The sequence below is a fragment of the Achromobacter aegrifaciens genome (assembly GCF_902859965.1).
GTDB classification, from domain to species: domain Bacteria; phylum Pseudomonadota; class Gammaproteobacteria; order Burkholderiales; family Burkholderiaceae_B; genus Achromobacter; species Achromobacter aegrifaciens.
This window is the reverse complement of record NZ_CADIKO010000005.1, coordinates 108933-165213: the sequence shown is the minus strand read 5'-3', so window position 1 is coordinate 165213 and position 56281 is coordinate 108933. Positions and strand designations below refer to the sequence as shown.

Genomic DNA, 56281 nt, shown 5'->3' with positions numbered 1-56281 from the left:
TATGTCGGACGATACGGTGACGGCCAGTAACTGGGCGGAACCCGACAGCATCGTCGGCATGATCTACTCGGGTCGGGCTTATCTCGAAGACGCATTGCGTGATGGCTATGGCAGTTACTTCGGCATTGCCCGGTTGAACAAGAGTCCATCGTATTTCGTCGCCAGCCGCATCGAAGACTCGAATGACATGCCGCAGGGCTCAGTGACGGTAAAGTTCGATGCGCCGGATGTGGCGCTTTACCTGGCCGGGCGACATATCGCGTTGGTTGTGAATCGCCAGGGAAGGGTAACCACGGCTTCTTCCGAGCCGTTCATGCTGCGTAATGTCGCAGCGCTTTTGCCTGCCGATTCGGTACTGCCTTCCGATGGCGATGAAGACCTCGGCGAACCCCTGGATATTCGCGCCATACCCGGCTCGATCCAATCCGGCCGTTGGCTCATCGATGGCAGGCCCTATCTGGCGAGGCGGCAGGCGCTGGCTAATGGGCAATACCACTTGATCACGCTGGCCTCGCTGGAATCTTTGGCGCCCATGCGCAAGCGGCATATGTGGGCGACGGGATTGGTGGCGATGGTCGGTCTGGTCCTGATCCTTCTCTCCAGCCATGTGGTCGCGCAAATGGTGAGACGCCGCCAGGATGAACGGCATGCCGCCAACCATGATGCGCTTACCGGCTTGCCGAATCGGCGAGCGATCATGGCGGAGTTGGAGCGGTATTTCTCGGAGGCGAATCGGACGCAGCGGTCTGTTCAAGTCGCGTTTATAGATCTGGATGGGTTCAAGACGATTAACGATACCTACGGCCACGACATCGGCGACAAATTCTTGATCGAGGTTGGCCGACGTCTGTCGGCAGGCCTGCGTTCTGGAGAGGTGCTGGGTCGATGGGGGGGCGACGAATTCGTCGTCGTTGGCTTGGGCGCAAGGTCAGGGCCGACGGCTGATGCTGTGGTTGAAACAATGCGCACGCGCCTGGCCCCGTTGCTCAGCGGCATCTACACCCTGGACGACTGCAGTTTTCACTACGCCGGCGCGAGCTTTGGCATTGTGAATGCCGACCCATCGGCCAGCGCGCTGCAGGCCGTCCTCAGGGAAGCAGATCAATTGATGTATGCAGACAAGCAGGCGCGGCGTGAGATGCAGATTGCGTAACCGCCTGCCGGGCTGAGCCCGGGAAGACCTGCATCCGCCAGCCTTCTCGATACCCCCTAGGCCGTCATGCCGCGGCCCAATATACTGTATAAAAATACAGTATATTTGAGGTCGGCAGCAGCGCAATTCGGCCCGGTTTCGGCCGAGAGGGGACGAAGCATGATCGATGAGGAATGGACGCAGCGGGACGACTATTACTGGCAAGGGCCAGCGGGCTGGACGATCTCCCGGGTCTTCGTGGACGGGATGTGGCAGTACGAACTATGGTTCAGCCGCGGCGGCGGAGGCACGATTTACGGAATGCGCGCCTCATTGGAAGGCGCGCAAGAGCTCTATCAGCAAAAGCTGCGGTAAGTTCTTGCCTGTCTACAGGGAAGCGCCACCCGCGGCGTGGCTTCTATCTGCTGCGGCTGCTCGTGTCGCGCATCGGAAACCCGACTTTTCCTAGATTCCGTTTTTGGGCGCATTAAGAATCAGCCGCAAGCCCAGCGCCGCAATAACGCCCGCCGCTGCCCGGTCTATCCATTGCTTCGCCCGTAGATAAACCTCGCGCGGGCCCTTGGTCGAAAAACAGAGCGCCACGATCGCATACCAGCCGAATTCGACCAGGAACACCAGGGGCGGCAGCGCGAAATAGGTCCATGCCGGCGGATGCTGAGGCAGCAGCGCGGCGAAGATGCTGCCATACCAGATGGCCGTCTTGGGGTTGCTCAACTGGGTCGTGAGACCGATCCAGAAGGAACGACGTCCATTGCGTGATGCTGGCGCGCTGCTGCCGGGCATGGCAAAAGGCTGCCTGGCGTTGCGCCAGATGCCGGCAGCCACGTAAAGCAGATAGGCGCCGCCCGCGATTTTCAGCGCGACGTACAGCCATTCCACGCTTTGCAACAGGGAATACAGCCCCGCCAGCGCCAGGCCGGCAAACAGCATGCCGCCTGCGCCCATGCCGAAGGCCGAGGCCAGGCCGTCCCAGCGGGACTGGCCGATGGCCTTGCGCGCGACGATGATGAAGCTTGGTCCCGGCAGCATGGCTCCGAGCCACAGCGCACCGAGGATAGCGAGTATGGAAGCAAAGGGAGTCATGGTCGTTGGGGGCTGGAGCCATGGGAGACAATGATTCTTCCATGAAAGTCCGGCCCTGCAAAGGACGGTGAAGCGCCTGCTGGCGGCAGGCGTTTCGCGCAAATCCGGGTCTCAGCCGCTCGCCAGCGCCAGCGGCGCGGTGCGCCCTGGAGCGGCCGCCCTCGGGGCGGACTGCGCTTGCGGCTGCCGTTCATCCTGCAGGCGGAATACGCCCACGGCTTGCAGCAGCTCGGTCGCCTGCGATTGGAGGGCCGCCGAGGCGTCGGCGGCCTGGGCTACCCGGGCCGCGTTCTGCCGGGTCAGTTCGTCCATCTGGGTCACGGCCTGGTTGACTTCGTCGATGTCCGTACCCTGGACCCGGCCCGCGTCGCCGATCTGACCGACGATGGCGGCCACGCGCTCGATGCTGGCCACGACTTCGCGGATCACGCCGGCGGCATGGTCGGCCTGGCGGAAACCGCTGCTGGTCTTCTCCAGCGAGCCGTCGATCAGGGTGCGGATCTCGCGCGCGGCGCTGGCGCTGCGTTGGGCCAGCGCGCGGACCTCGGTGGCGACGACCGCGAAGCCTCGCCCGCTTTCACCGGCGCGGGCTGCTTCCACCGCCGCGTTCAAGGCGAGGATGTTGGTCTGGAATGCGATGCTGTCGATCAAGCCGGTGATTTCGGAGATCTTGTTGGCTTCCTGCTGGATTTCTCCCATCACCGTCGCCACGCCCGCTACCGCGGCGCTGCCCGTGTCCGCGATGCGCCGCGCTTCGTCGCTCAGCTGCCGGGCCTGCAAGGCGTTGCCGGCGTTGTCATGGACATTGGCGGCCAGGTCGCGCATCGATGCAACGGTCCGCTCCAGGGAGTCGGCCTGGGTCCGGGTGCGTTCTTCGAGCTGCTGGTTGTCCTGCATGATGTCGCGCGAGGCGGCGGAAAGAGCGGTGGCGGTGTTCCTTACGCCGCTCAGGGTCCGGTGCACGGCGTCCATCGTGGCCTTGAAGCTGCGGCCCAGGCTGCTGTCCATGCTCATGCCGCCAAAGCGCAGGTCGAACACGCCAGCCTCACGGCCGATATGCGCACTGAGTCGGGCCAGTTCCTCGGCCGCCACCGCGGCCCGTTCCATTTTCCAGGCCAGCCAGCCTAGCGCGGCAGCCTGCACCACCACATAGGCTGCGTGCAACAGCACCATGGGCAGGCTCGGCTCGGTGAAGCAAATTGTTCCGTAGCCCCATTGCTGCAGGAAGTTGAAGGACAGGTGATGCAGCGCGATGACGACGGCCGCGCACAGGATGGTGCGCCAGTCGCGATAGGCCAGCAGCAGCGAGAGCAGCACGAAGATGCCGAAATGGATCTCGGCCATGCCGGACATCAGATGGATATGGAGCGCGGCCAGCACCATCAGGCTACAGGCCACGACCAGGCGGGTACTCAAGCGGCCGGGCCGCCAGAGTATCAACAGCGACGGTATGCCTGCGGCGGCCAAGCCGACGCCGATGGCGGCGCCCCAGCGTCCGTATTGAGGGGCCAAGCACAGTCCGACGGCAAACAGCAGCCAGAGCAGAGGCAGCATCGCCCGGTCGGTGCGGCGGTAAGAGTCTTCCAGCAAATCGCTTGCGTTGCGCATGGCAGTTCCTTGCTACGGGAAGCGCGGGGACCCGCGCACGTTCGATTTTTATTCAATAATTCCAATTTGTGAATATATATTCCAAATTATTCTCTACTGTTGCCGCGACGCGGCCAAGTGATCCGCCCCATACCGGCGGCCGGAAAACCGGCGCTTTGCGCGGCGCGTTTGAAGCGAGCGGAAAACCTGGGATATCCTGCTGCCCATCATGATGAGAGTACTGTGGCTCTGCCTGGGTTGCCTGATGCTGGCATTGGGTGTGATCGGCGCGTTTCTGCCCGTCATGCCTACGACCATTTTCCTGATCCTGGCGGTGGCCTGCTTTTCGCGCTCTTCGCCGCGTCTCGAGAAATGGCTGCTGGATAGCCCGACCTACGGTCCCGCCCTGCGCGCCTGGCGGGATCAGGGCGCCGTATCGCGCAAGGGCAAGACCTACGCCTGCCTGGGCATGGCGCTGGGCTATGTGCTGTTCTGGTGGGGCGCGCATCCGTCGTGGATGCTGGCCGCCGGCGTCGCCGTGTTCTTCCTGGCTAGCGCGGCCTACGTCGTCACGCGGCCGGCGCCGCAGGGGCCGCAGGCCGGCAGCGGACAAACGCGGTAGCCGCCGGCGTCAATGCGAATGCCGGGGATCGCCCCGTGTTTCCACGACCTTCAGATACAAGGTGGCGGGCTCCAGGCAGCCGCCGGTTGAAAGCTGGCCGACCAGTTGCCGGTATAGCTCTTGCCACGGCGTCTGAGATTCCGGCGCCTGGTAGGGCGGCTCCAGCTTGCGGCGTTCCATTTCTGTTTCATCCACCAGGGCGGTGACCGTGCGCTGGTTCAGGTCGACGCGGATGCGGTCGCCCGTGCGCAACAGCGCGAGGCCACCGCCCACCGCGGCTTCCGGCGACATGTTCAGGATCGAAGGGCTGGCCGAGGTGCCGCTCTGGCGGCCGTCGCCCAGGCAGGGCAGGGAGTCTATGCCGCGCTTGAGCAGATGCGAGGGCGGCGCCATGTTGACCACTTCCGCGCTGCCGGGGTAGCCGACGGTGCCGGCGCCGCGGATCACCAGGATGCAGTGCTCGTCGATGTTCAGGGCGGGGTCTTCGATGCGCGCGTGGTAGTCCTCGGGGCCTTCGAAGACGATGGCGCGCGCCTCGAAGGCGTTCTCTGAACCGGGCTCCGACAGATAGGCGTGGCGGAAGGCTTCGCCGACGACCGACATCTTGATGATGGCGCTGTCGAAGAAGTTGCCCGAGAGGACGATGAATCCCGCGCGATGCCTGAGCGGCGCGTCGCAGCTGCGGATGACGTCCGCATTGTTGGTCTTGGCCGCAGCCGCGATCTCGCCGATGGTCTTGCCGGACACGGTGCCGCAATCGGTATGCAGGCGGCCTGCTGCCGCCAGTTCGTGCAACACCGCCGGGACGCCGCCCGCGCGGTGAAAGCCTTCGCCCAGATGCTCACCCGCAGGTACACAGTTGACCAGCAGCGGCACGTCTTCGCCCAAGCGCTGCCAGTCGTCCAGGCTCAGGTCGATGCCGGCGTGGCGGGCCATGGCGATGAGGTGCGGCGGGCAGTTGCTGGAGGCGCCCAGCGCCGAGGCCACGACGATGGCGTTCTCGAAAGCCTGCCGCGTCAGGATATGGGACGGGCGCAAGTCCTCGCGCACCATGTCGCAGATACGCAGCCCGGTGGCGTAGGCCATCTGGCCGCGCTCGCGGTACGGCGCGGGAATGCTGGCGCAGGTGGGCAGCGACATGCCCAGCGCTTCGGCCAGCGAGTTCATCGACAGCGCCGTGCCCATGGTGTTGCAGTGGCCGACGGACGGCGACGACGCCGTGGCCAGCGTCATGAAGCCTTCGTAGTCCAGCTTGCCCGCGGCCATCAGATTGCGCGCATGCCAGATGACCGTGCCGGAGCCGACGCGCTGGCCGTCGTGCCAGCCGTCCAGCATCGGCCCGCCGGACAGCACGATGGCGGGAATATCCACGGTGGCCGCGGCCATGAGGCAGGCGGGCGTGGTCTTGTCGCAGCCGGTGGTCAGGACCACGCCGTCCAGCGGATAGCCGTGCAGGATCTCTACCAGGCCCAGATAGGCCAGGTTGCGGTCCAGCGCGGCGGTGGGGCGCCGGCCCTGTTCGGCCAGCGGGTGCACGGGAAACTCCATGGGGATGCCGCCCGCGTCCCGGATGCCGGCCTTGATGCGCTCGGCCAGCGCCAGGTGATGCCGGTTGCAGGGCGCCAGGTCGCTGCCGGTCTGAGCGATGCCGATGATCGGCCGCCCAGATTGCAGTTCCTGGCGCGTCAGGCCGTAGTTGAGGTAGCGCTCGACATAGATGGCCGTCATGTCGGCGTGGGCCGGATCGTCGAACCACTTCTGGCTGCGCAGCTTGCGGGGAGTCTGGGACATGGGATTCTCGTTTACAGCGGTTGCGTGGCGGCCCGGCGCGCGTGCGGGCCGCAAAGGCTTAGTTGCGCGCCTTCTGGATCTCGTCGTTGAGCTGCTTGACCAGCTCTGGGCCGAGGTCCTGCGTGTACTTGTCGACCACCGGCTGCACCTTCTGGCGCATGCGCGCGATCTCTTCGGGCGAGACCGTGTTGATCTTCATGCCGGCCTTTTCCAGCGTGGTCATGGCCTTTTGGGAGTCCGCACGGCTGTCCTGGCGCTCAAAGTCGCGCGAGGATGCGGCCGCCTGGCGGATCAGCTTCTGTTCTTCCGGCGACAGGGTGTCCCACCATTTCTTGGACGCCAGCACCACCCAGGGCGTGTAGACGTGGCGGGTGATGGTCAGATAGGGCTGAACCTCGTAGAACTTGCTGCTCTGGATGGTGGTGATGGGGTTTTCCTGGCCGTCCACGGTGCGGGTTTCCAGCGCGGTGAACAGTTCGGAGAACGGCATGGGCACGGCGTTGGCGCCCAGCGTATTGAAGACGCCCAATGCGATCTGGTTCTGCATCACGCGCAGCTTGATGCCTTGCAGGTCTTCCGCGCGCGCGATGGGGCGCTTGGAGTTGGTCATGTTGCGAAAGCCGTTTTCCCAATAGACCAGGCCGATGATGCCCTTGGCTTCCAGCTTTTTCAGCATGTCCTGGCCCAGAGGCCCGTCCAGCACGGCGTCCGCTTCCTTTTCGCTGTTGAAGAGGAAGGGCAGGTCGAACACGCCGAACTCCTTGACCATGCCGGCCAGGGGCGCGGTGGACCCCACCATCATTTCCTGCACGCCGCCCACCAGCGCGCTTTGCATCTGCTCGTCCGAGCCCAGGTTGGCCGAGCCGAAGGTCTTCATCTTGAGCTTGCCGCCGCTGATTTTTTCCAGCTCCTGCGCCAGGTGGCGCGCGGCGCGCCCCTGGACGCTTTCCTCGTTCAGGCCATAGCCGAAACGGATCAGGCGAGGTTTGACGTCGGCGGCGGACGCGACGCCGGCGACGGCGCAGGACAGCGCCGTCGCCAGGACAAGAATGCGGGTCTTGAAACGGGTGATCATGGTGCTCCTCCTTGGGGTTTTTCTAATGCATCCAGCGTGCGGGGACGGTGATCAGCTCGGGGAAGATCACCAGCAGGATCAGCAGCAGCGTGTAGGCGACGACATAGCGCCACACGCCCCTGCAGATGGTTTCCATATTGATGCGGGCGACGCCGCAAACCACGTTGAGCACGGTGCCCACCGGCGGCGTCAGCAGGCCCACGCAACCCACCATGACGAACATCACGCCGAAGTAGACGGGGTCGATCCCGGCCTTGGTGACCACCGGCATCAGCACCGGCGCCAGGATCAGGATGGTGGGCGTCAGGTCCATCACCGTGCCCACCAGCGTCAGCAGCACCAGCAGGGCGAACATCAGCAGCTTGGGTTGGTCCAGCACGGGTTCCAGCAGCGCGATCAGGTCCTGCGGCATGTCGGCCAGAGTGATCATGTAGGACGAGACCATGGCGGCGGCCACCAGGAACATGACGATGGCGGTGGTGCTGGCGGCGTTGATGAAGAGCGGCGCCAGGTCGCGCACGCCGATTTCGCGGTAGACGAACAGGCTGACCAGCAGCGCGTAGACCGCGGCGACGACGGCCGCCTCGGTCGGCGTGAAGATGCCGCCGCGCAAGCCGCCGATGATGATGACGGGCAGCATCAGGGCCCATAGCGATTCGCGCAGCGCCTTCCAGCGCTTGCTCCAGGGTTCGCGCGGCGAGGGCTTGATGCTGCCATGCTTGCGCGCCACCCAGGTCCATACGGCGACCAGGGTCAGGCCCATCATCAGTCCGGGCGCGATGCCGGCGAAGAACAGCTTGGTGATCGACACGTTGGTGGCGACGCCAAAGATGATGAACGAGATCGAGGGCGGAATGATGGGCGCGATGATGCCGCCGGCCGCGATCAACCCGGAGGCCTGGCCCGCGTCGTAGCCCCTTTCGCGCAGCATGGGGATGAGCAGCGAGCCCAGCGCAGCGGCGTCGGCCACGGCCGAGCCGGACAGCGCGGCCAGCAGCACGCTGGCGAAGATGGCCACGTAGCCCAGGCCGCCCTGGATGTGGCCCACGAAGGTGCTGGCCAGATTGACGATACGGCGCGAAATGCCGCCGGCGTTCATCAGTTCGCCGGCCAGCATGAACAGCGGCACCGCCATGAGGGTGAAGCTGTTGGCGCCAGACAGCATGTTCTGCGCCAGGATCTGGGTATCGAAAAAGTCCAGCTGGAACATCATGGCGATCGCGCTGAGCAGCAGCGCGAAGGCGATAGGCATGCCCAGGGCGATCAGCCCCAGCAGCACGAGCAGGAAAACGGTCAGGATCATTGCGGGCGTCCGGGCGGGGTAGGGGAGTTGGAGGCGGAGCCGTCAGACCAGCGGGTCTTCGGGGCTGGATTCCGCCGGCAAGGGCCCGCCCGCAAGGACGCGCACCAGATCGATCAAGGTCAGGATGCCCATGGCGGCGGCCGCATAGAGGGCCGCGGCGTTGAACACCGCCAGCGACATGCCGGTGACAGGCAGCACGGTGTCCAGGCCGATGACGGTCTGGGTCCAGCTGCCCTCGGCCATCAGCCACAGCACCCACAGCGTCAGCAACTGGCAGAACACGTGCGAGGCGCGACGGGCGGCGGGGCCGAAGCGTTCGACCAGCATGGTGACGCCGATGTGCTGATGCGAGCGCAACGCTATCACCGAGCCCAGGAAGATCATCCAGACGAAGGCCAGCCGCGAGATCTCATCAGAGACGTTGATGCCGGAGTTGAACAGGTAGCGCAGCGCGACGTTGCCGAACAGCAGCACCACCATGACGGCCAGACAGGTCACCATCAGCCAGGTCTGCAGCGCGAAGCACCAATTGGCGGCGCGGGCCAGCGGCGTGCCGCCAGGCCGCCCCGGTGGGGAAGCTTGCATGCTTGTCTCCTATCCGTTTCCCGGAATTTTTTAGGGTTATGCTGTGCGAAATGTTAGCGCTAACATTTTGCGTTTGGCAAGCCCCAGTTTTTTGCGTCAGACTACGCGCTCACCAACCCATGCCGAGGACCGATGTCCATCCGTAAACCCCGCAGTTCACGCGCCGGCCGCGTCACCATGCAGGATGTCGCGCGCCGCGTGGGCGTGAGCGCGATCACGGTATCGCGCGCCTTGCGCACGCCGGACAAGGTGGCGGAAGAACTGCGGCTGCGCATCGCGCGGGTGTGCCAGGAACTGGGCTACGTGCCCAACCATGCGGCCAGCGCGCTGGCGTCGGCGCGTTCGCAGACCATCGTGGCGCTGATTCCGTCGCTGAGCAACGTGGTGTTCGTCGACATCATCGCGGGGATCAAGGAAGAGCTGGACCGGCACGGCTACCACATGCTGATCGGCGTGACCGGCTATTCGCTGGACGAGGAGGAGGCCCTGCTGCGCAAGTACCTGCAGCACGCGCCCGACGGCCTGATCCTGACCGGCATCGACCACAACCCTGGCGTATGGGACCTGCTGGACACGCAGCGCATTCCCACCGTGCACACGATCGAGACGCTGGACGGCGGCGAGCACATGAGCGTGGGTTTTTCGCAATTCGATTCCGGCTATGCCGCGGGCCGCCATCTGGTGGAGCGGGGCTACCGCCGTATCGGCATCGTCGGCGCGCAACTGGATCCGAGGTCGCTGCGCCGCTGCGAAGGCTGCCGCCAGGCGCTGCGGGATGCGGGCCTGTATGACGCGGCGCTGGAAATCATGACGCCGGAGAAATCATCCATCGGCCTGGGAGCCTCGCTGCTGGAAGCGCTGCGCGAACGTCATCCCGACTGCGATGCGCTGTTCTTTTGCAACGATGACCTGGCCCAGGGGGCGGTGTTCCAGTGCGGAAGGCTGGGCGTGCCGGTGCCGGAACGCATGGCCATCGTCGGCTTCCACGACGTGGCGGGCACGGCCTGGACCACGCCGCCGCTGTCGACCATCGCCACGCCGCGCTACCAGATCGGCGTATCGGCCGCGGGCCTGCTGATGCGCCATCTGGCCGGCGAGCCCGTCGCCGAGCGCCATGTGGACCTGGGCTTCAAGCTGGTGCAGCGCGAAACCAGCTGAACGCCAAGCCTCAGCCCCGGCGCAGCGCCAGGAATACGCCGGAGGCGATGATCAACCCCATGCCGGCCAGGGCCAGCCCATCGGGCGGGCGCTGGAACCAGAAGGTGCTGAACAGCACCGCCAGCAGCAGCTGGAAGTAGTTCAGGGGCGCCAGGGTCGCCGCCGCCACGCGCTGGAAGGCGGATATCAGAAAGATCTGCGCCAATCCGCTGCAGGCGCCCAAGCCGACGATGAAAAGCATGTCGGCAAGATCCGGCCACGGATCCGGCAGGAAGAAGGGCGCGGGCAGCCCGGTGACGACGAGGCAGATGAAGGCCGTGTAGGCATACTGGATGGGCCCGGGCACCTTGCCCGAGAGCCTGCGCGTCAGCACCTGGAACACTGCGTAACTGACCGCGGACACCGCCATCAGCAGCGTGCCCAGCCACGGCAGGTTGGAGCCCGGCCGCACGATCAGCAGCATGCCGCCAAAGCCCGCCGCCACCGCTGTCCACTGGGCGGGTCGCACCCGCTCGCCCAGCAGCCAGGGCGACAGCGCCACCATGATCAGAGGCGAGGTGAAGTAGATGGCGGTGGCTTCCGACAGCGGCATCCAGATCAGCGCCGTCATGAAGCAGGTACCGACCGTGGCCAGCAGCAGGCCACGCAGGATCAACAGCGGCTTTTCGGGCGCATCGCGCAGACGCAGTCCGCCGCGGTGCCGCCACAACAGCGCCACCGCCAGCACGGCCACCGCCGAATAGCGCATGATGTTCAGGAAGGGCGCGGGATAGCGCGCCAGCATGTGCTTGGACCCCGCATCGAAGGTGGCAAAGGCCACCAACGCTGCGAAGAACAGCAGGATGCCCGTCTGGCGCGCGGCGGCGGGCGAGGGTAACGCGATGGGAACGGAGCTCATGTGGGCGGGAGGACTCAGGCTGCCGCCTGGCCCGCGCCCTGCAGGAATGCGTCCAGAGCCGGGCCGATGGCCTCGACCATGTAGCCGCCTTCCTGCACGATCACGGTGGGCAGTCCCAGGCTGGCGACGCGCGCGCCGATGTCGCGGTAGGCATCGATGTCGAGCTTGAGCACGCTGATGGGATCGTCCTTGTAGGTGTCAAAGCCCAGGGCCAGCACCAGCGCCTGCGGCGCGTAGCCGGTCAGGGCGGCGAGCGCCGTATCCAGCGCCCGCAGGAAGGAGTCGTTGCCCGAACCGTGCGGCAGCGGCAGGTTCAGGTTGCAGCCTTCACCCGCGCCGTAGCCGCGCTCATGCGCATAGCCGGTATAGAAGGGGTAGTAGCCGGCGGGGTCGGCGTGCAGGGATACCGTCATGACGTCGCCGCGCTGATAAAAAATGTTCTGCGTGCCATCGCCATGGTGGGCGTCGACGTCCAGCACCGCCACCTTGGACCAGGTCTGAAGCAACCGGTTGGCCGCGGCCGCGCTGCTGTTCAGATAACAGAAGCCGCCCGCGCGGTCGCGGTGGGCATGGTGGCCCGAGGGCCGGCACAAGGCATAGGCCATGCCCCCGGCGCTGGCGACGTGGTCGGCGGCGGCCACCGCGCTATGCGTGGAGCGCAGCGCCGAGCGCCAGGTCTGCGGCCCGATGGGACACGATAGATCGCTCAGGTAGTAGCCGGTCTGGGCCACGATGGAGGGCGACGGGCAGGGGCCGCGGCCAGCCAGCTCGATGCGGCCGTTGTAGTACGGCGAAAGATTGGGCAGCACTTCGGGGCCCGGATCCACGCCAGGCGAGCGCAGGGCCTGCCAGCGCGCATAGGCCGATTCCAGATAGTCCAGGTAGTCCGGGCTGTGGATGTCCTGCAGCGGCTTGCGGCCGTAGTCAGCCGGCGCTTGGACGCGGATGCCGCGCGCGGCCAGCGCGCCTTGCAGGCTTTCCGCCCGTGCCGGCAGATCGGTGGGCGCGCTGATGCGCCCAAGCCGCATGAACTGCCGCGGCGTATGCAGCAGCTGCTCTTCCGAGAAAAACGCCTTCATGGCTGCCCTCGCTGGCGTTATGCGTGCTTGAGTTCGATTTCGACGAACACGAACTCCGTGTCGCCGGGATTGATCACGTTGTGCTCTACACCCACGGGCCGGTAGTAGGCCACGCCGGTGGTGAGCTGGCTGGTGATTTCGCCGTCGGGCGTGTCCAGCAAGAGCGGGCCGGTGGTCTGCGGGACCACCACGTAGTTCATTCCATGGCGGTGCCATCCCGTTTCGCCGCCGGGCGGGAAGCGCCATTCGGTGACGGTGACCATGTCATTGTCGATCTGCACGGTCGGTATGGCGGCGGGGCGTTGCATGGGGCGTTCTCCTTGGAAGTATGAATATTCTTGTGCGCTTCAGGCCGCTTGCGCCTTGGTCGGGTCCCAGTGCTGGCCGGGGACCGCGGCGATCAGCTGCCGCGTATAGGCGTGTTGCGGGTTGTCGAAGATCTGCGCGGGCGAGCCGTACTCGACCACCTTGCCGCGATGCATGACCAGCACGGAATTGCAGATCTGGGCCGCCACGCGCAAATCGTGGGTGATGAAGACCAGTGCGATCTTCAGGCGTTGCTGCAAATCGTGCAATAGCTGCAGTACTTGCGCCTGAACCGAGACGTCCAGCGCCGACACTGATTCGTCGGCCACCAGCACCTTGGGCTCCAGCGCCAGCGCGCGCGCGATGCCGATGCGCTGGCGCTGTCCGCCCGAAAACTGGTTGGGATAGCGATCGAAGGCCGACGGGTCCAGCCCGACCAGCGACAGCAGCTCGCGCACCCGCGCTTCGGCCTGGGCGCGTGGCACGCCGTTGGCGACGGGGCCGTCGCTGATGATGCGGCCTACGGTATGGCGCGGGTTGAGCGAGGCGAACGGATCCTGGAAGATCATCTGGATGTCGTGGCGCAGCGGCCGGAAGCGCGATTCCGGCATGGCGGCGATGTCCTGGCCGTTGAAGATCAACTGCCCGCCGTTGATGCCCACCAGCTTGAGCAGGCATTTGCCGATGGTGGACTTGCCCGAGCCCGATTCGCCCACGATGCCCAGCGTCTCGCCGCGCCGCACGCTGAAGCTGACGCCGTCGACCGCGTGAACCTCGCGTTTGCCGCCCAGCCAGCCGCGGCCCACCACGTAGGTCTTCTTCAAGTCGCGCACGTCCAGCACGGGCTGGTCGTGCGGGGCGGACTCGCGCTCGGCGCCACGGCGGTGCGGCACGGCCGCGATCAGGCGTTGCGTGTAGGGGTGGCGGGGCCGGTTCAGCACTTCGTCCGCCGGCCCCTGTTCGACCAGGACGCCTTTTTCCATCACGGCGACCCGGTGCGCGATTTCGGCCACCACGCCGAAGTCATGGGTGACGAACATCACGCCCATGCCTTTCTCTTTCTGGATGCGGGCGATCAGCGCCAGGATCTGCGCCTGGGTGGTGACGTCCAGCGCGGTGGTCGGTTCGTCGGCGATCAGGAGTGCAGGCTCCAGCGCCAGGGCCATGGCGATCATCACGCGCTGGCGCTGTCCGCCCGACAGGCGGAATGGGTAGACGTGGTAAAGCGTGGCGGGGTCGGGCAGCCCTACGAAGGCCAGCAGCTCCAGCGTGCGGGCCATGCGCTGCGCGCCCGGATACGCGTTATGCACGCGCATGACTTCGCTGATCTGCTCGCCTACCGTCATCAGGGGGTTGAGCGCCGACAGGGGCTCCTGGAAGATCATCGCCATGTCCTTGCCGCGCATGGCTTGCAGCGTGGCTTCGTCCTGCCGCAGCAGGTCCTGGCCGCGGAACAGGATGCGGCCCTGCTGCGGCGTCAGGTAGTCGGGTAGCAGGCCCATGATGGCGTTGGCGCTCATGGACTTGCCCGAGCCCGATTCGCCGACGATGCAGAGGATCTCGCCGGCGCGGATGTCGTACGACACGTCCTGCACGGCATAAGGGCGGTCGCCGCCTTTGGGCAGGGCGATGCTCAGGTTCTGGATGGATAGCAAAGGAGTGGAAGCGTTCATGCCGTCCTCCTATTCGCCGCGCTTGCGCAGCTGCGGGTTGAGGGCATCGTTCAGGCCTTCGCCGATCAGGTTGATGGCCAGCACGGTCAGCAGGATCGCCACGCCGGGCCAGACGCTCATCCACCAGGCTTCGCGGATCATGGTGCGGGCCGCGCCGATCATGAAGCCCCAGCTCATCAGGTTGCGGTCGCCCAGTCCCAGGAAGGACAGCGACGATTCCGTCAGAATCGCGGTGGCGACCATGAACGACGCCGACACGATGATGGGCGACATGGCGTTGGGCAGGATCTGCGTGCCGACGATGCGGGCCGGCGTCTGCCCGATGACAATGGCGGCCTGCACGAACTCACGCTGCTTGAGCGTCATGAACTCCGAGCGCACCAGCCGCGCGGCCGGCGGCCACGACACCACCGCGATGGCCCCCATGATGGAATAGACGGATGGACTCAGGATCGCCACCAGCACCACGGCCATGGCCAGCTGCGGGATGGTCTGGAAGAACTCGGTGAAGCGCATCAGCGCGTCGTCAACCCGGCCGCCGCAGTAACCCGCCACCGAGCCGACCACGATGCCGAAGACCAGCGCCACGGCGGTCGACAAGAGGCCCACCATCAGCGAGACCCGGGCTCCCCAGACCAGCCCGGCCGTGATGTCGCGGCCCAGCATGTCGGTGCCGAAGGGGTAGTCGGCATTGGTGAACGGCGGAATCAGCGGATCCGCCACCATCATCCAGGGGGATTCTTCATACAGCAGCGGCGCGGCCAGGGCCACGACGATCACGACCAGCATGATGGCCAGTCCGGCCACCGCTCCGTAATTGCGCATGTAGCGCCGGGCAAATGACTTCATGCGGCGGCTCCTTGCTGCGCGCCCGCGCCGATGCGCGGATCGATGAGTCGGTACAGCACGTCGGTCAGCAGGTTGAACACCACCACCATGATGGAGGTGACCAGGAAGATGCCCAGCAGCAGCTGGTAGTCGCGCTGCAGCAGCGCGTCGAACATCAGCCTGCCGATGCCGGGCCAGGCGAACACGGTTTCGGTCAGCACCGCGCCGCCCGCCATCTGCCCCAGCTGAATGCCGGCGAAGGTGATGACCGGCAGCAGCGCATTGCGCAGCACGTGGGCGCGGATCACGCGGCCGGGGCTTACGCCCTTGGCGCGCGCCGTCTTGACGAAATCCATGCCTATCACTTCCAGCATGGAGGCGCGGGTCAGCCGCACGTAGACCGCCATGAAGAAGCAGCCCAGCGTCACGGTGGGCAGGATCAGGTGCTGGGCGATGTCGCCCGCGCGCGCCCAGCCCTTCAGGTTGGCGCCCACGGTCTCCATGCCGAAGGCCGGCAGCCAGCCCAGCACCACCGAGAACAGCAGGATGCCCATCAGCGACAGCCAGAACAGCGGCGTGGCGTACAGCACCAGGGCGCCCGTCATGACGGAGCTGTCGATCCAGCGGCGCTTGTTGCGGTAGCGGGCCTTGGCCGCCACCACGCCCAGGAAGACGCCCAGCACGATGGAGAACACGAAGGCGCAGGACATCAGTAGGAAGGTGGCGGGCAGGCGTTCCAGGATCAGGTCCAGCACCGGCACATGGTTGCGGTACGAGAAACCCAGGTCCAGTTGCACCACGCCCTTCAGGTACAGCATCAGCTGGGTCAGGATGGGCTTGTCCAGGCCGAAGGCCACGCGCAATTGTTCGACGTAGGCGGCGTCGCCCGCGCCGGCCTGGCCCGCCAGCACGGCGGCGGGGTCGCCGGGGGCCAGGCGGATCAGGAAGAAATTGATGATCACCACGCCCAGCACGACCACCAGGGCCTTGCCGATGCGGGAAACGAGGAAAGACAGGAATTTCATGCTCGGGGTCCTCTCTGGTCGGGCGCGGCCTGCCTGGGGCAGCCGTTGTCCGGCCGGCATCCGCCGCCGCGGCAAGCCTGCCGCGGCGGCGTCCTGCGGCGCTTACTTTTCGATGTACACGTCGTCGAAGCTCTCGTTCAGGCCGATGGCGGTCTTGACCAGATTCTTGACGTTGCCGCGGTAGAGCGTGGGAAACTCCATGTCCACCAGGAAGCCGTTGGCGATCTCATTGACCAGCGTGGTCTGCAGCTTGGTGTAGAGCTCCTGGCGCTTGGCGGGATCCACCTCGGAAGCGGCCGCCTCCCATTGCTTGTCGGTCTCCGGATTGCTGTAGCCCTGCACGTTGGCGAAGGGCGAACCCTTGACGATGTTCGACGAGACATACAGCCGTTGCACGCCCAGCGCGGGATCGCCGTACTGGTAGGTGAAGGTGGTTGTCATGTCGAAGTCCCAGTTGCCCGTGCGGCTGGCCCAGCCGCCGGCGTCGGTGGCTTCCAGGTTGACCTTGAAGCCCAGCTGCTCCAGCGCCTGCTTGGTGTATTCGCCCAGGCGGTCCCAGGTGGAGCCGTAGGGGAAGCTCAGCTGGCGGATCGTGTAGTCCTCGGGCTTGATGCCGGACTCCTTGATCAGCGCGCGCGCCTTCTTCATGTCGAACGCCAGCGGCGGCATGTTCTTGTCATAGAACATCTCGGTGGTGACGAAGGGGCTGGTGGACACCTTGCCCAGGCCGAAGAAGATGTTATTGACCACCATGTTGCGGTTGATGGCCGCCATCACGGCCTGGCGCACCTTCAGGTTGTCGAAGGGCGGCTTGCGCATGTTGAAGATCAGGTAGGCCTGGGGCGAGAACATCTCCCAGCCGGCCGTGGTGTATTCGACCTTGGGCAGGGCGCGCAGGCGCTTGATGTCGACGTTGTCCACGTCGCCGCCGCGCAGCACGTCCACGCTGCCGCGCTCGAAAGCCACCGCGCGCGAGGCCGAGTCGGGGATGACGTTGAACACCAGTTCATCCAGATAGGGCTTGCCGGGCTTCCAGTAGTCGGGGTTGCGGGTCAGCTTGATGTATTCGCCGCGTTTCCATTCCTTGAACATGAACGGGCCCGTGCCGACCGGCTTCTGGTTGGCGGGATTGGTCATGTAGTCGGTGCCGGCATAGATGTGCTTGGGCATCATGGGCGCAAAGCCCGGTTCGAACATCAGCATGAAGGCCGGGAAGGGCGTCTTCAGTTTGACGACGACCGTCTTCGCGTCCGGCGCCTGCACCGATTCCACGAACTTGTTCAGGATCACGCGGGCGCGCGCATGGGTCTTGGGCAGCATGTCCGCCAGCGAGAACACCACGTCCTCGGACGTGAAGGGCTTGCCGTCATGCCACTTGACGTTGTCCTGCAGGTGGAAGGTGTAGGACAGGCCGTCGGGCGAGGCGTCCCACGACTTGGCCAGGCCGGGCTGGGGCTTCAGATCGGTGGAGTAGGTCAGCAGGCTCTCGTAGATCTTGCCGGCGACGAACTGCGTGGGCCCCTGCTGATTGATGGCGGTGACAATCACCGGCGGTTCGGGCTGGACGATCATGTTCAGCGTGCCGCCCTTGGTCTGCGCCAGGGCTTGCGTGGCGGGCAGCGCGGCCGCGAGGACCAGTGCGCCGATGCTTAGGGAGAACCATTTCTTCGATTTCACTGCGAGCCTCCGGGCTGGAAAGGGTCTGACAGGTGTCCGCGTCGCGGATGCCGTGCACTGGCAAGCAAACCTCATGCCACCTGTGTTTTCAGGGGTACTACGGGTGGAGCCGCTACAACAATGCTTCGTACAGGTGCTCTTCAGCGTGCCGCGCACCATTGCGGAGCGCCGTTCTCGTCGCCAAAGTCTTCCCGCAGGCGGGCCAGGATGCCTAGCAGATGCGCATGCATGGCATGGCGCGCGCGGATCGGATCGCGCGCCTGTATGGCCGTCAGGATGCGCTGGTGTTCGGCATGGGCGATGGCCCAGACCTTGGTGTCGACGAAGTAATCCTCCATGCGGCTGTACACGGGGCTGGCCTGCGTCAATTCCCACAGATGGGCCACCGAGGCCGCTACCGCGGCGTTGCCGCAAGCCGCGGCAATGGCGTTGTGGAATTCGCGGTCGTGGCGGCCGGGCGAGTTGCCCAGCGACATGCCCTCGTGGGCGTCGCGGATGGCGGCAATCTGGGCGGGCGACCCATGCTGCGCGGCCATGCCCGCGCACTCGGGTTCGATCAGCATGCGCGCTTCCAGCAGGTCGAACGGGCCGATGCCGTCCTGTCCTGGCGCGGCGTACGCGGGAGCGGTGGCTTCCCGGATGGCAGTGACGAACACCCCGGTGCCCACGCGCACCTCGACATAGCCTTCTATTTCCAGCGCGATCAGTGCCTCGCGGATAGACGCGCGGCTGACCTGCAGCTGTTCGGCCAGCTCCCGCTCAGAAGGCAGGCGCCCGCCGCGGGGGAATTCCCCGGCCCGGATCCGGCCGGCGATCTGGTCGGCGATGACTCGGTACAGGCGGGTGACAGCGGCAGCTTGGAAGGTGTTCATCGACGATAGGGGCGGGAACGGAGAGCCAAGTGGTCAGGCCACCAAATATAGGCATCTCATCCTTGAATAAGAAGGGAAATTTTCTATTTCAAGGGAAAACGATCACAGGGATTCCACCTCTTTCTTTGAAGTGGTCAGGCCAGCTAGGAATGTCTCGGGCGCTTTACAGTTTCCAGACAAATCCCGCACAGAAGCCCCGCTGTTGCGGGCGGACGCCATCCCATACTCCGTTGCGCCCGATACCGGGCATGTGGCAAGGCAGCGCGCTGCGGCGGCAGGAAGGGGTAGGACGTGCAGGAAGTGATGAAGCGGGCGTTCCGGCCCGAGGGCTGGTGGATAGGCTTGGGCATGGCGGTCTTCGCCCTGGCGTGGTTGACGCTGCTGGACAAGGCGGCCTTCGCGCCGCCGACTGACAATATCGAGCAACTGACCTGGGTGCGCAGCCTGGAATGGGGCTATTACAAGCATCCGCCTCTGCCGACCTGGCTGCTGTGGCCAGCGGTGCAATTGCTGGGCTGGTCGGCGTGGACGAGCTACATCGTCGGTGCGCTCTGCACCCTGGGCGCCTTCGCGTTGTTGTGGCGCTGGCTGCGGGGCATGCGCGGCAGCGGCCATGCGCGGGCGGCGTTGCTGGCCGGCCTGTGCATCACCTTCTACAACGGCCGTCTGCATTTCTACAACCACGAGATCGTGCTGATTCCCCTGGCGGTGGGCTGCGCCGTCGCGTGCTGGAAAGCCTGGACCACGCGCCGGATCGGTTGGTGGATCGTGCTGGGCGCGTGCCTGGGCCTGGGGGCTCTGTCCAAGTACCAAAGCGCGGTGACGGGCGCCGCCGTGCTGGTCTTCTGGCTGAGCCAGCGCGGCTGGCGCGACTCCATGCACCGGTTCGGGCTGCAGGTTGCGGGGTTGACCGCGCTGGCGGTCTTCGCGCCGCATCTCTGGTGGCTGGCGTACAACGGCTTCGAACCCCTGAACTACGCGATGACTTCATCGCTGGCCGCCGGCCTGCCTTGGGTTCAGCGCGCGGCGGAAGTGGCGCGGTGGTGGGGCGATCAGATGCTGAACCGCGCGCTGCCTGCGTGGGTGTTCCTGGGCGTCTTGTGCTGGTTGGCGCGCCGCCGCGCCGCGGTGGCTGCTGTGACGGCAGAAGCGCCGCCGCGCGATGCGGGCCGCGCCATCCTGCTGTCGTTCGGTTTTACGCCCTTGGTGTTCGTCAGCATCATGACGCTTGCCAGCGGTTCCCATGTGCAACTGCACTGGGGCACGCCTTATCTGCTGTTCATGGCGCCGGCGATGATGGAACTGATGCGTGGCGGCGTCTGGGAGCGCGTGCGGCCGCGCGATGCCGTGGCGGTATTCGCATTGGTCCAGGCGCTGTTGATGGTCCGGGTCGGGCTGACGTCGCCGGGCGGGGCGGGGCTTGCGCGCAAGGCGTCGGATTGGCGCTATTTCGATTCCCGGGCGCTGGCCCTGGCTGTGCACGAACCCGCCAAAGCGGCGCTTGGCGGGCCGGTCAGGGTGATATCGGGGCCGCCGGCCGAGGCCGGCGCGCTGGCCCTGAGGCTGCCGGAACAGCCGCTGGTGCTGATAGACGGACAGCTCCGTTTCAGTCCCTGGGTGCCGAAAGACGTGGCCGAGGCTTGCGGCGCATTGGAGCTGGAGCTGGAACCGAGAACGCCCGGAGCGGGGTTTGTCGCCGTTGGAAAGGATTTTCCTGGCCTGCACTGGCGTGTGACGCCGTCTTCCCGGCTTTGCGGCACGGCGTCTGGCGTGCCTCGCCCCTAGGGGCAGGCTATTGCGCCTCGTCGTCCGGTTCAGGCGTCTGCGTGAAGGCGCGCACCAGGCGCGCGATGCCGTCCAGTTCGTCGTGCGCGCCCGCTACCCATTCCGGCTTCTCGAACGGGCTGTCCGAAGGAGCGTTGTCCATGCTTGCCTTCAGGTCATTAAGCAGTTCCAGCGCCATGTCGGTGGCCTGGGGGCTGCTGCGGGTCGAGAGGGCGATGGCGATCGCCAGCGCCTGGCGCATGGCGAGCAGGCGGCCGTCCAGTTCAGTGCCCATGATGGTTTCCTTGTTGTGCATCTTTGTGACAGGCGCATTTTACGGGGGCGAGGCCGCCAGCGCGGCGGGGTGTTCTCTGGGTGGGCAGGTGGACTGGCGGGGGGCAACACGCTGGCGTTTGCGCAAGATCAACCCGGACTGGCCGGCACAGGCGAATAATTCCAGGTATGCAAGCCGCCCTACGCCCGTCACAGACAGAATCCCGCGAGCCCTCCGCCGCCAGCCCATTGTTCCCGCCGCAATTGCTGGCGCGGCTGGACAAGAACGGGCCCCGCTATACCTCGTATCCTACGGCTGACCGGTATCACGGCGGCTTCGGCGAGCAGGAGTACCGGCAGGCGCTGCAGCAGCGCCGCGCGACGGCGCCGGCCGAGCCTTTGTCGCTCTACGTGCACATCCCGTTCTGTGAATCGGTCTGTTATTACTGCGCCTGTAACAAGGTGGTGACTCGCCACCACGACCGCGCCGCCCGCTATCTGGACGCCCTGGCGGCCGAGATCGAGCTGCATGTGCGCGAACTGGGCGAGGGCGTACCCGTATCGCAGTTGCATTTCGGGGGCGGCACGCCGACCTTTTTGTCCGACGAGGAATTGTCGCGTCTGATGGAGAACCTGCGACGCGCCTTCCGCTTCGAACCCGACGCGGAAATCTCGATCGAGGTAGATCCGCGCACCGCCACGCCCGACCGCCTGGCCCATATGCGCGAACTGGGCTTTAATCGCCTGAGTTTCGGCGTGCAGGATTTCGATCCCCGGGTGCAGGCCGCTGTGCACCGCATGCAGTCGTTCGAGGACGTGCGGGCGCTGATGCAGAGCGCCCGGGCGTTGGGCTATGCCTCGGTCAACGTGGATCTCATCTATGGCCTGCCGCTGCAGACCACGGAGTCCTTTGCCCGCACGATCGCTCAGGTCATCGCACTGCGGCCCGACCGCATCGCGCTGTATGCCTACGCCCACCTGCCCGCGCGCTTCAAGCCGCAGCGCCGCATCAACGAGGCCGACCTACCCGACAGGGAGACGCGGGTGGGGCTGCTCAGCGCCGCCATCGATGGTTTTCTGAAGCAGGGCTACGCCTATATCGGCATGGACCATTTCGCGCTGGAAACCGATGCGCTGGCGATCGCCAAGCGCAAGGGGGAGCTGCACCGCAACTTCCAGGGCTACAGCACGCAGCCCGACCGCGACCTGGTCGCGCTGGGCGTGTCCGCGATCGGCCGCATCGGCAATACCTACAGCCAGAACGCCAAAGTCCTGGACGAGTATTACGCGGCAATCGAAGCAGGGCGCTTCGCCGTCGAAAGAGGGTTGGCGCTGAGCACGGATGATCTGGTTCGCCGCGAGATCATCATGGACATCATGTGCCAGGGCCGCGTGGACTACAGCCGGATAGAGGCGCGCCACGGATTGCGGTTCGCCGACAGCTTTGGCCCGGAACTGCTGCAGATGGCGAATCTGGCCGAGCTGGGCTTGGTCAACCTGCACCCCGGCGAACTGCAGGTGACCGGCCTGGGCTGGTACTTCGTGCGAGCCGTCGCCATGGCGTTCGACGGCTACCTGCGGGCGCCGGGCACCGCGGCCAGCTACTCGCGGATCATCTGAGCCGCGGCGTCGCGCAGAGCCCGGCGGCGCTCATTCGGCGAACTTCTCCCGCAGATAAAGCGCCAGCGACAAATCGTCGGACAACTGCAGCTTGCGCATGGCGCGGCGCTTGTGGGTGCTGATCGTTTTCTTGCTGCGCATCAGCCGCGCCGAGATCTGCGTGACGGACAGCCCTAGGCTGATGTGGCGCAGTATCTCCACTTCCGAAGTCGTCAATGCCGCGTGAGGATGCGTCGGCTGCTGCGGCCGGATCTTGCCGTCCTGCACCGTGAGGAACTCTTCCTTGCCCGCCAATACGCCGCGGATCATCTCCGGCAGCAGCACCATGCCGCATTCCTTGGCGAAATAGCCATTCGCGCCTGCGCGGAACGCCGCGTACTGGGTTTCCTGGCGGCTGCCCGCCGAGAAGGTGATGAGCGCCATCCCGGGGTGGTAGCGGCGCAGGCGCCGCAGATAGTTCACGCCGTCCCAGGGTTCCAGGGGCAGGTAGAAATCGACCAGGGCAACTTCGCAGGGTGAGTGGGTAAGTTTCTCCAGGAGGGACCGTGCCGAGGTCTCCCGGTGCACCACCCGGAAGCCCGGTCGGCTCTCCAGGTAGGCGCCCACGCCCACGGCAACCACGGGGTGGTCGTCCAGGATCGCCACCTTGATGAGAGGCGGCGGCCGGGACAGGAGCAGGTGCCGGCGCGTGCCCGGGCGGTCGCCGCTTTCGGCGGGCTCGGGGTTGATGTGCGGGGGCGCTTTGAGGGTGAGCGCTGAGACAGTTTTCATCGATGCTCCACATGCAGGATGGGGGAACGCCGGCGGTCGATTGCGCAGGTCGCGGGTGTCCTGAATTTGCGAAGGCAGATTACGTTTTCGCATGGCCCGCGGGAGATGAATCGCGCCAATATCAGACTGTTGCACCGTCGACCTGTCATATATGCGAGAAGCACGCGTGCAACAGCCGGGATTTAGGCCGCGACGGCAGATGAGTTTTTGAGTTATGGCGCCGCCGGGCGCACCTCGCACGCGCTCCAGGGCGCGCTGTGGCGCTTTAGCCACGGAAAAGGCGTAAATAGTGATACAATCGTCGACGATAAGCACAGCTTCTGTTGCGCAGTGCATTGTTTGCTGTTTTTGATCCCTGCCGCTGCGGCGAGCATCATTAGGTCCAGACACCATGTTTTTCCCGCTGGCACGAACTACGACCCGGAACTTTCGCCCTATGTCGCGTTAAGTTTTCGTGCGTCGGGTTTCACCGTGTCAGGTCAGCGGTAGGACTCAGCAAGACAATCCAAGGAACGCGGCTCTCAGGCCGCGTTTTTCGTTTCCGTAATTTGTTTGTTTAGTTCCCAGAACCCCCCAGGAAGCACTCCCGATGGTACAGATCACATTGCCCGATGGTTCGCAGCGCCAATATCCGGGGCCGGTAACGGTTGCCGAAGTGGCGCAATCGATCGGTACGGGCCTGGCGAAGGCCGCCTTGGGCGGCCGCGTGACGTTTGAGGGCTCGGACTCCAGGCTGGTCGACACCAGCTTCCGCATCGAGGGCGACGCGCGCCTGGCCATCGTCACCGCCAAGGACGCCGACGGCCTGGATCTGATCCGCCACTCGACGGCGCACTTGCTGGCCTATGCCGTCAAGGAGCTGTTTCCGGATGCGCAGGTCACCATCGGTCCGGTGATCGACAACGGCTTCTACTACGACTTCTCGTACAAGCGCCCGTTCACGCCCGAAGACCTGGCCGCCATCGAGAAAAAGATGGCCGAACTCGCCAAGAAGGACGAGGTCGTCACGCGCGAGGAATGGTCGCGCGACGACGCCGTCGAATTCTTCAAGAGCATCGGCGAAAAGTACAAGGCCGAGATCATCGCCTCGATTCCGTCGAACGAGCCGCTCAGCCTGTACCGCGAAGGCGACTTCATCGACCTGTGCCGCGGCCCCCACGTGCCGTCCACGGGCAAGCTGAAGGTCTTCAAGCTCATGAAGGTTGCCGGCGCCTACTGGCGCGGCGACAGCAAGAACGAGATGCTCCAGCGCATCTACGGCACGGCCTGGGCAACCAAGGAAGAACAGGAAGCCTACCTGCACATGCTGGAAGAGGCCGAGCGCCGCGACCACCGCAAGATCGGCCGCGAATTGGACCTGTTCCACTTCCAGGACGAGGCCCCTGGTCTGATTTTCTGGCACCCCAAGGGTTGGGCGCTGTGGCAGCAGGTGGAGCAATACATGCGCTCCGTCTACCGCGACAACGGCTACCAGGAAGTGAAGGCGCCGCAGATCCTCGATATTTCGCTCTGGAAGAAGACGGGCCACTGGGACAACTACCGTGAAAACATGTTCACGACGGAGTCCGAGAACCGCGTTTACGGCCTGAAGCCGATGAACTGCCCCGGTCACGTGCAGATCTTCAACGCCGGCCTGCATTCCTATCGCGAATTGCCCCTGCGCTACGGCGAATTCGGCCAGTGCCACCGCAACGAGCCCTCGGGCTCGCTGCACGGCATGATGCGCGTGCGCGGCTTCACGCAGGACGACGGCCACATCTTCTGTACCGAAGAACAGCTGCAGGACGAGTGCGCCGACTTCACCGCGCTGCTGCAGAAGGTCTACCGCGACTTCGGCTTCACGGAAGTGCTGTACAAGGTCGCCACGCGTCCTGAAAAGCGCATCGGCACGGACGAAGTCTGGGATACGGCCGAAGCCGCCCTGATGGAGAGCCTGCGCCGCACGGGTTGCGAATTCGAGATCTCGCCGGGAGAGGGCGCGTTCTATGGCCCCAAGGTGGAATACACCCTGAAGGACGCCATCGGCCGCCACTGGCAGTGCGGCACGATCCAGGTCGACTTCTCCATGCCCGTGCGCCTGGGCGCCGAGTACGTGGACCAGAACGACCAGCGCCGCCCGCCGGTCATGCTGCACCGCGCGATCCTCGGTTCGCTGGAGCGTTTCATCGGCATGCTGATCGAAAACCACGCCGGCGCCATGCCTCCCTGGCTGGCCCCGGTGCAGGCCGTCGTATGCTGCATTTCCGAACCTTCGGCCGATTATGCGGCTGAAATCACGCAAAGCCTGAAAAAACAAGGCTTTAGAGTAGAGTCCGATTTGCGCGGTGAAAAAATCACTCGTAAAATTCGGGAGCACAGCCTGCAAAAGGTGCCGTACATCCTCGTCGTCGGCGACAAGGAAAAGCAAAACGGCACCGTAGCCGTACGCGGACTGGGCGGATTGGACCTCGGAGCCATCGCATACGACGAATTCGTCGCGCGCTTGTCCGAGGACGTTTCCACCCGTCGCGACGTCGTTCATCCTGATAGCAGCGCTGCTTAACATTTCTAGGAGCTTTCAACATCGCCACTGAAAAAGCCAATCGCATCAACGGTGAAATCCGCGTCCCCGAGGTGCGCCTGATAGGTCTGGACGGAGAACAGCTCGGCATCGTCAAGATTGCCGACGCCTTCCGTCTTTCCGAGCAAAGCGACGTGGATCTGGTGGAAATCGCGCCGAACGCCGAACCGCCGGTCTGCCGTTTGATGGACTACGGCAAATTCAAGTACCAGGAGCAGAAGCGCCAAGCCGAAGCTCGTTCCAAGCAGAAGGTCATCCAGGTCAAGGAAGTCAAATTCCGTCCGGCCACCGACGAGGGCGACTACCAGGTCAAGCTGCGCAATCTGCGCCGCTTCCTCGAAGAAGGCGACAAGGCCAAGGTGACGCTGCGTTTCCGTGGCCGCGAAATGGCCCACCAGGAACTCGGTATGCGGGTGCTTGAACGTGTGCGCGACGATCTGCTGGAACTTGCCCAGGTCGAAGCCATGCCGAAGCTCGAAGGCCGTCAGATGGTCATGGTGCTGGCGCCGAAGAAAAAGGCCGTGCCTGCGGGCAAGCCTGAGTCGGCTGCCTGAGCTCCTGCCGTAGTCTCCCCAGGGAGGCTACGCCGCCTGTGCGATCTGCCGCCTGCCATGGCGCCGGCGGGTTCGCTAATTGGGCGGCTCTGCGCTACGATGTCATAAAGCCGCCTTCCCGCGAGGGAAGGCGGTGTCCGTTCAGGGTGTCGCGATGCATGTATTGTTCGTTTTGGATCCCTTGCCGCTGCTCAAGGCGTACAAGGACAGCTCTGTCGCCATGATGCGCGCCCTGGTGGCGCGCGGCCATACGCTAAGCGTGGCCATGCAGGGCGATCTCTATATCGAGGCGGGCACGGTCAAGACCGCGGCCACCCCCATCGAACTGGTCGCGGACGCCGATCTGCACGGCCACGACTGGTGGCGCGAGTCTGCCGCCCGGGATCTGCCGCTGGCGGAATTCGGCGCGGTGGTCATGCGCAAGGATCCGCCGTTCGACATGGAATACGTCTATTCCACGCACCTGCTCGAATATGCCGAGGCGCAAGGCGCCCGCGTGTTCAACAGCGGCGCGGCGATCCGCAACCATCCCGAAAAGCTGGCCATCACCGAAATCAGCGAGTTCACCGCGCCCACGCTGGTGACCCGCAGCATGGCCCGTCTGAAGGCGTTCCACGACGAGCATCACGATGTCATCGTCAAACCGCTGGACGGCATGGGCGGCACGGGTGTGTTCCGGCTGCAGCCCAAGGATCCCAACCTCAACGCCATCCTGGAAACGCTGACGGACAATGGCGCGCGCACCATCATGGCGCAGCGCTACATTCCGGACATCGTCAAGGGCGACAAGCGCATCCTGCTGATCGGCGGGGTGCCGGTGCCGTACTCCCTGGCCCGTATTCCGCTGGCCGGTGAAACCCGCGGCAACCTGGCGGCCGGCGGCCGCGGCGTGGCCCAGGAACTTTCCCCGCGCGACCGCGAGATCGCCGAGGCCGTGGCTCCCAAGCTAGCCGCCCGCGGTCTGCTGCTGGTCGGCCTGGACGTCATTGGCGATTACGTCACTGAAGTCAACGTCACCAGCCCCACCTGTTTTGTGGAAATCGCGGAGCAAACCGGTTTCGACGTTGCCGGCATGTTCGTCCAGGCGCTGGAAAAGGCCGTGGCGACCCCTGCCGCTGCCGCTTGACCCGCCAGGATCCCTGTCATGACCACCGGTATAGTCATCGTCGTGCACGCGCCCCTGGGCGCGGCGATACGCGATTGCGCCAGCCACGTCATGGGCAACCTGGACGGCATGCTGGCCATACACGACATCCAGCCTGAAGACCGGCCGGACGACCTGGCGCCGCAAGTCCTAAAGGACATCCTGGAGCAGGAACATGGCGCGGGCGTGCTGGTGCTGACCGATCTGATCGGCGCCACGCCCGCCAATATCGCCAAGCGCGCCGTCTCCGATGCCCAGGCCCAGGGCATCCAGTGCTGCGTGCTGGCCGGATTGAATACCCCGATGCTGCTGCGGGCCCTGACCTATCGCAATCTGCCCTTGGCCGAAACCCGCGAGAAGGCGCTGGCCGGCGGGCTTCAGGGCGTCTTACGTGTAGACTGACGGGCGGAAGTTTGCCCTATTATGTCGGCTATCCATTCAGGCCGATTGACGGTTCGACGGTTTGCTGTGATCAACACTGCGGCCTCATGCCGCAGCCATAATATTTCCTATGCCTAATACAGACATCGTCATCAGCAATAAACTGGGCCTGCATGCCCGGGCGGCTGCCAAGCTGACGCAGCTGGCCAGCAAGTTTTCCAGCGAGATCTTCATCTCGCGCGGCGCGCAGCGCGTGAACGCCAAGAGCATCATGGGCGTCATGATGCTGGCGGCCGGGCTGGGCGTGACGGTTAAGCTGGAGGCCTCCGGCAATGACGCCGATCAGGCCCTTTCCGAAATTCAATCATTGTTCGACAGCAAATTCGGTGAGCAGGAATAGAATTTCTTCCGAATCGGCCGGCCTGAGCGTTGCCCAGGCCGGCTCGTCTACGACCCTCAATGACGCACCCAACAACGGGGCTGGTTCTGCCAGCCCCGTTGTGTGTCTGTACGGCAAAGGCGTGGCCAAGGGATACGCCATCGGCCGCGCGGTCGTCATGGGTGCGGCGGCGCTGGAGGTCGCGCACTACCGCATCTCGCCCGAGGACGTGCCTGCCGAAAGCAGCCGGCTCACCGATGCCCTGGCTTCGGCGCAGCAGGAACTGCTGCAGCTGGCCGATACCTTGCCGGCCGACGCGCCGCGCGAGCTCGGCGCCATGCTCAACGTGCACAGCCTGCTATTGGGCGACCCGCTGCTGGCCGAGCAGACCCTGGCGCTGATTGCCGAACGCCACTACAACGCCGAATGGGCGCTGACGACGCAGGGGCAGATCCTGGGCCAGCAGTTCGACGCCATGGAAGACGAGTACCTGCGCGAGCGCGGGGCCGACGTGCGCCAGGTCATCGAACGGGTATTGCATGTGCTGGCTGGCACCTCGGCCATCCTGCCCGACATGTCCCACATGGGCGGCGACGACGCGTTGGTGGTCGTGGCCCACGATATTTCGCCCGCCGACATGCTGCGCCTGCGGGGCGGCCGCTTTGCCGCCTTCGTGACGGACCTGGGCGGTCCCACTTCGCATACCGCCATCGTGGCGCGCAGCATGGCCGTGCCAGCGGTGGTCGCCATGGGCAACGTGCGGGAACTGGTCCGCGACGGCGACATGCTGATCATCGACGGCGCAGCCGGCGCGGTGATCGTCAATCCGTCCAGCCGCATTCTCGAGGAATACCGCCGCCGCCAAGCGGCCTATGCCGACGAGCGCGCCGAACTGAGCCTGCTGCGCGACGAGCCCTCGGTCACGCTGGATGGCATTGATGTGGTGCTGCACGCCAACATCGAACTGCCGGACGAAGCGGCGCTGGCATTGGCTTCCGGCGCGCACGGCATCGGCTTGTTCCGCAGCGAATTCCTCTTCATGGGGCGTCCGGACCTGCCGGGCGAAGAAGAACAGTACGAAGCTTACTCGTCGGTGGTCAAGGTGATGGCCGGCCGGCCCGTCACGATCCGCACGCTGGACATCGGCTCGGACAAGACGCTGGATGGCGAGGCCACGGTGGCCACCAATCCCGCGCTCGGCCAGCGCGCCATCCGCTATTGCCTGGCGCGCCCGGAGATGTTCGCAACACAGTTGCGCGCCATCCTGCGGGCCTCGGCCCACGGGCCCGTGCGCCTGCTGATACCGATGATTGCACATATGCACGAGGTGGTGGCGACCAAGGCGGCCATCGAATCGGCGCGGCGCGAACTGGACGCGCGCGGCCAGGCCTATGCGCCCCACATGGAAGTGGGCGCCATGGTCGAGGTGCCCGCCATCGCCATCGCCATCGAACCCTTTGCGCAGGCGCTGGACTTCCTGTCCATCGGCACCAACGACCTGATCCAGTACACGTTGGCGATCGATCGCGGCGACCACGACGTCGCGTCCCTGTACGATCCGCTGCATCCCGCGGTGTTGCGCCTGGTCGCGCACACCATCAATGCGGGCGAGCGTGCCGGCAAGCCGGTTGCCGTGTGCGGCGAGATGGCGGGGGATTCGCGCATGACCCGGCTGCTGCTGGGCCTGGGCCTGACCGAGTTCTCCATGCACCCTCAGCAACTGCTGGACGTCAAGCGCGAGGTCCGGCGCGCGCACTCCAACGCTTTGCGCGTGAAGGTGGCCAGCGCCCTGAACCGCGCCTTGCCGGTGGATCTGGACACGCTGGACCTGGCCTGAGGCGGTTCGTCGCTGCATCAAAAAAGGCGCCGGGGCAGAATGCCCCGGCGCCTTTTTTATCCCCGCCCACCTATGCCATCCGGTGGGGAGGGGTTCCAGGTTTAGCTGTGGTACGCCGATTCGCCGTGGCTGGTGACGTCCAGGCCTTCGCGCTCCTGATCTTCCGGCACGCGCATGCCGCACAGGGCGTTGGCGATCTTGTAGGCGATCCATGCCACCACGCCGGACCAGACGATGGTCAGCAGTACGCCTTCCAGCTGGACCCACAGTTGATGGCCGATCATGCCGGGCTCGGCCAGGCCGGGGCCGCCGAGGATCTGCGCATTGAACACGCCAGTCAACAGGGCGCCAACGATGCCGCCCACGCCATGTACGCCGAACACGTCCAGTGCGTCGTCGGCGCGCAGCAGGCGCTTCAGGCCGTTCACGCCCCAGACGCAGACGATGCCGGCGATGACGCCGATGACCAGCGCGCCCACGGGGCCCACCAGGCCGGCGGCCGGGGTGATGCCGACCAGGCCTGCGACGGCGCCCGAGGCGGCGCCCAGCATCGAGGGCTTGCCCTTTACGGCCCATTCGGTGAACAGCCAGGACAGCACGGCGCCAGCGGTCGCGATCATGGTGTTGAAGAAGGCCAGCGTGGCGTTTTCATTGGCGGCCAAGGCGGAGCCTGCATTGAACCCGAACCAGCCCACCCACAGCAGCGCCGCACCCACGAAGGTCATCGGCAGGTTGTGCGGCTGCATGGCTTCGCGGCCGTAGCCTACGCGCTTGCCCACCACGTAGGCGCCCACCAGGCCAGCCACGCCAGCGTTGATGTGCACCACGGTGCCGCCGGCAAAGTCCAGCGCGCCCTTCGCATTCAGCAGGCCCGGCGCCGTTTCGGACGCGAACCAGACCATGTGTGCGATCGGCACATAGGCGAAGGTGAACCAGATCACCGTGAACACCAGCACCGCCGAGAAGCGGGCGCGTTCGGCGAAGCTGCCCACGATCAGCGCGCAGGTGATGCCGGCGAACGTGGCCTGGAATGAGGCGAACAGCAGTTCGGTCAGCGAGTTCGACATGGCGTACTTGCCGTCGGACGGGGTGAACATGCCGGAGAAGAAGGCGCGCGACAGGCCGCCGAAGAAAGCGTTGCCCTCGGTGAAGGCAAGGGAATATCCGTAGATGAACCAGAGCACCAGGCCCAGCACGAACGTGCACAGCACTTGCAGCAACACGGACAGCACGTTCTTGCTGCGTACCAGGCCGCCATAGAACATCGCCAGACCGGGTACGGCCATCATCAATACAAGCAGGGTAGAGACGAGCAACCAGGAGATATCTGCTTTATCCATTTTCAGGCTCCATTGAGTCTTTATTTATTTACAGCGCAGCTTCGCCGGATTCACCCGTTCTGATGCGGATCACTTGTTCGAGCGGGGCGGCGAAGATCTTGCCGTCGCCGATCTTGCCGGTGCGGGCAGCCTGTTCGATGGCTTCAATGACCTGATCCACCAGATGGTCGGGCACGGCGGCCTCGACACGCAGCTTGGGCAGGAAATCGACGGCGTACTCGGCGCCGCGATACAGCTCGGTATGGCCCTTCTGGCGGCCGAATCCCTTTACTTCAGTGACGGTCAGGCCCTGGACGCCGATCCCGGATAGAGCCACCCGCACTTCGTCGAGCTTGAAGGGCTTGATGATGGCGATGATGAGTTTCATGGCATTTCCTCTCATGGTTGCACGTTGGCTTCGTCTATCAAGCAAATTCCATGCCATGTCGGATATGGCCCAGCGAAGGAGGTTGGCGCGCTCAAAGCGTGCTCGATTGCACCGGTTTGGTGCTTCATGCACCGCAAGTCAGCTTCAAGTTGGTGCGCAGCGCCAGCCCTTGGGGCAAGCAACAAAATATGTTTGGCGTCCGATATTTGTAGCAAATTGATGCGCGTTTTATTGCGTTTTATGTTGGCATATCAGCTTTTTTATCGAGTCATCGATGACTCGCCTGCTGCCCGCTGAGCCATATGCGGCGCGCCTTTGGCCTAAATCGGCAGACCGTTGGCGAGACGCAGAGGAGCGCCGGAATCGGCGCGGCCGGCGCGGTCTCGTGATACGAGGGTTTACACCCGTCGGCTTGTTGCCGAAGAGCGGCTGCAGAAGAATCGATAACAGTTCAAGCCTGTCCCCGAACAGGCTGGGCCGCAGGCGGAGTCTCCGCGTCGACGGATCTCCAAAAGAAAGCAGGAACGGGAAAGGGTAGTCATGAAAATCCACCGCAAGGCTTTCTGCACTTTGGTCCTGGCCGCGTCGCTTGCCGCGCTGGCCGGCTGCAACAAGAGCGAAGAAAAGGCCGCCACGCCGGCCGCCACCGCACCTGCGCCCGCACCTGCGGCTCCCGCGACGCCGCCTCCACCCGCGACTTCGCCTTCCTCGGCTGCTCCGGCGGCAGGCACTGCAGCGTCCGTTCCCGCCGAGTGCGAGGCCTACGTCGCCAAGATCAATGCCTGCATGGACAAGCTCGGCAGCGGCAACCCGGCTGCCACCGCGATCAAGGAGCAGCTAGACGCGGCCAGGGCGCAATGGGGCGCGGTCAGCGACAAGACGCAGTTGGCGGCGCAATGCAAGCAGTCGTCGGATACGTTCACGCAGTCGGCAAGCCAGATGGGTTGCCCGTAACGATGTTGGTAGGGGGTTGCCGCCATGGCAGCCCGGTTTTCTCCTGTGCTTTGAAGGGCGGTCACCGCATGCGGCCCGCCCTCTTTTTTTGGGTCGAGGCGGCCCTTTTTTTGCGCGGTCAGTCCGGAAACGGCGTTCCGACGCACTACACTTGAGGCATCAAGAACACAGTGAGGCCGTCATGAACAATCGCACCCAATGGATGGAAGACATCCAGAAGAACATCTCCGACCTGATCGCCCGCAGTCCGGCCGCGGATGTGGAGCGGAATGTGCGCGCGATGATGACGCAGGCATTCTCCAAGCTGGATCTCGTCACGCGCGAGGAATTCGACGTCCAGGCCGACCTGCTGGCGCGCACCCGAGCCCGGGTGGACCAATTGGCCGCGCAGGTGCAGCAGCTGGAGTCACGCTTGTCCGCGCTGGACAAGTAAGCGCTGAAGGCCGCATCTCGCGGCCGGCAGGAAATGCTTTCCGGAAACGGCCGCGATCAGCGGCCGTTTTCCATTTCCGCGTGCGCATCTGTGGTTGACGGGAGTGATGCTTCTGTCACGGCCGCCGCCGCGCGGGCCTCGCGATTGCGGATACTGGCGGACCCAACTCTTGCTCGGAGGCCGCCTTGACGCTAGCCGTACTTGCCAGCCGCGCCCTGTGCGGCCTGGATGCCCACGCGGTGCGCGTGGAAACGCATCTGGGCCCGGGCCTGCCCAGCTTCAATGTGGTCGGCCTGCCCGATACCGAAGTGCGCGAAAGCCGCGAGCGCGTGCGCGCCGCCATCTTGAACAGCGGCTTCGAGTTCCCGCCCGGCAGGATCACGGTCAATCTTTCGCCCGCCGACATTCCCAAGGAGTCGGGGCGTTTCGACCTGCCGATCGCCCTGGGCCTGCTGCTGGCCTCCGGCCAGTTGGCCGCGCCGGCGGACGTTCGCGATCCGGAATCGCCCGTTCGGGATCCAGCCTTGGCCGACTTGGTGCTGGCCGGGGAGCTGTCCCTGACCGGCGCGTTGGTGCCGGTCGCGGCGCCGCTGGTCATCGCGCTGAGCGTCGCCCGGGAGGCGCCCGGCGCCACGCTCATCCTGCCTGCGGGCAGCGCTGAGCAGGCCGCCTGGGTTCCCGGGCTGCGCGTGCTGTCGGCGCGCACGCTGGCTGACGTGGCAGCGCACGCCACCGGTGCCTGCCTGTTGTCCAACGCCGTGCCCCGGCCCTGGCCGGCGGCTGCGCCCGGACCCTGCCTGTCGGATGTGCGGGGGCAGCCGGGGGCGCGGCGGGCTTTGGAGGTTGCTGCAGCGGGCGGACATAGCCTGTTGATGATAGGGCCGCCGGGAGCGGGCAAGAGCATGCTGGCGGCGCGCCTGCCGGGCCTGCTGCCGCCGCTGGCGCGCGGCGAGGCGTTGGAAGTGGCCGCCGTCGCCGCGCTGGCTGGCTTGTCCGACGCGCCCGTGGGGCAGCCCCCGTTCCGCGCGCCACACCATTCCGCCACGGCGGCGGCGCTGGTAGGCGGGGGGAGTCGTCCGCGTCCGGGCGAGATCAGCCTCGCGCATCATGGGGTGTTGTTTCTGGATGAGTTGCCAGAGTTCAGCCGCCGTACGTTGGAGGCCCTGCGGGAACCCCTTGAGACGGGCAGGGTGGTCATCGCGAGGGCGCTGCGCGCGGCGCAGTTTCCCGCCCGTTTCCAGTTGCTGGCGGCCATGAACCCGTGCCCTTGCGGGTGGCGCGGGCATCCCGGGCGGCCCTGCGCCTGCACGCCGGATCAGGTGGCGCGCTATGCAGGCAAGATATCGGGCCCGTTGCTGGACCGCATCGACCTGCACGTGGCCTTGCCGCCATCCGACCCCGAATGGATGGGCAAACCGCCGGGGGAGGCGTCCGGCCCGGTCCGGGAGCGCGTGGCGCGTTGCCGCCAGCGTCAGCAGGCCCGCCAGGGCAAGCCCAACGCCGCGCTGGCGGGGGCGGAACTGGACGAGCATTGCCGCCTGGACGACGAAGGCCAGGCCTTGCTGCTACAGGCCATGCGCCGCCTGTCGGGGTCGGCCCGCGCCATGCACCGTGCGTTGCGGGTGGCGCGTACGATCGCCGATCTGGAAGGGGAGGACGCCCTGGGGGGGCGCCACATTGCCCAGGCGGTGCAGTACCGGCGGCCGGGCGTATGACACCCCTCTGTGGCGTTCGCCGCCCCTGGGGTTGCGCTTTGCCGGCTGGCTGGCTCGACAAAATGCGGGAAATCACCATATAATCAAAGGCTTTCCCGGATCTGGATCAGATTTGATCTGTTTCTGGGGAGAATCCGCCTGGCAGCAATGCTGGCGGAGCGTACCCCGGAAATGCTTTGGATGTAATCCAGAAGTTTCCCGGAAGTACCCCGGAAGTACCCCCAAGAAGTGGCAACAGGTCTCCAAGTTTTGCCGCCATGGAAGGTTTCATCGGCCGTCCATGCGTCAAGCACCTGGCGTCATGCATATCAACAATGAGTGTTTAGTTTAGGGAATCAACATGCCCAAGATGAAAACCAAGAAAAGCGCCTCCAAGCGCTTTAAGGTTCGCGGCAGCGGCTCCATCAAGCGCGGTCAGGCGTTCAAGCGCCACATTCTGACCAAGAAGACCACCAAGGCCAAGCGTCAACTGCGCGGCTCGGCAGCGGTCCATGACTCCAACGTGGCCTCCGTCAAGGCCATGATGCCTTTCGCTTGATCTAAGGGAGATCTACTATGCCTCGCGTCAAACGCGGCGTAACCGCCCGCGCACGTCACAAAAAAGTCATTGCCGCCGCCAAGGGTTACCGTGGCCGCCGCGGTAATGTGTTCCGTATTGCCAAGCAAGCAGTCATGCGCGCTGGCCAATACGCCTACCGCGACCGTCGTAACAAGAAGCGCACGTTCCGTGCTCTGTGGATCACGCGTATCAACGCCGCCGTCCGCGAACATGGCGTCAGCTACAGCGTGTTCATCGCCGGCCTGAAGAAGGCTTCGATCGAACTCGACCGCAAGGTTCTGGCCGACCTGGCCGTGCGCGACAAGGCCGGCTTTGCCGCCATCGTGCAGCAAGCCAAGGCTGCCTTGGCTGCCTGATCGCGCTTTAACTCATCGCGCATCGCTGCAAACGGGGCTGTAATGGCCCCGTTTGCGTTTTGAAGGCTGGATTTCATGACTCAAACGGTTGACGACCTGGTCTCCCAGGCGCAAGAACGCTTCGCCGCGGCCTCCGATGCCGCCGCGCTGGAAAATGCAAAGGCTCGGTTCCTGGGCAAGGAAGGCGCGCTGACGGTGCTGCTCAAAGCCCTCGGCAAGCTCGACCCGGAGCAGAAGCGCGAGATGGGCGCCCGGATCAATCAGGCCAAGCAAAGGGTCGAAGAGCTGCTGAACCTGCGGCGCGCCGCGCTGGCACAGGCTGAACTGGACGCCCGCCTGGCATCCGAAACCATTGACGTCACCCTCCCGGGCCGCGGCCGCGCGCCGGGCGGCATCCATCCGGTGATCCGGACCTGGGAACGCGTGGAAGAGATCTTCCGTTCCATAGGCTTCGACGTGGCCGACGGCCCCGAAGTGGAAAACGACTGGACCAATTTCACTGCTTTGAACAGCCCGCTGGACCATCCTGCGCGCTCCATGCATGACACGTTCTACGTCGACATGCAGGACGCCGAAGGCCAGCCGCTGCTGCTGCGCACGCACACCAGCCCCATGCAGGTGCGTTACGCCCGCATGCATAAGCCGCCCATCAAGGTCATCGCACCGGGCCGCACCTACCGCGTCGATAGCGACGCTACGCACTCGCCCATGTTCCACCAGGTGGAAGGGCTCTGGATCGCCGAGGACATTTCGTTCGCCGACCTGAAGGGCGTGTACACCGATTTCCTGCGCTGCTTCTTTGAAACCGACGACCTGGCCGTGCGTTTCCGCCCGTCGTTCTTCCCGTTCACGGAGCCGTCCGCCGAAATCGACATGATGTTCACCTCGGGGCCGAACCGCGGCCGCTGGCTGGAGATTTCCGGCTCGGGCCAGGTGCATCCGCAAGTGGTGCGCAACTTCGGCCTCGATCCCGAACGCTACATCGGCTTTGCCTTCGGTTCCGGACTTGAGCGCCTGACCATGTTGCGCTACGGCGTCAACGATCTGCGCCAGTTCTACGAAGGCGATTTGCGCTTCCTGCGCCAGTTCAACGAATAACAGACGGCTGATCATGCAATTTCCCGAATCCTGGCTGCGTACGCTGGTCAACCCCGCCATCGCCACCGAAGAACTTGCGCACCGGCTCACCATGGCCGGCCTGGAAGTCGAAGACACCGTGCCCGCCGCGCCCGCCTTCAGCGGCGTGGTCGTGGGCCACATCGTCGAAATCGCGCCCCATCCCGATGCCGACAAGCTGCGCGTCTGCAAAGTGGACGACGGCGCCGGCGAACTGCTGCAGATCGTGTGCGGCGCGCCCAACGCCGCTGCCGGCCTGAAGGTGCCGCTCGCGCGCGTCGGCGCCGAGCTGCCTGGCGGCATGAAGATCGGCGTGGCCAAGATGCGCGGCGTGCAGTCCTCGGGCATGTTGTGCTCGGCCCGCGAACTGGGACTGTCGCAAGACCATGCAGGCCTTTTGGAACTGCCCGCCGACATGACGCCGGGCCAGTCGATCCGCGAGGCGCTGAATCTGGACGACACGCTCTTCACGCTGAAGATGACGCCCAACCGCGCCGACTGCCTGTCCATCCTGGGCGTGGCGCGCGAAGTGGCCGCCCTGACCGGTGCGCCGCTGTCGGTACCCACCGCTGTCGCTGTGCCCGTCACCCTGGACGAGCGCCTGCCGGTCAAGGTCGAGGCGCCTGATCTGTGCGGCCGTTTTGGCGGCCGCGTGATCCGCGGCGTCAACGCCCGCGCAGCGACTCCCGAATGGATGAAGACGCGCCTGGAGCGCGCCGGCCAACGCTCGGTATCGGCGCTGGTGGACATCTCCAACTACGTCATGCTCGAACTGGGTCGTCCGTCGCACGTGTTCGACCTGGACAAGATCCGCGGCGACCTCAGCGTGCGCTGGGCCCGCGAAGGCGAAACGCTTGAACTGCTGAACGGCCAGACCGTCACGCTGGATTCGACGGTGGGCGTGGTGGTCGCTGGCGATCAGGTGGAAAGCCTGGCCGGCATCATGGGCGGCGAAGCCACCTCGGTCACGCTCGACACCCGCAACATCTATCTGGAAGCCGCGTTCTGGTGGCCGCAGTCGCTCGCCGGCCGCGCGCGCCGCTACAAGTTCAGCTCGGAAGCCAGCCACCGCGGCGAGCGCGGCGTGGACTACGCCACCATCCCCGAGCACATCGAATTCATCACGCGCCTGATCATTGACATCTGCGGCGGCGAAGCCGGTCCGCTGGATGACCAGATCGTCAACTTGCCCAAGCGCGAGCCCGTGCGCATGCGCCTGGCGCGTTGCCACCGCGTGCTGGGCGTGCCCGTCACGCAAGCCGAAGTCGCCAAGATCTTCGGCAGCCTGGGGCTGGACTTCAAGATCGAGGGCGACGACTTCATCGTCACGCCGCCTTCCTACCGCTTCGATCTGGAACTTGAAGAAGACCTGATCGAGGAAGTGGCCCGTATCTACGGTTTCGAGAACATCCCCGTGGAGCCGCCGATGGCGCGCGCCAAGATGTTCTCGCAGCCGGAAATCCGTCGTGGCGCCCATGCGCTGCGTCGCCTGGCTGCCGCGCAGGACTACCAGGAAGTCGTGAACTACAGCTTCGTTGAAGCCGACTGGGAACGCGACTATGCCGGCAACGAAACGCCGGTGCGCCTGGTCAATCCGATCGCCAGCCATCTGTCGGTCATGCGCTCCAGCCTGATCGGCAGCCTGGTCGCCAACATCCGCCATAACGCCAACCGCAAGCAGACGCGCGTGCGTCTGTTCGAACTGGGCCGCGTGTTCATGCGCGATGCGTCCGTTCAGGACGGTCCGCTGGAAGTGGCCGGCGTGCGCCAGCCCATGAAGCTGGCCGGCGCGGCCTGGGGACCGGCCGTGGAAGAGCAGTGGGGCGTGGCGACCCGCCAGGTGGATTTCTATGATGTGAAGATGGATGTCGAGGCGCTGTTCGGCGCGCGAGGCAGCCGCCTGCGCTTCGAAGCCGCCTCGCATCCCGCCCTGCATCCGGGCCGCAGCGCCCGCATCGAGCTGGACGGCAAGCATGTCGGCTGGATCGGCGAACTGCATCCGCGCTGGGCTCAGCAGGCCGACCTGGCGCATGCGCCCGTCGTGTTCGAACTGGACGCCGCAGCCTTGTCCGAAGGCGAACTGCCGCAAGTGCGCGAACTCTCGCGCCAGCCCATCGTGGTGCGCGACCTGGCGCTGTGGGTCGATGCCCACGTGTCGGCGCAATCCATGCTCGACACCGTCGCCGCGGTCGTGAAGGCGGATCCGCAACTGTCGGTGGTGCAGGACGCGCGCCTGTTCGACGTGTGGCGCGAGAAGGCCCACGGCAGCGAACCCGTCACCGAGAAAAGCCTTGCTTTCCGTTTCTGGCTACAGGACACTGAGGTCACGCTGGACGAGGCCCGCGTGGCGGATTGCCTGGCACGCATCAAGGAAGCCTTGGTGGCTGCGCACGGCGCTCGCCAACGCGCTTGAACCATGGGGAACAGTATGCTTGCTGCCGAGCCGCGCACTCTGACCAAGGCTGAACTGGCCGAACTGCTCTTCGAGCGGGTCGGCCTGAACAAGCGCGAAGCCAAGGACATCGTCGATACCTTCTTCGAGGAAATCCGCGACGCCTTGGCGCGCGGTGATTCCGTCAAGCTCTCCGGCTTCGGCAACTTCCAGGTGCGCGACAAGCCGCCGCGCCCTGGCCGCAATCCCAAGACCGGCGAGACCATCCCCATCGCCGCGCGCCGCGTGGTCACCTTCCACGCAAGCCAGAAGCTCAAGAGCGTGGTGGAACAGGCCGCGCCCGCAGCACCCGACGCCGAGGAGTGATACGCTTTGTCGGCAATTGTTATCGGCACCTGACGCATCGCGGCATAAAATCCCCTTATGACACGTACCGAATCCACCGTTACCTTACCGCCCATTCCCGCCAAGCGTTACTTCACCATCGGTGAAGTCAGCGACCTGTGTGGCGTCAAGCCCCATGTCTTGCGGTATTGGGAACAGGAATTCACGCAGCTCAAGCCGGTGAAGCGGCGCGGCAACCGCCGCTACTACCAGCATCACGAAGTGCTGCTGATCCGCCGCATCCGCTCGCTGCTGTATGAGCAAGGCTTCACGATCAGCGGCGCGCGCAATCGCCTGGGCGATGCGCGCGATGTGCCGCATGATCAGGACGCGGCAGTGCGCCTGTCGGGCGCCGAGATGCAAGCCTTGCGCAACGAACTTGGCAACGTCTCGACGATGCTGGCCGAAGCCTTGGGCACGGCGGCAAACGCAGCAGGCGCAAGCGCCAGCAACGTCAGCCCTGCGGCCTGATCGTCGGCGCATCGTCTTCCCCATATGGTTTGAACGCAGTACCAGCAACGCGCGGCGCAAGCCGCGCGTTGCATTGAGCAGTACCTCGCGCAGCAATCATCGATGCGCATGCGGTTGATGCAATCGATAAACGCAGCGCGAAAATTTTTTTGAGTATTCAGCACTTTTTTTGCACGAATGCGTGCAAACAATTTTTTGTTCTGCTATACTCTTTTTCTTTCGGGGCGTAGCGCAGCCTGGTAGCGCACTTGCATGGGGTGCAAGGGGTCGCGAGTTCGAATCCCGCCGTCCCGACCAGTAGTTCCAAAGGCCGTCAGTGAGAAATCACTGACGGCCTTTTCATTTTTGTTGGCCTGATTTCAGCGAGCGCGGTGCAAGCGCGTTATGCCAATGGCTGATAAAAAACTGCCGGCGTAAAACGGCACCCTGGCAAAGTGTCAGCCATGGAAAAAGCCACCCGCAGGTGGCTTTTTTTTCGATCAGCTCCGATACTCCAGATGGATCAACGGGTAGGCCCTGCCTTGATCATCAAGCGGCGAACGGCCCGTGCGCTTGAAGCCCATCCTTTCATAGAAGCCCACCGCCTGGCCGTTCTGTTCATTGACGTCCGTCGTCATGTTGGGATGGAGGGATAGGCCGTGCCGCACCAGCGCGGCGCCTATGCCGGTTCCGCGGCAGGCGGGATCGACGAACAGCGCTTGCATGTGGCCGTTGTCGATGAGCATGAATGCCTGGGGGTAGTCGCGGGCGTCGACCGCAAGCCAGAGCGGCACTTGCGGGAGAAAACCGCACACCATCTCGTCGATGGCCTGGCGATCCTCGGGTGAAAGAAAGTCGTGCGTGGCGTCTACCGCGCTGCGCCAGATTTCGACTGCGCGCGCGCCTTCGTCGGGGCGGGAGGTTCTTATCGTAATCATCCTCGCAGCGTATTTGATTTCTTTTTGCGGCGTCAAATTGACGAACCCGAATGGGTACACTGGGACGCTCTTCAACTAGGAAAAGAAATGGCGCAACAGAATGCCGTGAAGAACAAGGCGCGTCGTCGCATGCCTGACGGCCGCCGCTTTTGGTTTATCAGCTTGCTGGGCATCATTGTGACCTGCAGCCCAGATATCCTGGATGCATTGCGAGGCCAATTCGGACCGGCGCAACGGCTGGTGATCCCGGCGCTGCTGCTGTATTGGCTGTATCGGGGCAGCGAATGGGCGCGCTGGATCTTGATGGTCCTGCTGCTCGGCATCGGTGCGATGAATCTCTACCTGCTGACGGGCATGCTCAAGTATTCCGCCCATCTGTGGTTGCATGCTTACGTCGCCAGCGCTGCGATGGTCCTGACCGGGTTCTATCTGGCATTGGCGAAGAAGGACTTCGCGCGTTACTGCAGCCATGTCGCTGTGCGAAACGCCCGCAAGGCAGCGGCGCGGCAGGCGGAACCTCGTTAAACGCCAGATTGGAAACGTGGAGTGGGAGGAAGTGCCGGTGCTGTACGTGGTCTTGTGGAGCGTGTTGGCGCTAGCTGCATTCACTGGCAGCCTGTTCGTCTTCTGGACGCGGCCGTTCCAGTTCAAGGAGCAGGGCGCGGGGCCGGACTATCGGCCGTCTGCCGGTATCGCAGGGGCCTTGATGACGATCGCCGTTCTCGCGCTGGTGATTGCGCTGACCGTATGACGGCGATCGGTTACGCGCCTGAATGGTATAAGTGCGCGGCAGCGTATTGCGGTGCGATTGACGGTCAGTGATAACTCCAGGCGGTATGCGGATGAAAGTCATGAGAAGTCTTGCGGTGCTCCTTTTGCTGGCGCTACAGACGGCCAGCGCTGTCGCTGAAACGCAAGCGGACACGTCGATCTCGAGTGTGGTGGAGGGCGGCCGCTGGACCGACGGCGCGGCCACGGGCGCGTACCGGATCGTTGTGGAAGAGGTCGGGTTCGAGCACGTCAGCTGCCGCATACGGATTCAATGGGTCGCTTCCACGGCCGCTGGCCGTCCCGCCAAGCTCGTCGCGGAACAGACCTTCGAGGAACTCTCGACCACCTTCTGGAGCTGCGGGCAGGGCAAGCAGAGCGTACTCGTCGCCGGCAATGTATTGAAAGTGCAGGCCACGCACGCGTATTCCGGTGAGCCATGCACCTTTACGGTAAAGCTCGGCAAGCCGGGCCGATATCAATACGAAGGGTGCAGCAACGAGAAGCCGGCGATCAAGGTTGGCGGTTGAGTAACGCACCCCAGCGGTACATCGCGCACCGCGAGCTCGTGCGACGTCACGCATGGCTTGGTTAAGATAAAGCCCACTCTTCGATATGCCTACCTGATGCCTCCATTCCAACGCACGTCCCTGCTCAAAAGAATATTCGCCAGCAAGATCACGCTTCTGCTGATTGCCTGCAATGTCGCGGTGTACGGCGTGGCGGGATTTTTAGACTCGCGCGCGTTCGAGAGCCTGAGCCAAACCTCGTTCCTGATCGATTGGGGCGGCAACGTACCGGCCTTGACCTTGTCCGGGGAATACTGGCGCCTGTTCACCAGCATGTTCCTGCACATCGGCTTCCTGCACCTGGCAATCAACATGCTGGCGCTGTGGTCGCTGGGGATCATCCTGGAGGCGCGCATGCGTTCCGGGGTGTTCCTGGGCGTGTATCTGCTGTCGGGCCTATGTGGCAGCCTGGTCACCGCGTTATGGCATCGCGACGAGTTTTTCCTGAGCTGCGGGGCGTCTGGCGCAATCCTGGGCATTTTCGGGGCCGCGATCGTTTACGGCTTGCATGACCGGCGTATGGGCCGGCCCCACATCCCGCCCGGCAATCTGCTGTTCAGCCTGGTGCTGACCTTCGGCGCGGGCTTCGCGTTCGACGTCGACAACGCGGCGCACCTGGGCGGCTTGCTGTCGGGAGCGCTGCTCGCGGGCATCGCGCTGTATGCCGAGCGCTTGCGGCCCGTAACGGCGGCGGTGGTCCTGGCCGCGACGGGCACGCTCAGCGCCGTGGCGCTGGCCGCGGTGACGCTCGGCAGTCATGATCGCGACATGCAGGAACAGCTTGCCGCCGCGCAGTTTGGGCGCACGCTGGGAAAAATGGGATTGCTGGGCTCGGATCGGGCGCTGTGGAAAGCGTCGTCGCTGGATGAGTGCATTGCCGGCGCGTTGTCCGCCGCTGTGCGCGATGGATCGCGAGCGCCGGATCTGCGAGGTTGCGCGAGACCCGGAGACAGGGATCAGGCGCTGTTGGCAAGGTTCATGCCGCTGCAGTACCAAAGCTGCCATGCGCAGATCGCAGGGTTGCGCAAACTCTACCCGGATGCCGCCCTGCAAGAGGCATTGACCGCGGCGGACCAGTACTGCGGAGTTCAAGCGCAGATCTATGGCGCGATCTTTCAAGCAGACGGCGCCGAACTCGATCTGGAAAAGGCGCGCCAGGCGCGTTTGAAGATGAACTTCCTGCTCGACGAGCGGGGCATGTACCGGACGGATTCAGCGCCATTGCGGGCGCAGGCAAACGCCATGAAGCGCATGCTCCGCCGCCCGGGCGAGCTGGCCTGGGCAATCATCGGGCGCTCGGGTTGCCCATACTGGAGCTGCGAGAGGTAGCGCGGGCTGCGGCGTGCCGCGCTTCACACCAGACGGCGGCTGGGGTCCGCGACGTGGGTCGTGACGATGTCGATAAACCGCTCGAGCGGCGCCGACTGGTTGTCGGCCCGCCAGACCAGCTCCCAATGCTGGACCACGTCCAGATCGGGCAGTTCCTTGAAGGCAACGGTGGGTGGCGCGGCGCGCGTGGCCGAGTCGGGCAGAACGGTGCAGCCCAAGCCCGCGGCGACCAGGGTGAGCATCGATCCGACATCCACGCCCTGTATCGATGAGCGGGGCACGAACCCGGCCTTGAAAAAGCAATGGATCAGCCTGTCATGCCAGACAGGCGCTGCATTGCGCGGCAGCCAGATGAAGTCCCGGCCGGCCAGTTCGCGCAAGGACGCCGGGCCGTCATTGTCCCAGTGCCAGTCCGCGGGATAGGCGACCAGCATCTTCTCGGAGTAGATGGGGATGCCTTTGAACGCGGGATCGTCGAGCGGCCTGAACAGCGTGAATCCCGCGTCCAGCCTGCCTGTGGGCAGTAGTTCGATCTGCGCATCCGAAAGCAGATGACTGAGTGTCAACGAGACCCCCGGGGCTTCCCGGCGGAATCGCCGCAGCGCATCGGCGAGCAGGGAACGCAACGTCAGCATGACCGGCAGGGCGATGGTCAGGTGACCGATCTCACCGCGTCCCGCGCGCTGCGCGCGCTCCATGGCCGCGGTCGCGTCGCCCAGCAGGCGGTTGGCGTCCAGGAGCAACTGCTTGCCCGCTTCGGTCAGATGGACGCCACGGGTGGTTCGTTCAAAAACGGCGGTGCCCAGCTCTTCTTCCAATGCCTGGATCTGCCGGGTCAATGCCGGCTGGGCGATATGCACCGACTGAGCCGCGAGGCTGATGCTGCCGCATTCGGCGACGGCAACGAAGTAGCGCAATTGCCGCAGATCCATGGCTATACCTTATTAGTATGACGGACATCGTTAAATAGCATTTTACGGCATGGGTGGGGTGTCTCTACCATTCGGGCGGTAGTGAACCTGTGTAGACAAAAACTTCAATAACGAAGACCCAAGCCCATGCCACAGAAAATCCTTGATCATTTGTCCGCGGACGCCGCCAGGTACAGGCAGATACGGCACGACCTGCACGCGCACCCAGAACTGGGTTTTGAGGAGCACCGGACCGCGGCGCTGGTTTGCGAGGAGCTGCGCCGGCTCTCCATCGGATTCCACACCAACATTGGACGCACCGGCGTAGTTGGATTCATTCCAGGCCGGGAAACGAGCAGCGGACGGGCGATAGGCCTGAGAGCGGACATGGACGCGCTCCCCATCCGCGAATGCACGGGGCTGGGGTACGCGTCAGCCGAGGACGGAAAGATGCATGCCTGCGGCCACGACGGCCACGTCGCCATGCTGTTGGCCGCCGCGGCCTATCTGCAGCGCACCCGGAATTTCAACGGCGTGGTCTATCTGATTTTTCAGCCCGGCGAAGAAGGGCACAACGGCGGGTTGGAAATGGTCAAGGATGGCCTGTTCGAGCGGTTTCCCATTGAAGAGATATATGCGCTCCACAACTGGCCGGCGTTGCCCCTGGGGACGGTATCCATTCCGGTCGGGCCCGTCATGGCGGCGTCCGACCGCATTACGATCCGGATCCGCGGCAAGGGTGGCCATGGGGGGATTGCGCCTCAACGGACGGTAGATCCGGTTCTGATCGCCGGCCACGTCATCGTTGCGGCGCACTCCATCGTGAGCCGCAACCTGGACCCGCTGGACGCCGGCGTGCTCAGCCTATGCGCCCTGGCGGGAGGCAATCTGGCGGGCTTCAACGTCATACCGGACGAGGTGGTGCTTACGGGCACCGCCAGATCGTTGCGGCCGGAAGTTCAGCAGGTCTTGCAGGCCCGCCTGCGGGAAACCGTGGAAAGCGTTTCGAAAGGGCTGGGCGGATCGGCGACGCTGGACTATGAGCCGAACGTGCCGGCAACGGTCAATGCGGAACCGCAGACCCGCCTGGCCAGGCTGGCGGCGCAGGACGTGGTGGGCGAACAGCATGTGGTCCGGCATCCGGTGCCCAGTCTGGGCGGGGAGGATTTCGCCTACATGCTGCGCGAGCGGCCCGGTGCGTATCTGCATCTGGGCACGGGCGATCCGGATCATGTACACGGGTTGCACACCTCGCACTTCGATTTCAACGATGCCGTCATTCCCATCGGAAGCGCGGTGCTTTCCCGGATAGCCGAAAGAGCGCTGCCGCTGGACAACAACAACTAGGTAGCAATTGGGAGGAGACGAGACATGAATAAGGAAAAAAAGAAAAGCGCCCCGCGATGGCTGCAATTGACGGCGGCGATATTTGGCAATGCGCTCGAATGGTATGACTTCGGCGTGTTCGCGGCGATGGCATTCATCATCGCCAAGGTGTTCTTTCCGGAAGCGGGCGAACATACCGCGCTGCTGCTGACGCTGGCGACGTTCGGCGTCGGTTTCGTCACGCGCCCGATAGGCGGCATCGCCATCGGCATGTATGCGGACCGCAAGGGCAGGAAGGCAGCGCTGCAACTGATTATTGCGTTGATGACGGTGTCCTTGCTCATCATGGTCTTTACGCCTTCGTATGCGACCATAGGCGTCGCCGCGCCCATCCTGATCGTGCTGGCCCGCCTGATGCAGGGGATCGCGACCGGCGGCGAGTTCGCATCGTCCACCGCCTATCTCGTGGAGGCCGCGCCCAGGAACAAGAAGGGACTCTACGGCGCATGGCAGATGTTCGGCCAGAATCTCGCCAATCTGGGGGGCGCCGCCACGGGGTTTCTGCTGACATCGGTCTTCACCGAGCAACAGCTGCTCGACGGGATGTGGCGCATTCCGTTTGTCGTGGGACTGCTGATCGCGCCGCTGGGATGGTGGATCCGGCGCTATCTGGACGAACCCGAAGAGTCCGCGGCGTCGCTGCGCAAGGGGGAGACGGTCAGCCTGGTAGCGATGTTGGGCCGTTATCCGCGGTCCATCGCAGCCACGCTGTGCCTGACCACGTGCGCCACGGCTTCCGTCTATACATTCATCATTTATCTGCCGACTTTCGTGACCCGCCAGTTCGGTTTCGCGCTGCACGACGCCTTCACCGCGCAGGCCATCGGGCTGCTGGCGCTGATCGTCATCATTCCAATTTCCGGCGCGATTTCGGATCGCCATGGAAGAAAGCCGGTGATGCTGTCGTTCCTGCTGCCGTACGCGATATTGATGTATCCGCTGTTCTCGTGGGTGCAGTCGACGCCGACCTTGCCGAATCTGGTCGTGGCGTTCACCGTGCTGAGCATACTGCTGGGCGGCTTTCTTGGACCGTTCGCGACAGCGCTAGGCGAACAGTTTCCAACGAACGTGCGCTCGGCCGGCTTGGCGGTTTGCTACAACATCGCCGTCATGATTTTTGGCGGTTTCGCCCAGTTCATCGTCACCTGGCTGATCCAGGCCACCGGGATATCACTGGCGCCCGTTTTTTACAGCCTTGCAGGCGGCGCGCTTGGTGTGCTGGGCTGCCTGTTGATACGGCCGGCCGATCATGCCAGGCAGGTGGCCCAGGAGTTGCCGGCACGGATGGCGCAGCGCGGATCAGTGGCGTGAGATGCCGCGCGTAGACAGCAAGAAGCGGGAGGACAGGGCCCGCTCGCGTTTGTAGGATGCAGGCATCCTTCATGTCTGGAGCAGACGCCGATGTCTTTATCTCTTGCTGGAAAAGTGGCTTTGGTCACGGGCGCGTCCTCGGGTATCGGGCGCGCCGTGGCGTTGCGCCTGGCCGCCGAGGGCGCGGCGCTGGTGCTGACGGCCAGACGCCGTGATCTGCTGGAGCAGGTGGCCGATGAGATCAGGAGCGCCGGCGGGCGGGCCTGCGTTGCTGCGGGAGATGTCGCCTTGCCGGACACGCACAGACTGGCGGTGCAGTACGCCCAGCGCGAGTTCGGCGGCCTGGACATCGCGATAAACAATGCCGGCACCATCGGGCCCTTCAAGCCGCTTGCGGAAGTTGCCCTGGAAGAATGGGAGCATACGCTGAGCGTCAATCTCACGGCGGCATTCCTGGGAGCGCGCCATCAGATTCCGGCCATGCTGGAGCGGGGCGGCGGCGCGCTGGTCTTCGTGTCCAGTTTTGTGGGGACGAGCGTGGGCCTGCCCGGCATGACGGCCTACGGCACGTCCAAAGCCGCGCTGATGGGCTTGGTCAAGGGCATTACTGCGGACTATGCCGCGCAAGGCATCCGCGCCAATGCGCTCTTGCCTGGCGGTGTGGACACCGAGATGGCCGGAAGCCAGGAGCAGAAGGACTGGGCGGCCGGCCTGCATGCCATGAAGCGGATTGCGCGCGCCGATGAAATCGCCTCGGCGGCGTTGTTCCTGGCCAGCCCGATGGCAAGCTTCGTGACCGGGTCCGCGCTCTATGCGGATGGCGGCAACTCCGCCGTGAAGTGAGCGCGCCGTCCAGGCTCAATCGCGCAAGACGGGTGCGTCGTCGGCAATCGCCTGTCGGCGCGAGTACATCTCCAGGGCTTCCTCGGCATTGACGCCCAACGGCCCGAGAACGGCATCCAGCGCCTTGGCATTGCGGGCAAGCTGATCGCGGCCGGGCAGTTCACCGTTGACCGCCATGATGACGCGATTGCCCGTTTGCAGATTGAAGAACTCTCCGAACACCGCGGCATAGGTCGCCGATTCGCGCGCATAGAGCTGGCTCTCGGTGAAGGTGTTCGCCACCGCCACACCGCCCGGCGCGAGGATGCCGCGCACGTGCTGCAGGAATTCCAGCGTCATCAGATGTTCGGGGATGTAGTCGACGTCGAATGCGTCCAGCATCACCATGTCGTATTGCAGGCCGTCGCGATGGGCGCGTTCGATGTAGGCGCGGCCATCTTCCAGGAAGAGGCGTTGCGTGGGGCCTTGCTGGTAGCCGAAGTAACCCGCTGCGACCTTGCCCACGGCGGGATCGATTTCCACGGTATCGATGACGGTATCGGGCAGGAGCGCGGCCAGGGCCTTTTGCAGTGTGGCGCCGCCCAATCCGACGATCAGGATGTTGCGCGGCTTGGGATTGATGTAGAGCGCGGTCATCATCATGCGGGTATAGGAAAACACCAGCTGCCCGGGATGCGCAAGGCTCATGCAGGTCTGGCGGCCGACGTCGTGCATGGAGTTGAAGTTCATGCAGCGCTCGCCGTTTTCCTCGAACACGAGCAGTTTGCCGAACTGCGAATCTTCGCTGTGGATCAGCTTGGGGCCGCCCGTACCTCGCAGCAGCACCAAGGCGGCGCCGGCGATGACGAGGACGAGAATGGCGCGGAGGGCAACACGGAGCATTTGGCGGCAAGCAACAGGTAGGGGACGCGTCATCGTATCGTGGGCCGGGTCCACCGCGCGGACGCTGGCGTGAATCCCCTGGCGGCAAGACGCCGGCGGCGTCGCGACGGCAGGAATCAACGATCGGTTTTATTGAAAGACTCGTTCGATATATTTCATTTCCTTAAATGCTCGGCTCTCCTTAGAATTTCGCTCGAAACGGGGCGCATAGATTCCCGTCCGGTAAATCAGAGGAGACCTGCATGTTCTACGATCCCGTCCCCAGGATTCAAGCCAGCGTATACGCCCGGCTGCCCGACGAGCTGAAGTGGCAGGGCCAGGACCTGAACGAGTGGGTCGCTGGCCAGCCGCAGGGCAATCCGCCGCGCTCGTTGCTGGAAGGGCCGTCCTTCGGGCCAGACGGCCTGCTGTATTGCGTGGACGTCATCAACGGCCGCATCCTGCGGGTCGATGCGCGTGGCGAATTCGAGCCGCTCGTACAGTACGACGGCTGGCCCAACGGCCTGAAGTTCCATCGCGACGGCCGCATCTTCATCGCCGACTACAAGCACGGCATCATGCAGTTCGACCTCGAGCGCCGCGAGGTGCGCCCGGTGCTCGAGCGCTACAACATCGAGCGCTTCAAGGGCGTGAACGACCTGTTCTTCTCGCAGGCGGGGGATCTCTATTTCACCGACCAGGGCATGACCGGCTGGCAGGATCCGACTGGCCGCCTGTTCCGCCTGCGGCCGGACGGCAAGCTGGACTGCCTGCTTGATTGCATACCCAGCCCCAACGGCCTGGTGATGGATCTGGACGAGCACGCGCTGTATGTGGCGGCGACGCGGGCCAACGCGATCTGGAAGGTGCCGCTGCTGCGCAACGGCCAGGTCGGCAAGGTGGGCATGTTCATCCAGATGTCGGGCGGCGGCGGCCCGGATGGCCTGGCGCTGGATGCGAAGGGCGGACTGTGCATTGCCCACGTGGGTCTGGGCGCCATCTGGTGCATGGATCCGTTGGGCCAGCCGGCTTTGCGCATCCAGTCTCCCGAGGGGCTGCACACCACCAACCTGGCCTTCGGGGGAGCCGCGGGCCGCACGCTTTACATCACCGAGTCCAGTTCGGCCAGCATCCTGCGCGTCGAACTCGATGTAGCGGGCAAGCCGATGTACCTGCCGGCGCCGGCCGCGCAGGCGCTCTGACTACCACATACCCCAACTACCAAAAGGACGGAACAGATGGATCAGGCAATTGTGCTGGGCGCGGGCACCATGGGGGCTGACGTCGCCGCCGGTTTTCATGCGGCCGGCTGGCGTGTATGGCTGGTGGAGCCCGACGCGGCGGCGCGCGCGGCGGCCACGCGGCGCGTGAACGCCTCCAGCGAAATGATCGGCGGCCAGGCGGACGCCGGGCGCGTCGTCACCAGCGCAACCATGGAAGAAATCGACTGGAGCGATACCCGCATCGTGGTCGAGTGCGTGCCCGAACTGCTGGAAACCAAGCGTGCCGTATTCGCTCGCCTGGAACAGCTGGCGCCCGCTTCGATTCCCTTGACCAGCAATTCGTCGAGCTTTCCCATCAGCGCCATCGGCGAGGGCTTGCAGACCCGCGCACGCATGGTGGGTCTGCATTACTTCATGCCGGCCCATCTGGTGCCCGCCGTGGAAGTGATACGCGGAGAGGCTACCGATGAAGCCATGGCGCAAGAAGTCAGCCGCATCATGCGCGATACCGGCAAGAAGCCGGTGCAGGTCAAGCGCGACGTGCCGGGGTTTCTTGCCAACCGCATCCAGCATGCGCTGATGCGCGAGGCGATCGCGCTGGTCGAGGAAGGCTTCGCGTCCGCCGAGGACGTGGACACCGCCGTGCGCTACGGGTTCGGATTCCGCTACATCGCGGCCGGCCCGCTGCTGCAGAAGGATCTGGCCGGCATCGACATCCATTGCGCGGCGGCCGCGACGATGTATCCGCACCTGCGTACGGACGACAGGCCCAGCGCGCTCATGCGCGAGCTGGTCGAGCAGGGCAACATAGGCGTCAAGTCGCCTTCTCTGAAGGGCTTCTATCAATGGACGCCGGACCGCGTCGCCCAGGAGCAGCGGCGCTACCAGGTCGCCTTGGGCAAGGCCATGCAGATCCTGAAGGATGAAGAGGCGCTGGCCTGACGCAGACTGTCGCGGAGCGGCAGGGCTTCGAACTTGCGGATGTCGGGGTTCTTTAGCCGCCGAGGCTGCCCTGCGCCATTCCGATGCTCGCCCCGGCGGGGCTGCGCTTCGGATGGCTTCGGGGTCCTCGGCTGCCAGTCGCCTGATGCGTTGGTTTCAGCCGCCGTTCATGGGCAGATGCCGTGAGCCGGTGTCCGGGCGGAGGGATCCGAAGCGCAGCCCCACCGGGGCGAGCATCGGAATCCCGCAGTCCGGACGCCGGCGGCTCAAGAACCCTGCCGAACAAAAGAACCCAGCCTCACAAAGCCGAAGCGGCAGGGCTTCGAGCTCGCGGATGTCAGGGTTCTTTAGCCGCCGAGGCTGCCCTGCGCCATTCCGATGCTCGCCCCGGCGGGGCTGCGCTTCGGATGGCTCCGGGGTCCTCGGCTGGCAGTCGCCTGATGCGGTGGCTTCAGACCACGTTCCTGGGTAGACACCGTGAGCCGGTGTCCGGACGGAGGGATCCGAAGCGCGGCCCCACCGGGGCGAGCATCGGAATCCCGCAGTCCGGACGCCGGCGGCTCAAGAACTCTACTTCACCAAACCGAAGTGCAGCCCGGATTTTCCTCATCCATACGTCCTAGGACTCTCACGGATTTTTTTGACAGAACATAAATTTTTTTCTCTTTTCGCAGGCGGGAGTTTGCGAACATGCGCCTAGAGCTTTCAAGCCATAAGAACGCATCGGGAGACAAAAATGTTCTGTAAGAATGCCGCGCGCAAGCGCATTCACATCGCCGCGGCCGCCTTCATCGCGGCTGCTGCTTTCACCGTTCCTGGCCATGCATCCGCGCAGGCCGCCGACAGCTATCCGAACAAGCCCATCCGCCTGATCATCCCGTATCCGCCTGGCGGCGCGACCGACGTGATCGGACGCATCGTAGGCCAGCGCCTGAGCGAGCAGATCGGCGGCCAGGTCGTGATCGAGAACCGCGGCGGCGCAGGCGGCAATATCGGTGCGGCGGAAGTGGCGCGCGCGCAACCTGATGGCTATACCTTGCTGATGGGGGCGCTGACTTCGCATTCGGTCATGGCGACCCTGGAGAAGGACACCATCCCCTACGACCTGCGCAAGGACTTCGCGCCCGCCGGGGTGGTCGGCTTTGTGCCGCTGGTGGCCGTGGTCAATCCCAAGCTGCCCATCAAATCGCTGGCCGATCTGGTGAGCTACGCGAAGGCGAATCCCGGAAAACTCAATTTCGCCTCGTCGGGCGCGGGCGCGCCGCAGCGCATGGCGATGGAACTCTTCAAGCAGATCGCGGGCGTCAACATCGTGCACGTGGCCTATCGCGGCAGCGGCCCGGCCATGACGGACCTGGTCGGCGGCCAGGTGGAGACGATGACCGAGACGGTGCCCGCCGCGATCTCCTTCATCAAGTCCGGCCAGTTGCGTCCGCTGGCCGTGCTGACGCCGCAGCGCGTCTCGATGTTGCCGGACATTCCCACCGCCGAGGAACAAGGCTTCAGCGGCTTCAACGTCAGTTCGCTCTTTGGCGTGATGGCGCCGGCCGGCACGCCGGCTCCCATCGTCGCCAAGATCAACAAGGCGCTGACCACGGCGCTGGCCAAGGACGATGCCAAGGCCCAGCTGCTGCAGCAAGGCGTCTATGCCGACGCGCTCGACGTCGAAGCCTCCAAGGCGCGCCTGAACGCCGAAATCGAGCAGTGGGCCAAGGTCATCCGCGACGGCGGCATCACCGTAAATTAACTGGAAGCAGCTTGAACAAGATGAGCAAGAAAAACACCGAGGCGTCGCAGGGCGAGGCCGGCGGCCTGCGCAAAGGCCTCACCAGCTACGGCGACAGCGGCTTTTCGCTGTTCCTGCGCAAGGCCTTCATCAAGGGCGCCGGCTACACGGACGGCGCGCTGGACCGGCCGGTGATCGGCATCGCCAACACGGGCAGCGCCTACAACCCCTGCCACGGCAACGCGCCGCAGCTGCTGGAAGCCGTGAAGCGCGGCATCATGTTCGCGGGCGGCCTGCCGATGGATTTCCCGACCATCTCCATCCACGAGAGCTTTTCCTTTCCCACCAGCATGTACCTGCGCAACCTCATGTCCATGGACACCGAGGAGCTGATACGCGCGCAGCCCATGGACGCGGTGGTGCTGATAGGCGGATGCGACAAGACCGTGCCCGCCCAGCTCATGGGCGCCGCGTCGGCGGACATACCGGCGATCCAGCTTGTGACGGGATCGATGCTGACGGGGTCGCACCGTTCAGAACGGGTGGGCGCATGCACGGATTGCCGCCGGTACTGGGGCAAGTACCGCGCCGAGGAGATCGACAGCCAGGAGATCGCCGACGTCAACAACCAGCTCGTCGCCAGCGTGGGCACCTGTTCGGTCATGGGTACGGCAAGCACCATGGCCTGTATTGCCGAAGCGCTGGGCATGACCGTGCCTGGCGGCGCTACGCCGCCCGCCGTCACGGCTGACCGGATGCGCATTGCTGAACTCACGGGCGCGCAGGCCGTCGAGATCGCCAGGCAGCGCCTGTCGGTCTCGAAGATCCTGACCGCGGATTCCTTCGAGAATGCCATGCGCGTGCTGCTGGCCATCGGCGGGTCCACCAACGGCATCATCCACCTGACCGCCATCGCTGGCCGCCTGGGGCTGGACCTGGATCTGCAGGCGCTGGACCGCATGGGGCGCGAGACGCCTGTGCTGGTGGACCTGAAGCCTTCGGGCCAGCATTACATGGAAGACTTCCACAAAGCGGGCGGCATGGCCACGCTGCTGCGCGAACTCAAGCCGCTGTTGAAGCTCGACGCGTTGACCGTGACCGGCAGGACGCTGGGCGAGGAGATCGAACGCGCGGGGCCGGGGTTCCCGCAAAGCGTGGTCAAGACGCGGCAGAACCCGATCTATCCACAGGGCGGCATAGCCGTCCTTTCGGGCAACCTGGCCCCCGAAGGCGCCATCATCAAGCAGTCGTCCGCCGATGCCGGGCTGATGGAACACGAAGGCCGGGCCGTGGTGTTCGAGAACGCCGAGGACCTGGCGGGCCGCATCGATGCCGCGGACCTGGACGTCACGCCGCAGGACATATTGGTGCTGAAGAACATCGGGCCCAAGGGCGCGCCCGGCATGCCGGAGGCGGGCTATATCCCGATCCCCAAGAAGCTGGCGTCGCAGGGGGTGAAGGACATCATCCGGATCTCTGACGGCCGCATGAGCGGCACCGCCTTTGGCACCATCGTGCTGCATGTCACGCCGGAAGCGGCCATAGGCGGGCCGCTGGCCTATGTCAGGAACGGCGACCGCATACGCCTGAGCGTGAGTCGGCGCGAGATCTCCCTGCTGGTGTCGGACGAAGAACTCGACCGCCGCCGCCGCGAGCAGCCGGTCACGCCGCCCACGGCCGAGCGCGGCTACAAGAAGCTCTTCCTCGATACGGTGACCCAGGCCGACAAGGGCGTGGATTTCGACTTCCTGCGCGGCGTGCCGGGCAAGTCGAAGTAGGGCTACGGCGTTGCCCGGCGTGCTTCCATGTTGCCGAAGAGGGTCCGGGCATCCTGGGATATCGACGCGGCCATCTTGGCGTGATGGCCGCGGGTATTCCAGATCAGGCCGTTCCTGCGCACGGGCGCACGGTTCGGCAGCGGGATGCGCGCCACGTCGAGCGACTTCCACATGGACGACCAGTCCGGAATCAGTGCAACGCCCAGGCCTTCATGCACCAGCGCGACGATGGCTAGCAGGCCGTCGATCTCCAGCCGCTGCTTGGGCCAGATCTGGTGGTCGCGCAGATAGCGGTCGGCCAGCTGGCCGCCGTAGATGTTGCGGTCGTAGCGTATGAAGGGTTGGGTCGACAGCAGGGTGTGGGCGTCCTGGTCCGCAAGATGGGACGGCGCGACGACGACCAGCGGTTCTTCCATGAATGGCTGCCAGAGACAGCTCTTGGGCACCGCGAACTGCGGTTCCACCACGATGGCGGCGTCGAGTTCGCCGTTGACCACCTTGCCGCACAGGTCTATGGAGCCGCCGGGCGTGACGAAGACGGAGGCGTCCGGATGCTTGCGGTACAGCGATTTCAGTATCGGCGGCAACACGTTCGTCAATGCGGACACGAAACAGCCGATGCGGAATTCGCCCGGCTGGTCGCCGTCGATGGCCATGGCGCGCAGATCGCGGATGTTGCGGATGGCCGCCTTGGTGCCTTCGAGGATACGCATGCCGCTCTCGGTGGGCCGGACCGAACGCCCCGAGCGCTTGACCAGCGCCACACCCAGGTCCATCTCCAGCGCCTTGATGCGCGCGGCGATGGCGGCCGAGGTCAGATCGAGCTTGCGCGCCGCTTCGGCGAATGAACCGGCTTCGACGACTGCGACGAAGCTCTGCATGCACTTGATGTCCATGATGCGATGGGCCTATTGCCCTGAAAGGAGAAACTTCAGGTTGAAGATCGCACGAACCGCTACGAACCCGGCTGCGATGGCTGCAGGCTTATCGCGCCAATTTTCCGTATGTTATAGCGTCGAGGTTGAAATCCATGATCGAGCATGAACTGGCCCAAGCGCGCCAGGCAGTAGCAAATGTCTCCGGCAAGGGGGACGGCAAGTTTCCCCCTCTGCTCAAGGTAGGGGTTTTTCCCGAGTCGGTGGAAGCGCAGTTCCGCTCGAGGTTCACGTTGATCGACGAGGCGGCGCTGCAAAACGATCCTGCGCAGGCCGATGCGATCGGCGGCATCGTCACGCGCTCGAACTACCGGATTTCCGCCGAGCTGATGGATCGCTTGCCGAAGCTGCGCATCATCGCCACCAACGGCGTCGGCTACGACGGCATCGCGCTGGACCGCGCGCGTGAGAAGAACATCGTCGTGACCAACACGCCGGACGTGTTGAACAAGGCCGTGGCTGAATTGGCGGTGGGGTTGTTGCTCGCCTTGCTGCGCCAGTTGCCTGCGGCCGACAGCTTCGTGCGCACGGGCGCATGGGAGGCCTCGCCCTTTCCGTTGGGGGCGAGCCTGGCGGGCAGGAAGGTCGGCATCGTCGGTTTAGGGCGCATCGGCAAAGAGATCGTCCGGCGGCTCGTGCCGTTCGAAGTGGACCTCAGCTACTTCGGCCGCACGCCCCAGGATACGCCGTGGCGGCA

Annotated in this window: 55 protein-coding genes and 1 tRNA gene (2 of these 56 only partly in view); 34 read left to right on the top strand and 22 right to left on the bottom strand. The window is 64.8% G+C overall.

Annotated features, from left to right (window positions below; genetic code table 11):
- Both HV793_RS28420 and HV793_RS28415 read left to right on the top strand, forming a co-directional pair.
- Positions 1–1153, top strand: the 3' portion of a protein-coding gene (locus tag HV793_RS28420) for a GGDEF domain-containing protein (RefSeq protein ID WP_217472169.1). Its footprint begins 428 nt before the window's first position; 1153 of the gene's 1581 nt are visible here — the last part of the coding sequence; the start codon falls outside the window, past its left edge; it ends in the stop codon at positions 1151–1153.
- A 159-nt stretch (positions 1154–1312) separates the two neighbouring features.
- The gene (locus HV793_RS28415) at positions 1313–1507 is read left to right on the top strand and encodes a hypothetical protein (protein ID WP_054458275.1); all 195 of its coding nucleotides are present in this window, start codon (positions 1313–1315) and stop codon (positions 1505–1507) included.
- A gap of 90 nt (positions 1508–1597) precedes the next feature.
- Here HV793_RS28415 and HV793_RS28410 read toward each other — a convergent pair whose 3' ends face one another.
- Together HV793_RS28410 and HV793_RS28405 are read right to left on the bottom strand one after the other, a co-directional pair.
- The gene (locus tag HV793_RS28410) at positions 1598–2236 is read right to left on the bottom strand and encodes a LysE family translocator (protein WP_125471399.1); all 639 of its coding nucleotides are present in this window, start codon (positions 2234–2236) and stop codon (positions 1598–1600) included.
- Positions 2237–2347: 111 nt separating this feature from the next.
- Positions 2348–3844: a methyl-accepting chemotaxis protein gene (locus HV793_RS28405; protein ID WP_175182145.1), complete on the bottom strand. Its 1497-nt coding sequence runs from the start codon at positions 3842–3844 to the stop codon at positions 2348–2350.
- A 208-nt stretch (positions 3845–4052) separates the two neighbouring features.
- Between HV793_RS28405 and HV793_RS28400 the strand changes: the two genes are divergently transcribed.
- On the top strand, positions 4053–4445 hold the full coding sequence (locus HV793_RS28400) for a YbaN family protein (RefSeq protein ID WP_175161104.1): 393 nt from the start codon (positions 4053–4055) through the stop codon (positions 4443–4445).
- A 9-nt stretch (positions 4446–4454) separates the two neighbouring features.
- Here HV793_RS28400 and HV793_RS28395 read toward each other — a convergent pair whose 3' ends face one another.
- From HV793_RS28395 to HV793_RS28380, 4 genes are read right to left on the bottom strand one after another with little or no spacing between them, the layout of a single operon-like run.
- Positions 4455–6236 (bottom strand): IlvD/Edd family dehydratase, encoded by a 1782-nt coding sequence (locus tag HV793_RS28395; RefSeq protein ID WP_175214316.1) that lies wholly within the window; start codon positions 6234–6236, stop codon positions 4455–4457.
- A 58-nt stretch (positions 6237–6294) separates the two neighbouring features.
- Positions 6295–7311: a TRAP transporter substrate-binding protein gene (locus HV793_RS28390; RefSeq protein ID WP_054458271.1), complete on the bottom strand. Its 1017-nt coding sequence runs from the start codon at positions 7309–7311 to the stop codon at positions 6295–6297.
- Positions 7312–7333: 22 nt separating this feature from the next.
- Positions 7334–8614, bottom strand: coding sequence for a TRAP transporter large permease (locus tag HV793_RS28385; RefSeq protein WP_054458270.1), 1281 nt, complete (start codon positions 8612–8614; stop codon positions 7334–7336).
- 42 nt (positions 8615–8656) lie between these two features.
- Positions 8657–9199: a TRAP transporter small permease gene (locus HV793_RS28380; protein ID WP_054458269.1), complete on the bottom strand. Its 543-nt coding sequence runs from the start codon at positions 9197–9199 to the stop codon at positions 8657–8659.
- A gap of 132 nt (positions 9200–9331) precedes the next feature.
- On the opposite strand from HV793_RS28380, the gene gntR reads away from it, so the two are divergent.
- Positions 9332–10357, top strand: coding sequence for an HTH-type transcriptional regulator GntR (gene gntR / locus HV793_RS28375; RefSeq protein WP_054458268.1), 1026 nt, complete (start codon positions 9332–9334; stop codon positions 10355–10357).
- A gap of 10 nt (positions 10358–10367) precedes the next feature.
- Here the strand turns inward: gntR and HV793_RS28370 are convergent, their stop codons facing one another.
- The 8 genes from HV793_RS28370 to HV793_RS28335 all read right to left on the bottom strand — a co-directional run bounded on the left by HV793_RS28370 (position 10368) and on the right by HV793_RS28335 (position 18715).
- Positions 10368–11255, bottom strand: a complete 888-nt coding sequence (locus tag HV793_RS28370) for a DMT family transporter (protein ID WP_119451615.1) — start codon at positions 11253–11255, stop codon at positions 10368–10370.
- A 14-nt stretch (positions 11256–11269) separates the two neighbouring features.
- Positions 11270–12334, bottom strand: a complete 1065-nt coding sequence (locus HV793_RS28365) for a histone deacetylase family protein (RefSeq protein WP_175214315.1) — start codon at positions 12332–12334, stop codon at positions 11270–11272.
- Between the two features lie 17 nt (positions 12335–12351).
- Entirely contained in the window at positions 12352–12642 is a 291-nt protein-coding gene (locus tag HV793_RS28360; protein WP_054458265.1) for a cupin domain-containing protein, read from the bottom strand.
- 39 nt (positions 12643–12681) lie between these two features.
- The gene (locus tag HV793_RS28355; RefSeq protein ID WP_054458264.1) at positions 12682–14313 is read right to left on the bottom strand and encodes an ABC transporter ATP-binding protein; all 1632 of its coding nucleotides are present in this window, start codon (positions 14311–14313) and stop codon (positions 12682–12684) included.
- Positions 14314–14322: 9 nt separating this feature from the next.
- On the bottom strand, positions 14323–15162 hold the full coding sequence (locus HV793_RS28350; protein WP_059380519.1) for an ABC transporter permease: 840 nt from the start codon (positions 15160–15162) through the stop codon (positions 14323–14325).
- A complete protein-coding gene (locus HV793_RS28345) occupies positions 15159–16166 on the bottom strand; it encodes an ABC transporter permease (RefSeq protein WP_054458263.1) in 1008 nt (335 codons plus the stop codon). Before HV793_RS28345 ends, HV793_RS28350 begins: the two co-directional genes overlap by 4 nt.
- Before the next feature lie 102 nt (positions 16167–16268).
- The gene (locus tag HV793_RS28340) at positions 16269–17843 is read right to left on the bottom strand and encodes an ABC transporter substrate-binding protein (protein ID WP_054458262.1); all 1575 of its coding nucleotides are present in this window, start codon (positions 17841–17843) and stop codon (positions 16269–16271) included.
- A 140-nt stretch (positions 17844–17983) separates the two neighbouring features.
- Positions 17984–18715: a FadR/GntR family transcriptional regulator gene (locus HV793_RS28335; RefSeq protein ID WP_175214314.1), complete on the bottom strand. Its 732-nt coding sequence runs from the start codon at positions 18713–18715 to the stop codon at positions 17984–17986.
- A 291-nt stretch (positions 18716–19006) separates the two neighbouring features.
- Between HV793_RS28335 and HV793_RS28330 the strand changes: the two genes are divergently transcribed.
- Positions 19007–20500 carry a glycosyltransferase family 39 protein gene (locus tag HV793_RS28330; protein WP_175214313.1) on the top strand — a complete coding sequence of 498 codons (1494 nt, stop codon included), beginning with the start codon at positions 19007–19009 and terminating at the stop codon, positions 20498–20500.
- A gap of 7 nt (positions 20501–20507) precedes the next feature.
- Here the strand turns inward: HV793_RS28330 and HV793_RS28325 are convergent, their stop codons facing one another.
- Positions 20508–20774, bottom strand: coding sequence for a hypothetical protein (locus HV793_RS28325; protein ID WP_054458311.1), 267 nt, complete (start codon positions 20772–20774; stop codon positions 20508–20510).
- 167 nt (positions 20775–20941) lie between these two features.
- On the opposite strand from HV793_RS28325, the gene hemN reads away from it, so the two are divergent.
- Positions 20942–22372, top strand: a complete 1431-nt coding sequence (hemN, locus tag HV793_RS28320) for an oxygen-independent coproporphyrinogen III oxidase (RefSeq protein WP_175214312.1) — start codon at positions 20942–20944, stop codon at positions 22370–22372.
- A 30-nt stretch (positions 22373–22402) separates the two neighbouring features.
- Here hemN and HV793_RS28315 read toward each other — a convergent pair whose 3' ends face one another.
- Entirely contained in the window at positions 22403–23143 is a 741-nt protein-coding gene (locus HV793_RS28315; protein WP_054458258.1) for a response regulator transcription factor, read from the bottom strand.
- Between the two features lie 589 nt (positions 23144–23732).
- Between HV793_RS28315 and thrS the strand changes: the two genes are divergently transcribed.
- The 6 genes from thrS (at position 23733) to ptsP (ending at position 29998) form a co-directional block, all read left to right on the top strand.
- On the top strand, positions 23733–25685 hold the full coding sequence (gene thrS, locus HV793_RS28310) for a threonine--tRNA ligase (protein ID WP_054458257.1): 1953 nt from the start codon (positions 23733–23735) through the stop codon (positions 25683–25685).
- A 20-nt stretch (positions 25686–25705) separates the two neighbouring features.
- Positions 25706–26257, top strand: a complete 552-nt coding sequence (infC, locus tag HV793_RS28305; protein WP_080551054.1) for a translation initiation factor IF-3 — start codon at positions 25706–25708, stop codon at positions 26255–26257.
- Between the two features lie 154 nt (positions 26258–26411).
- Positions 26412–27383 (top strand): glutathione synthase, encoded by a 972-nt coding sequence (gene gshB, locus HV793_RS28300; RefSeq protein WP_054458256.1) that lies wholly within the window; start codon positions 26412–26414, stop codon positions 27381–27383.
- Between the two features lie 18 nt (positions 27384–27401).
- Positions 27402–27803 carry a PTS sugar transporter subunit IIA gene (locus HV793_RS28295; protein ID WP_054458255.1) on the top strand — a complete coding sequence of 134 codons (402 nt, stop codon included), beginning with the start codon at positions 27402–27404 and terminating at the stop codon, positions 27801–27803.
- Positions 27804–27912: 109 nt separating this feature from the next.
- Positions 27913–28182 (top strand): HPr family phosphocarrier protein, encoded by a 270-nt coding sequence (locus HV793_RS28290; protein ID WP_013392913.1) that lies wholly within the window; start codon positions 27913–27915, stop codon positions 28180–28182.
- Positions 28183–28288: 106 nt separating this feature from the next.
- Positions 28289–29998, top strand: coding sequence for a phosphoenolpyruvate--protein phosphotransferase (ptsP, locus tag HV793_RS28285; protein WP_280528348.1), 1710 nt, complete (start codon positions 28289–28291; stop codon positions 29996–29998).
- Between the two features lie 101 nt (positions 29999–30099).
- Here the strand turns inward: ptsP and amt are convergent, their stop codons facing one another.
- Together amt and HV793_RS28275 are read right to left on the bottom strand one after the other, a co-directional pair.
- Entirely contained in the window at positions 30100–31338 is a 1239-nt protein-coding gene (gene amt, locus HV793_RS28280) for an ammonium transporter (RefSeq protein WP_013392915.1), read from the bottom strand.
- Positions 31339–31366: 28 nt separating this feature from the next.
- Complete coding sequence (locus HV793_RS28275; protein WP_054458254.1) at positions 31367–31705, bottom strand: P-II family nitrogen regulator; 339 nt, start codon at positions 31703–31705, stop codon at positions 31367–31369.
- A gap of 540 nt (positions 31706–32245) precedes the next feature.
- On the opposite strand from HV793_RS28275, the gene HV793_RS28270 reads away from it, so the two are divergent.
- From HV793_RS28270 to HV793_RS28225, 10 genes are all read left to right on the top strand, one after another.
- Positions 32246–32659 carry a DUF5339 family protein gene (locus HV793_RS28270; RefSeq protein WP_175214310.1) on the top strand — a complete coding sequence of 138 codons (414 nt, stop codon included), beginning with the start codon at positions 32246–32248 and terminating at the stop codon, positions 32657–32659.
- 181 nt (positions 32660–32840) lie between these two features.
- A complete protein-coding gene (locus HV793_RS28265; protein ID WP_054458252.1) occupies positions 32841–33092 on the top strand; it encodes an accessory factor UbiK family protein in 252 nt (83 codons plus the stop codon).
- 185 nt (positions 33093–33277) lie between these two features.
- On the top strand, positions 33278–34807 hold the full coding sequence (locus HV793_RS28260; protein ID WP_175214309.1) for a YifB family Mg chelatase-like AAA ATPase: 1530 nt from the start codon (positions 33278–33280) through the stop codon (positions 34805–34807).
- Between the two features lie 340 nt (positions 34808–35147).
- Entirely contained in the window at positions 35148–35345 is a 198-nt protein-coding gene (gene rpmI, locus HV793_RS28255; RefSeq protein ID WP_008159912.1) for a 50S ribosomal protein L35, read from the top strand.
- Between the two features lie 17 nt (positions 35346–35362).
- Entirely contained in the window at positions 35363–35722 is a 360-nt protein-coding gene (rplT, locus tag HV793_RS28250) for a 50S ribosomal protein L20 (RefSeq protein ID WP_006218741.1), read from the top strand.
- A gap of 75 nt (positions 35723–35797) precedes the next feature.
- Positions 35798–36820: a phenylalanine--tRNA ligase subunit alpha gene (gene pheS / locus HV793_RS28245; RefSeq protein ID WP_054458250.1), complete on the top strand. Its 1023-nt coding sequence runs from the start codon at positions 35798–35800 to the stop codon at positions 36818–36820.
- A gap of 13 nt (positions 36821–36833) precedes the next feature.
- Positions 36834–39251: a phenylalanine--tRNA ligase subunit beta gene (gene pheT / locus HV793_RS28240; RefSeq protein WP_175214308.1), complete on the top strand. Its 2418-nt coding sequence runs from the start codon at positions 36834–36836 to the stop codon at positions 39249–39251.
- A gap of 3 nt (positions 39252–39254) precedes the next feature.
- Positions 39255–39596 carry an integration host factor subunit alpha gene (locus tag HV793_RS28235; protein ID WP_054458248.1) on the top strand — a complete coding sequence of 114 codons (342 nt, stop codon included), beginning with the start codon at positions 39255–39257 and terminating at the stop codon, positions 39594–39596.
- A gap of 57 nt (positions 39597–39653) precedes the next feature.
- The gene (locus HV793_RS28230) at positions 39654–40085 is read left to right on the top strand and encodes a MerR family transcriptional regulator (RefSeq protein WP_054458247.1); all 432 of its coding nucleotides are present in this window, start codon (positions 39654–39656) and stop codon (positions 40083–40085) included.
- Between the two features lie 220 nt (positions 40086–40305).
- Positions 40306–40382: transfer RNA gene (locus tag HV793_RS28225), tRNA-Pro, on the top strand.
- A gap of 182 nt (positions 40383–40564) precedes the next feature.
- Here HV793_RS28225 and HV793_RS28220 read toward each other — a convergent pair.
- Entirely contained in the window at positions 40565–41002 is a 438-nt protein-coding gene (locus HV793_RS28220; RefSeq protein ID WP_054458246.1) for an acetyltransferase, read from the bottom strand.
- Positions 41003–41089: 87 nt separating this feature from the next.
- Between HV793_RS28220 and HV793_RS28215 the strand changes: the two genes are divergently transcribed.
- From HV793_RS28215 to HV793_RS28200, 4 genes are all read left to right on the top strand, one after another.
- Positions 41090–41527 (top strand): hypothetical protein, encoded by a 438-nt coding sequence (locus tag HV793_RS28215; RefSeq protein ID WP_054458245.1) that lies wholly within the window; start codon positions 41090–41092, stop codon positions 41525–41527.
- A gap of 37 nt (positions 41528–41564) precedes the next feature.
- Entirely contained in the window at positions 41565–41753 is a 189-nt protein-coding gene (locus HV793_RS28210) for a hypothetical protein (RefSeq protein WP_054458306.1), read from the top strand.
- A gap of 100 nt (positions 41754–41853) precedes the next feature.
- Complete coding sequence (locus HV793_RS28205) at positions 41854–42300, top strand: hypothetical protein (RefSeq protein WP_175214307.1); 447 nt, start codon at positions 41854–41856, stop codon at positions 42298–42300.
- A gap of 180 nt (positions 42301–42480) precedes the next feature.
- Positions 42481–43668, top strand: coding sequence for a rhomboid family intramembrane serine protease (locus HV793_RS28200; protein ID WP_175214306.1), 1188 nt, complete (start codon positions 42481–42483; stop codon positions 43666–43668).
- 23 nt (positions 43669–43691) lie between these two features.
- On the opposite strand, the gene HV793_RS28195 is transcribed toward HV793_RS28200, so the two are convergent.
- A complete protein-coding gene (locus HV793_RS28195; protein ID WP_054458242.1) occupies positions 43692–44600 on the bottom strand; it encodes a LysR family transcriptional regulator in 909 nt (302 codons plus the stop codon).
- Between the two features lie 126 nt (positions 44601–44726).
- On the opposite strand from HV793_RS28195, the gene HV793_RS28190 reads away from it, so the two are divergent.
- From HV793_RS28190 to HV793_RS28180, 3 genes are all read left to right on the top strand, one after another.
- Positions 44727–45926, top strand: coding sequence for an amidohydrolase (locus tag HV793_RS28190; RefSeq protein ID WP_175214305.1), 1200 nt, complete (start codon positions 44727–44729; stop codon positions 45924–45926).
- A gap of 24 nt (positions 45927–45950) precedes the next feature.
- Positions 45951–47276 (top strand): MFS transporter, encoded by a 1326-nt coding sequence (locus HV793_RS28185; protein WP_054458240.1) that lies wholly within the window; start codon positions 45951–45953, stop codon positions 47274–47276.
- A gap of 90 nt (positions 47277–47366) precedes the next feature.
- Positions 47367–48119, top strand: coding sequence for an SDR family oxidoreductase (locus HV793_RS28180; RefSeq protein ID WP_054458239.1), 753 nt, complete (start codon positions 47367–47369; stop codon positions 48117–48119).
- 15 nt (positions 48120–48134) lie between these two features.
- Here the strand turns inward: HV793_RS28180 and HV793_RS28175 are convergent, their stop codons facing one another.
- The gene (locus HV793_RS28175; protein WP_054458238.1) at positions 48135–49001 is read right to left on the bottom strand and encodes a spermidine synthase; all 867 of its coding nucleotides are present in this window, start codon (positions 48999–49001) and stop codon (positions 48135–48137) included.
- A gap of 242 nt (positions 49002–49243) precedes the next feature.
- Here HV793_RS28175 and HV793_RS28170 point away from each other — a divergent pair, with 242 nt between their 5' ends.
- From HV793_RS28170 to HV793_RS28155, 4 genes are all read left to right on the top strand, one after another.
- Complete coding sequence (locus HV793_RS28170; protein ID WP_175214304.1) at positions 49244–50182, top strand: SMP-30/gluconolactonase/LRE family protein; 939 nt, start codon at positions 49244–49246, stop codon at positions 50180–50182.
- A 36-nt stretch (positions 50183–50218) separates the two neighbouring features.
- Positions 50219–51145 carry a 3-hydroxyacyl-CoA dehydrogenase family protein gene (locus tag HV793_RS28165; protein ID WP_175214303.1) on the top strand — a complete coding sequence of 309 codons (927 nt, stop codon included), beginning with the start codon at positions 50219–50221 and terminating at the stop codon, positions 51143–51145.
- Between the two features lie 736 nt (positions 51146–51881).
- Complete coding sequence (locus HV793_RS28160; protein ID WP_054458235.1) at positions 51882–52892, top strand: Bug family tripartite tricarboxylate transporter substrate binding protein; 1011 nt, start codon at positions 51882–51884, stop codon at positions 52890–52892.
- 20 nt (positions 52893–52912) lie between these two features.
- Positions 52913–54649 carry an IlvD/Edd family dehydratase gene (locus HV793_RS28155; RefSeq protein ID WP_054458304.1) on the top strand — a complete coding sequence of 579 codons (1737 nt, stop codon included), beginning with the start codon at positions 52913–52915 and terminating at the stop codon, positions 54647–54649.
- A gap of 2 nt (positions 54650–54651) precedes the next feature.
- Here the strand turns inward: HV793_RS28155 and HV793_RS28150 are convergent, their stop codons facing one another.
- Entirely contained in the window at positions 54652–55545 is an 894-nt protein-coding gene (locus tag HV793_RS28150) for a LysR family transcriptional regulator (protein ID WP_054458234.1), read from the bottom strand.
- A gap of 134 nt (positions 55546–55679) precedes the next feature.
- Between HV793_RS28150 and HV793_RS28145 the strand changes: the two genes are divergently transcribed.
- Positions 55680–56281, top strand: partial view of a 2-hydroxyacid dehydrogenase gene (locus HV793_RS28145; protein WP_175214302.1) — the 5' portion only. Its footprint extends 388 nt past the window's final position; only the first 602 of its 990 coding nucleotides appear in the window; the start codon lies at positions 55680–55682; its stop codon lies beyond the right edge, outside the window.

Excerpts from the sequence above, each read along its gene's own strand:
- HV793_RS28415 (WP_054458275.1), top strand. The coding sequence starts at position 1,313 with ATGATCGATGAGGAATGGACGCAGCGGGACGACTATTACTGGCAAGGG.
- HV793_RS28410 (WP_125471399.1), bottom strand. The coding sequence starts at position 2,236 with ATGACTCCCTTTGCTTCCATACTCGCTATCCTCGGTGCGCTGTGGCTC.
- HV793_RS28405 (WP_175182145.1), bottom strand. The coding sequence starts at position 3,844 with ATGCGCAACGCAAGCGATTTGCTGGAAGACTCTTACCGCCGCACCGAC.
- HV793_RS28400 (WP_175161104.1), top strand. The coding sequence starts at position 4,053 with ATGATGAGAGTACTGTGGCTCTGCCTGGGTTGCCTGATGCTGGCATTG.
- HV793_RS28395 (WP_175214316.1), bottom strand. The coding sequence starts at position 6,236 with ATGTCCCAGACTCCCCGCAAGCTGCGCAGCCAGAAGTGGTTCGACGAT.
- HV793_RS28390 (WP_054458271.1), bottom strand. The coding sequence starts at position 7,311 with ATGATCACCCGTTTCAAGACCCGCATTCTTGTCCTGGCGACGGCGCTG.
- HV793_RS28385 (WP_054458270.1), bottom strand. The coding sequence starts at position 8,614 with ATGATCCTGACCGTTTTCCTGCTCGTGCTGCTGGGGCTGATCGCCCTG.
- HV793_RS28380 (WP_054458269.1), bottom strand. The coding sequence starts at position 9,199 with ATGCAAGCTTCCCCACCGGGGCGGCCTGGCGGCACGCCGCTGGCCCGC.
- gntR (WP_054458268.1), top strand. The coding sequence starts at position 9,332 with ATGTCCATCCGTAAACCCCGCAGTTCACGCGCCGGCCGCGTCACCATG.
- HV793_RS28370 (WP_119451615.1), bottom strand. The coding sequence starts at position 11,255 with ATGAGCTCCGTTCCCATCGCGTTACCCTCGCCCGCCGCCGCGCGCCAG.
- HV793_RS28365 (WP_175214315.1), bottom strand. The coding sequence starts at position 12,334 with ATGAAGGCGTTTTTCTCGGAAGAGCAGCTGCTGCATACGCCGCGGCAG.
- HV793_RS28360 (WP_054458265.1), bottom strand. The coding sequence starts at position 12,642 with ATGCAACGCCCCGCCGCCATACCGACCGTGCAGATCGACAATGACATG.
- HV793_RS28355 (WP_054458264.1), bottom strand. The coding sequence starts at position 14,313 with ATGAACGCTTCCACTCCTTTGCTATCCATCCAGAACCTGAGCATCGCC.
- HV793_RS28350 (WP_059380519.1), bottom strand. The coding sequence starts at position 15,162 with ATGAAGTCATTTGCCCGGCGCTACATGCGCAATTACGGAGCGGTGGCC.
- HV793_RS28345 (WP_054458263.1), bottom strand. The coding sequence starts at position 16,166 with ATGAAATTCCTGTCTTTCCTCGTTTCCCGCATCGGCAAGGCCCTGGTG.
- HV793_RS28335 (WP_175214314.1), bottom strand. The coding sequence starts at position 18,715 with ATGAACACCTTCCAAGCTGCCGCTGTCACCCGCCTGTACCGAGTCATC.
- HV793_RS28325 (WP_054458311.1), bottom strand. The coding sequence starts at position 20,774 with ATGGGCACTGAACTGGACGGCCGCCTGCTCGCCATGCGCCAGGCGCTG.
- hemN (WP_175214312.1), top strand. The coding sequence starts at position 20,942 with ATGCAAGCCGCCCTACGCCCGTCACAGACAGAATCCCGCGAGCCCTCC.
- HV793_RS28315 (WP_054458258.1), bottom strand. The coding sequence starts at position 23,143 with ATGAAAACTGTCTCAGCGCTCACCCTCAAAGCGCCCCCGCACATCAAC.
- thrS (WP_054458257.1), top strand. The coding sequence starts at position 23,733 with ATGGTACAGATCACATTGCCCGATGGTTCGCAGCGCCAATATCCGGGG.
- gshB (WP_054458256.1), top strand. The coding sequence starts at position 26,412 with ATGCATGTATTGTTCGTTTTGGATCCCTTGCCGCTGCTCAAGGCGTAC.
- HV793_RS28295 (WP_054458255.1), top strand. The coding sequence starts at position 27,402 with ATGACCACCGGTATAGTCATCGTCGTGCACGCGCCCCTGGGCGCGGCG.
- HV793_RS28290 (WP_013392913.1), top strand. The coding sequence starts at position 27,913 with ATGCCTAATACAGACATCGTCATCAGCAATAAACTGGGCCTGCATGCC.
- amt (WP_013392915.1), bottom strand. The coding sequence starts at position 31,338 with ATGGATAAAGCAGATATCTCCTGGTTGCTCGTCTCTACCCTGCTTGTA.
- HV793_RS28275 (WP_054458254.1), bottom strand. The coding sequence starts at position 31,705 with ATGAAACTCATCATCGCCATCATCAAGCCCTTCAAGCTCGACGAAGTG.
- HV793_RS28270 (WP_175214310.1), top strand. The coding sequence starts at position 32,246 with ATGAAAATCCACCGCAAGGCTTTCTGCACTTTGGTCCTGGCCGCGTCG.
- HV793_RS28265 (WP_054458252.1), top strand. The coding sequence starts at position 32,841 with ATGAACAATCGCACCCAATGGATGGAAGACATCCAGAAGAACATCTCC.
- rpmI (WP_008159912.1), top strand. The coding sequence starts at position 35,148 with ATGCCCAAGATGAAAACCAAGAAAAGCGCCTCCAAGCGCTTTAAGGTT.
- rplT (WP_006218741.1), top strand. The coding sequence starts at position 35,363 with ATGCCTCGCGTCAAACGCGGCGTAACCGCCCGCGCACGTCACAAAAAA.
- pheS (WP_054458250.1), top strand. The coding sequence starts at position 35,798 with ATGACTCAAACGGTTGACGACCTGGTCTCCCAGGCGCAAGAACGCTTC.
- pheT (WP_175214308.1), top strand. The coding sequence starts at position 36,834 with ATGCAATTTCCCGAATCCTGGCTGCGTACGCTGGTCAACCCCGCCATC.
- HV793_RS28235 (WP_054458248.1), top strand. The coding sequence starts at position 39,255 with ATGGGGAACAGTATGCTTGCTGCCGAGCCGCGCACTCTGACCAAGGCT.
- HV793_RS28230 (WP_054458247.1), top strand. The coding sequence starts at position 39,654 with ATGACACGTACCGAATCCACCGTTACCTTACCGCCCATTCCCGCCAAG.
- HV793_RS28220 (WP_054458246.1), bottom strand. The coding sequence starts at position 41,002 with ATGATTACGATAAGAACCTCCCGCCCCGACGAAGGCGCGCGCGCAGTC.
- HV793_RS28215 (WP_054458245.1), top strand. The coding sequence starts at position 41,090 with ATGGCGCAACAGAATGCCGTGAAGAACAAGGCGCGTCGTCGCATGCCT.
- HV793_RS28205 (WP_175214307.1), top strand. The coding sequence starts at position 41,854 with ATGAGAAGTCTTGCGGTGCTCCTTTTGCTGGCGCTACAGACGGCCAGC.
- HV793_RS28195 (WP_054458242.1), bottom strand. The coding sequence starts at position 44,600 with ATGGATCTGCGGCAATTGCGCTACTTCGTTGCCGTCGCCGAATGCGGC.
- HV793_RS28190 (WP_175214305.1), top strand. The coding sequence starts at position 44,727 with ATGCCACAGAAAATCCTTGATCATTTGTCCGCGGACGCCGCCAGGTAC.
- HV793_RS28185 (WP_054458240.1), top strand. The coding sequence starts at position 45,951 with ATGAATAAGGAAAAAAAGAAAAGCGCCCCGCGATGGCTGCAATTGACG.
- HV793_RS28180 (WP_054458239.1), top strand. The coding sequence starts at position 47,367 with ATGTCTTTATCTCTTGCTGGAAAAGTGGCTTTGGTCACGGGCGCGTCC.
- HV793_RS28175 (WP_054458238.1), bottom strand. The coding sequence starts at position 49,001 with ATGCTCCGTGTTGCCCTCCGCGCCATTCTCGTCCTCGTCATCGCCGGC.
- HV793_RS28170 (WP_175214304.1), top strand. The coding sequence starts at position 49,244 with ATGTTCTACGATCCCGTCCCCAGGATTCAAGCCAGCGTATACGCCCGG.
- HV793_RS28165 (WP_175214303.1), top strand. The coding sequence starts at position 50,219 with ATGGATCAGGCAATTGTGCTGGGCGCGGGCACCATGGGGGCTGACGTC.
- HV793_RS28160 (WP_054458235.1), top strand. The coding sequence starts at position 51,882 with ATGTTCTGTAAGAATGCCGCGCGCAAGCGCATTCACATCGCCGCGGCC.
- HV793_RS28155 (WP_054458304.1), top strand. The coding sequence starts at position 52,913 with ATGAGCAAGAAAAACACCGAGGCGTCGCAGGGCGAGGCCGGCGGCCTG.
- HV793_RS28150 (WP_054458234.1), bottom strand. The coding sequence starts at position 55,545 with ATGGACATCAAGTGCATGCAGAGCTTCGTCGCAGTCGTCGAAGCCGGT.